This window comes from Sporosarcina sp. ACRSM, from assembly GCF_022346545.1.
Classification (GTDB): domain Bacteria; phylum Bacillota; class Bacilli; order Bacillales_A; family Planococcaceae; genus Sporosarcina.
The window spans coordinates 57,672-115,342 of record NZ_JAKRNU010000012.1; the positions used below are offsets into that span (position 1 = coordinate 57,672).

General features: G+C 42.4%; 53 protein-coding genes, 1 pseudogene and 1 other annotated feature (2 of these 55 cut by a window edge). Of the genes and pseudogenes, 13 read left to right on the top strand and 41 right to left on the bottom strand.

From position 1 onward, the window contains the following. The 4 genes from MHZ95_RS17190 to MHZ95_RS17205 all read right to left on the bottom strand — a co-directional run. Window positions 1-320: the 5' end (the start) of a pilus assembly PilX N-terminal domain-containing protein gene (locus MHZ95_RS17190; protein ID WP_239392021.1), read on the bottom strand. 1,219 nt of this gene lie to the left of the window's left edge; 320 of the gene's 1,539 nt are visible here — the first part of the coding sequence; it begins with the start codon at window positions 318-320; its stop codon lies off the left edge, out of view. 1 nt (window position 321) lies between these two features. After that, the gene (locus MHZ95_RS17195) at window positions 322-762 is read right to left on the bottom strand and encodes a PilW family protein (protein WP_239392022.1); all 441 of its coding nucleotides are present in this window, start codon (window positions 760-762) and stop codon (window positions 322-324) included. Beyond that, window positions 762-1,211, bottom strand: coding sequence for a hypothetical protein (locus MHZ95_RS17200; protein WP_239392023.1), 450 nt, complete (start codon window positions 1,209-1,211; stop codon window positions 762-764). Before MHZ95_RS17200 ends, MHZ95_RS17195 begins: the two co-directional genes overlap by 1 nt. 251 nt (window positions 1,212-1,462) lie before the next feature. Beyond that, the gene (locus MHZ95_RS17205) at window positions 1,463-4,108 is read right to left on the bottom strand and encodes a valine--tRNA ligase (protein ID WP_239392024.1); all 2,646 of its coding nucleotides are present in this window, start codon (window positions 4,106-4,108) and stop codon (window positions 1,463-1,465) included. A gap of 41 nt (window positions 4,109-4,149) precedes the next feature. Then, window positions 4,150-4,394: a binding site (T-box leader), on the bottom strand. A gap of 67 nt (window positions 4,395-4,461) precedes the next feature. Between MHZ95_RS17205 and MHZ95_RS17210 the strand changes: the two genes are divergently transcribed. Then, a complete protein-coding gene (locus tag MHZ95_RS17210) occupies window positions 4,462-4,653 on the top strand; it encodes a hypothetical protein (RefSeq protein ID WP_239392025.1) in 192 nt (63 codons plus the stop codon). Here the strand turns inward: MHZ95_RS17210 and MHZ95_RS17215 are convergent. The 5 genes from MHZ95_RS17215 to MHZ95_RS17235 form a co-directional block, all read right to left on the bottom strand. Then, entirely contained in the window at window positions 4,621-5,397 is a 777-nt protein-coding gene (locus tag MHZ95_RS17215; RefSeq protein ID WP_239392026.1) for a hypothetical protein, read from the bottom strand. The genes MHZ95_RS17210 and MHZ95_RS17215 overlap by 33 nt on opposite strands. Before the next feature lie 177 nt (window positions 5,398-5,574). After that, window positions 5,575-6,564 (bottom strand): ABC transporter substrate-binding protein, encoded by a 990-nt coding sequence (locus tag MHZ95_RS17220; RefSeq protein ID WP_239392027.1) that lies wholly within the window; start codon window positions 6,562-6,564, stop codon window positions 5,575-5,577. Between the two features lie 399 nt (window positions 6,565-6,963). Beyond that, entirely contained in the window at window positions 6,964-8,520 is a 1,557-nt protein-coding gene (locus MHZ95_RS17225) for an ABC-F family ATP-binding cassette domain-containing protein (protein ID WP_239392028.1), read from the bottom strand. 124 nt (window positions 8,521-8,644) lie between these two features. Continuing rightward, window positions 8,645-10,081: a cryptochrome/photolyase family protein gene (locus MHZ95_RS17230; protein WP_239392029.1), complete on the bottom strand. Its 1,437-nt coding sequence runs from the start codon at window positions 10,079-10,081 to the stop codon at window positions 8,645-8,647. A 208-nt stretch (window positions 10,082-10,289) separates the two neighbouring features. Beyond that, a complete protein-coding gene (locus tag MHZ95_RS17235) occupies window positions 10,290-10,724 on the bottom strand; it encodes a YugN family protein (RefSeq protein ID WP_239392030.1) in 435 nt (144 codons plus the stop codon). Window positions 10,725-10,901: 177 nt separating this feature from the next. Between MHZ95_RS17235 and MHZ95_RS17240 the strand changes: the two genes are divergently transcribed. Both MHZ95_RS17240 and MHZ95_RS17245 read left to right on the top strand, forming a co-directional pair. Then, window positions 10,902-11,390 (top strand): DUF2243 domain-containing protein, encoded by a 489-nt coding sequence (locus MHZ95_RS17240; protein WP_239392031.1) that lies wholly within the window; start codon window positions 10,902-10,904, stop codon window positions 11,388-11,390. After that, on the top strand, window positions 11,380-12,201 hold the full coding sequence (locus MHZ95_RS17245) for a cytochrome c oxidase assembly protein (protein WP_239392032.1): 822 nt from the start codon (window positions 11,380-11,382) through the stop codon (window positions 12,199-12,201). Before MHZ95_RS17240 ends, MHZ95_RS17245 begins: the two co-directional genes overlap by 11 nt. Before the next feature lie 96 nt (window positions 12,202-12,297). Here MHZ95_RS17245 and MHZ95_RS17250 read toward each other — a convergent pair whose 3' ends face one another. Beyond that, the gene (locus MHZ95_RS17250; RefSeq protein WP_239392033.1) at window positions 12,298-12,813 is read right to left on the bottom strand and encodes a hypothetical protein; all 516 of its coding nucleotides are present in this window, start codon (window positions 12,811-12,813) and stop codon (window positions 12,298-12,300) included. 189 nt (window positions 12,814-13,002) lie between these two features. Between MHZ95_RS17250 and MHZ95_RS17255 the strand changes: the two genes are divergently transcribed. Continuing rightward, window positions 13,003-13,950 (top strand): nucleoside hydrolase, encoded by a 948-nt coding sequence (locus MHZ95_RS17255; RefSeq protein ID WP_239392034.1) that lies wholly within the window; start codon window positions 13,003-13,005, stop codon window positions 13,948-13,950. A 26-nt stretch (window positions 13,951-13,976) separates the two neighbouring features. On the opposite strand, the gene MHZ95_RS17260 is transcribed toward MHZ95_RS17255, so the two are convergent. From MHZ95_RS17260 to MHZ95_RS17300, 9 genes are all read right to left on the bottom strand, one after another. Further along, entirely contained in the window at window positions 13,977-15,101 is a 1,125-nt protein-coding gene (locus MHZ95_RS17260; protein ID WP_239392035.1) for a Ger(x)C family spore germination protein, read from the bottom strand. Then, window positions 15,098-16,210: a GerAB/ArcD/ProY family transporter gene (locus MHZ95_RS17265; RefSeq protein WP_239392036.1), complete on the bottom strand. Its 1,113-nt coding sequence runs from the start codon at window positions 16,208-16,210 to the stop codon at window positions 15,098-15,100. Before MHZ95_RS17265 ends, MHZ95_RS17260 begins: the two co-directional genes overlap by 4 nt. Continuing rightward, on the bottom strand, window positions 16,211-17,746 hold the full coding sequence (locus MHZ95_RS17270; RefSeq protein ID WP_239392037.1) for a spore germination protein: 1,536 nt from the start codon (window positions 17,744-17,746) through the stop codon (window positions 16,211-16,213). A gap of 242 nt (window positions 17,747-17,988) precedes the next feature. Beyond that, window positions 17,989-18,330 carry a DUF3889 domain-containing protein gene (locus tag MHZ95_RS17275; protein ID WP_239392038.1) on the bottom strand — a complete coding sequence of 114 codons (342 nt, stop codon included), beginning with the start codon at window positions 18,328-18,330 and terminating at the stop codon, window positions 17,989-17,991. Window positions 18,331-18,336: 6 nt separating this feature from the next. Next, window positions 18,337-19,119, bottom strand: a complete 783-nt coding sequence (locus tag MHZ95_RS17280; protein ID WP_239392039.1) for a YqhG family protein — start codon at window positions 19,117-19,119, stop codon at window positions 18,337-18,339. 332 nt (window positions 19,120-19,451) lie between these two features. Further along, window positions 19,452-20,984: a DEAD/DEAH box helicase gene (locus tag MHZ95_RS17285; RefSeq protein WP_239392040.1), complete on the bottom strand. Its 1,533-nt coding sequence runs from the start codon at window positions 20,982-20,984 to the stop codon at window positions 19,452-19,454. Between the two features lie 212 nt (window positions 20,985-21,196). After that, window positions 21,197-22,351 carry a Ger(x)C family spore germination protein gene (locus MHZ95_RS17290; RefSeq protein ID WP_239392041.1) on the bottom strand — a complete coding sequence of 385 codons (1,155 nt, stop codon included), beginning with the start codon at window positions 22,349-22,351 and terminating at the stop codon, window positions 21,197-21,199. After that, window positions 22,344-23,801, bottom strand: coding sequence for a spore germination protein (locus MHZ95_RS17295; RefSeq protein ID WP_239392042.1), 1,458 nt, complete (start codon window positions 23,799-23,801; stop codon window positions 22,344-22,346). Before MHZ95_RS17295 ends, MHZ95_RS17290 begins: the two co-directional genes overlap by 8 nt. A gap of 27 nt (window positions 23,802-23,828) precedes the next feature. Next, window positions 23,829-24,923: a GerAB/ArcD/ProY family transporter gene (locus tag MHZ95_RS17300; protein WP_239392043.1), complete on the bottom strand. Its 1,095-nt coding sequence runs from the start codon at window positions 24,921-24,923 to the stop codon at window positions 23,829-23,831. A 346-nt stretch (window positions 24,924-25,269) separates the two neighbouring features. Between MHZ95_RS17300 and MHZ95_RS17305 the strand changes: the two genes are divergently transcribed. Further along, on the top strand, window positions 25,270-25,575 hold the full coding sequence (locus tag MHZ95_RS17305; RefSeq protein ID WP_239392044.1) for a monooxygenase: 306 nt from the start codon (window positions 25,270-25,272) through the stop codon (window positions 25,573-25,575). A 175-nt stretch (window positions 25,576-25,750) separates the two neighbouring features. Continuing rightward, window positions 25,751-27,160 (top strand): tyrosine phenol-lyase, encoded by a 1,410-nt coding sequence (locus MHZ95_RS17310; RefSeq protein ID WP_239392045.1) that lies wholly within the window; start codon window positions 25,751-25,753, stop codon window positions 27,158-27,160. A gap of 68 nt (window positions 27,161-27,228) precedes the next feature. On the opposite strand, the gene MHZ95_RS17315 is transcribed toward MHZ95_RS17310, so the two are convergent. Then, window positions 27,229-28,674 (bottom strand): S-layer homology domain-containing protein, encoded by a 1,446-nt coding sequence (locus MHZ95_RS17315; protein ID WP_239392046.1) that lies wholly within the window; start codon window positions 28,672-28,674, stop codon window positions 27,229-27,231. Between the two features lie 177 nt (window positions 28,675-28,851). On the opposite strand from MHZ95_RS17315, the gene MHZ95_RS17320 reads away from it, so the two are divergent. Together MHZ95_RS17320 and MHZ95_RS17325 are read left to right on the top strand one after the other, a co-directional pair. Further along, on the top strand, window positions 28,852-29,499 hold the full coding sequence (locus MHZ95_RS17320) for an SDR family oxidoreductase (protein ID WP_239392047.1): 648 nt from the start codon (window positions 28,852-28,854) through the stop codon (window positions 29,497-29,499). Window positions 29,500-29,788: 289 nt separating this feature from the next. After that, window positions 29,789-29,995: a MarR family transcriptional regulator gene (locus MHZ95_RS17325; RefSeq protein WP_239392048.1), complete on the top strand. Its 207-nt coding sequence runs from the start codon at window positions 29,789-29,791 to the stop codon at window positions 29,993-29,995. A gap of 795 nt (window positions 29,996-30,790) precedes the next feature. On the opposite strand, the gene MHZ95_RS17330 is transcribed toward MHZ95_RS17325, so the two are convergent. The 4 genes from MHZ95_RS17330 to splB form a co-directional block, all read right to left on the bottom strand. Continuing rightward, window positions 30,791-31,543 (bottom strand): SurA N-terminal domain-containing protein, encoded by a 753-nt coding sequence (locus MHZ95_RS17330; protein WP_239392049.1) that lies wholly within the window; start codon window positions 31,541-31,543, stop codon window positions 30,791-30,793. A 1,021-nt stretch (window positions 31,544-32,564) separates the two neighbouring features. Then, entirely contained in the window at window positions 32,565-33,773 is a 1,209-nt protein-coding gene (locus MHZ95_RS17335) for an RtcB family protein (RefSeq protein ID WP_239392050.1), read from the bottom strand. A gap of 232 nt (window positions 33,774-34,005) precedes the next feature. Next, window positions 34,006-34,446: an SRPBCC family protein gene (locus tag MHZ95_RS17340; protein WP_239392051.1), complete on the bottom strand. Its 441-nt coding sequence runs from the start codon at window positions 34,444-34,446 to the stop codon at window positions 34,006-34,008. Window positions 34,447-34,579: 133 nt separating this feature from the next. Continuing rightward, complete coding sequence (splB, locus tag MHZ95_RS17345; protein ID WP_239392052.1) at window positions 34,580-35,608, bottom strand: spore photoproduct lyase; 1,029 nt, start codon at window positions 35,606-35,608, stop codon at window positions 34,580-34,582. A gap of 276 nt (window positions 35,609-35,884) precedes the next feature. On the opposite strand from splB, the gene MHZ95_RS17350 reads away from it, so the two are divergent. Then, window positions 35,885-36,676 carry a hypothetical protein gene (locus MHZ95_RS17350; RefSeq protein WP_239392053.1) on the top strand — a complete coding sequence of 264 codons (792 nt, stop codon included), beginning with the start codon at window positions 35,885-35,887 and terminating at the stop codon, window positions 36,674-36,676. A 203-nt stretch (window positions 36,677-36,879) separates the two neighbouring features. Here the strand turns inward: MHZ95_RS17350 and MHZ95_RS17355 are convergent, their stop codons facing one another. The 5 genes from MHZ95_RS17355 to MHZ95_RS17375 all read right to left on the bottom strand — a co-directional run bounded on the left by MHZ95_RS17355 (window position 36,880) and on the right by MHZ95_RS17375 (window position 40,255). Continuing rightward, entirely contained in the window at window positions 36,880-37,494 is a 615-nt protein-coding gene (locus MHZ95_RS17355; RefSeq protein ID WP_239392054.1) for a PH domain-containing protein, read from the bottom strand. A gap of 271 nt (window positions 37,495-37,765) precedes the next feature. Further along, window positions 37,766-37,984, bottom strand: coding sequence for a spore coat protein (locus MHZ95_RS17360; RefSeq protein ID WP_239392055.1), 219 nt, complete (start codon window positions 37,982-37,984; stop codon window positions 37,766-37,768). Window positions 37,985-38,214: 230 nt separating this feature from the next. Then, entirely contained in the window at window positions 38,215-38,643 is a 429-nt protein-coding gene (locus MHZ95_RS17365; protein WP_239392056.1) for a spore coat protein, read from the bottom strand. Between the two features lie 165 nt (window positions 38,644-38,808). Then, complete coding sequence (locus tag MHZ95_RS17370) at window positions 38,809-39,315, bottom strand: spore coat protein (protein WP_239392057.1); 507 nt, start codon at window positions 39,313-39,315, stop codon at window positions 38,809-38,811. A gap of 322 nt (window positions 39,316-39,637) precedes the next feature. Continuing rightward, complete coding sequence (locus tag MHZ95_RS17375) at window positions 39,638-40,255, bottom strand: NUDIX hydrolase (protein ID WP_239392058.1); 618 nt, start codon at window positions 40,253-40,255, stop codon at window positions 39,638-39,640. 210 nt (window positions 40,256-40,465) lie between these two features. On the opposite strand from MHZ95_RS17375, the gene MHZ95_RS17380 reads away from it, so the two are divergent. Together MHZ95_RS17380 and MHZ95_RS17385 are read left to right on the top strand one after the other, a co-directional pair. Next, the gene (locus MHZ95_RS17380) at window positions 40,466-43,081 is read left to right on the top strand and encodes an SBBP repeat-containing protein (RefSeq protein ID WP_239392059.1); all 2,616 of its coding nucleotides are present in this window, start codon (window positions 40,466-40,468) and stop codon (window positions 43,079-43,081) included. A gap of 262 nt (window positions 43,082-43,343) precedes the next feature. Beyond that, window positions 43,344-44,207, top strand: coding sequence for a hypothetical protein (locus MHZ95_RS17385; RefSeq protein ID WP_239392060.1), 864 nt, complete (start codon window positions 43,344-43,346; stop codon window positions 44,205-44,207). A gap of 89 nt (window positions 44,208-44,296) precedes the next feature. Here the strand turns inward: MHZ95_RS17385 and MHZ95_RS20905 are convergent, their stop codons facing one another. The 4 genes and pseudogenes from MHZ95_RS20905 to MHZ95_RS17400 all read right to left on the bottom strand — a co-directional run bounded on the left by MHZ95_RS20905 (window position 44,297) and on the right by MHZ95_RS17400 (window position 48,059). Next, window positions 44,297-44,419: a hypothetical protein gene (locus MHZ95_RS20905; RefSeq protein WP_255726826.1), complete on the bottom strand. Its 123-nt coding sequence runs from the start codon at window positions 44,417-44,419 to the stop codon at window positions 44,297-44,299. Window positions 44,420-44,624: 205 nt separating this feature from the next. Then, a complete protein-coding gene (locus MHZ95_RS17390; RefSeq protein WP_239392061.1) occupies window positions 44,625-45,419 on the bottom strand; it encodes a YwqG family protein in 795 nt (264 codons plus the stop codon). Between the two features lie 172 nt (window positions 45,420-45,591). Beyond that, window positions 45,592-46,941, bottom strand: a pseudogene (locus MHZ95_RS17395) (FAD-binding oxidoreductase). Between the two features lie 206 nt (window positions 46,942-47,147). Next, window positions 47,148-48,059 (bottom strand): glycine betaine ABC transporter substrate-binding protein, encoded by a 912-nt coding sequence (locus MHZ95_RS17400; protein ID WP_239392062.1) that lies wholly within the window; start codon window positions 48,057-48,059, stop codon window positions 47,148-47,150. Between the two features lie 420 nt (window positions 48,060-48,479). Here MHZ95_RS17400 and MHZ95_RS17405 point away from each other — a divergent pair, with 420 nt between their 5' ends. Then, window positions 48,480-49,958: a VWA domain-containing protein gene (locus MHZ95_RS17405; RefSeq protein ID WP_239392063.1), complete on the top strand. Its 1,479-nt coding sequence runs from the start codon at window positions 48,480-48,482 to the stop codon at window positions 49,956-49,958. A gap of 83 nt (window positions 49,959-50,041) precedes the next feature. Here MHZ95_RS17405 and MHZ95_RS17410 read toward each other — a convergent pair whose 3' ends face one another. The 6 genes from MHZ95_RS17410 to MHZ95_RS17435 all read right to left on the bottom strand — a co-directional run bounded on the left by MHZ95_RS17410 (window position 50,042) and on the right by MHZ95_RS17435 (window position 54,942). Then, complete coding sequence (locus tag MHZ95_RS17410) at window positions 50,042-50,575, bottom strand: disulfide bond formation protein DsbD (RefSeq protein ID WP_239392064.1); 534 nt, start codon at window positions 50,573-50,575, stop codon at window positions 50,042-50,044. Then, window positions 50,576-51,553 carry a sensor domain-containing diguanylate cyclase gene (locus tag MHZ95_RS17415; protein ID WP_239392065.1) on the bottom strand — a complete coding sequence of 326 codons (978 nt, stop codon included), beginning with the start codon at window positions 51,551-51,553 and terminating at the stop codon, window positions 50,576-50,578. Next, window positions 51,546-52,376: an alpha/beta fold hydrolase gene (locus tag MHZ95_RS17420; RefSeq protein ID WP_239392066.1), complete on the bottom strand. Its 831-nt coding sequence runs from the start codon at window positions 52,374-52,376 to the stop codon at window positions 51,546-51,548. The genes MHZ95_RS17415 and MHZ95_RS17420 overlap by 8 nt, the downstream gene beginning before the upstream one ends. Before the next feature lie 62 nt (window positions 52,377-52,438). Further along, on the bottom strand, window positions 52,439-52,993 hold the full coding sequence (locus tag MHZ95_RS17425; protein WP_239392105.1) for a DUF402 domain-containing protein: 555 nt from the start codon (window positions 52,991-52,993) through the stop codon (window positions 52,439-52,441). Between the two features lie 429 nt (window positions 52,994-53,422). Then, window positions 53,423-53,806 carry an SET domain-containing protein gene (locus MHZ95_RS17430; protein WP_239392067.1) on the bottom strand — a complete coding sequence of 128 codons (384 nt, stop codon included), beginning with the start codon at window positions 53,804-53,806 and terminating at the stop codon, window positions 53,423-53,425. 638 nt (window positions 53,807-54,444) lie between these two features. Then, complete coding sequence (locus MHZ95_RS17435; protein WP_239392068.1) at window positions 54,445-54,942, bottom strand: LURP-one-related/scramblase family protein; 498 nt, start codon at window positions 54,940-54,942, stop codon at window positions 54,445-54,447. A gap of 301 nt (window positions 54,943-55,243) precedes the next feature. On the opposite strand from MHZ95_RS17435, the gene MHZ95_RS17440 reads away from it, so the two are divergent. Further along, window positions 55,244-56,029, top strand: coding sequence for a YheC/YheD family protein (locus tag MHZ95_RS17440; RefSeq protein WP_239392069.1), 786 nt, complete (start codon window positions 55,244-55,246; stop codon window positions 56,027-56,029). A gap of 83 nt (window positions 56,030-56,112) precedes the next feature. Here the strand turns inward: MHZ95_RS17440 and MHZ95_RS17445 are convergent, their stop codons facing one another. Together MHZ95_RS17445 and MHZ95_RS17450 are read right to left on the bottom strand one after the other, a co-directional pair. Further along, the gene (locus MHZ95_RS17445; protein ID WP_239392070.1) at window positions 56,113-57,504 is read right to left on the bottom strand and encodes an S-layer homology domain-containing protein; all 1,392 of its coding nucleotides are present in this window, start codon (window positions 57,502-57,504) and stop codon (window positions 56,113-56,115) included. 55 nt (window positions 57,505-57,559) lie between these two features. Next, on the bottom strand, window positions 57,560-57,671 hold the final stretch of the coding sequence (locus tag MHZ95_RS17450; protein WP_239392071.1) for an S-layer homology domain-containing protein. It continues 1,361 nt past the right edge of the window; 112 of the gene's 1,473 nt are visible here — the last part of the coding sequence; its start codon lies off the right edge, out of view — the gene reads right to left on this strand; it ends in the stop codon at window positions 57,560-57,562.

Genomic DNA, 57,671 nt, shown 5'->3' on the forward strand with positions numbered 1-57,671 from the left:
ACTTCCGTATAAAATCTTTCTTCAAAATTAAAAAGTCTTTTCTCTACTGCATTTAAACTACTATACTGATCATTTATCGTTTCAAATGCTTGTTTTACATTCCCCTCAATCTTGTAGAGCCTATCTGTAGCTCCTGCCTCGGCAATATAAAACACCGATTGATCATCATGTTCGCTCGAAGATATTTTCAATGAGTTCGATGCAACAGTAATAATACTTACTCCAATAATTGATAAAACAACAAGTACCATTAAAACACCAACAAGGGTAAAACCGCGATTATTTTTTATTGAAAACCCAATACTTTCATAATACCGCAAATCAATCACCCCTTCTCAGCGTTATTCCGGTTTTAATTTTTTCACCTGTCATACTTTCAATTTCGATATTCACTTTACTAGATGATTTTTTTATATAAAATCTTTTAATATCCTTAACTAAAGGGGTTCCTTCTTTATTTTCTATGGACTGAGTGTCGCTGTTGTATTTGTATTCAATTGAATCAGACAATCTGATATGATTATCCTTTGCATCAACATTTTCGATTACACGCGCATTCGCTTTTCGAATTTCCCGCGTAATCACCTTCGCGGCATATGTTACATCATATAAATGCTCTGTTTTTTCCAGCTGACTTTTATATTGTTTTTGACCGAATAAATGGACATTTGAAATCAGAAGGAAAATAATAGTCCCTGTCACTAGGACAGCAAGTAATTCAACTAATGTGAGTCCTTTTTCGTTGCTTAGATGCTTGTGCATTATTTATCCGCCTTCCACACTAGGACATTTTCCATTTTTGCTCTAAGAATTTTTTTAGGATCTTCATATACCTCTACAATTATACGTGTCATCGTTCCAGTCTTATCCGCTAATCTTACCTTTACCCATCGATCTGTAGTTTCATTTCTTTTCTCAAATACAGTCCATATGCCCTCAGTTACTTTTTTCTCATAAGCCAAGCTTTCAATAGCAGTTTCTCTTTGGCTAAATGTTGTACCCGTGCTAACAGCATATATATTTTCCATTTCAGTTTGAGCTAAATAAGTAGCATCAATAATATGTTCAGATGCCTTATTCACTTTAGCCGATTGCAAAAAGAGCATGAGAAAAGTCGTTAATAATAAAGTTAAAATCACAATAGAAGCCAACACTTCCACCAGCGTCAATCCATTTTCCCCTGTGCCCTTCTTTCGTTTGGTTTTTCCCAATCCTATCATCCTTTTTATTAGTAATATATAGACGTTTTATCTCCATGCAAAACAACTAGTCATAAGAGCCTATCTATGCATCTTTAAAACTACTAACCTAATATGTTGTAATCCTTTTATCCTCTTATACAAGTCTATTTTATCACAATAGGGAAATTCGCTACTAAAATGAAGTTGAACATTCGGTGAGGAATTTTGAATATGAAAAGAGACCCTGTCACGATTTCGTGACGGGGTCTCTTCCTTTAAATTTAAATCTCCTTCAATTCCTGCATACGACGCTCAACTGCTGCGTACTTTTCTAGATAGTCCTTTTCTTTGGCGCGTTCTTCTTCGACGACGGCTTCGGGTGCTTTGGACATGAAGCGTTCGTTGGAAAGTTTGCCTTGGACGCGTTTGACTTCGCTTTCCCATTTGGCGAGTTCTTTTGTCAAACGTGCAATTTCTTCGTCGATGTTGAGCAGGCCTTCAAGCGGCAGGAATAGTTCTGCGCCTGTGACGACGGCGGACATCGATTTGCCTGGTGCTGTGATGCCGTTGCCGATTGTGAGTGTTTCCGGGTTGCAGAAGCGTTCGATGTAGCTGCGGTTCGCTTCTAGGACGACGACGGTTGCGTCGTCTTTTGCGGAAATGTACAATGGCACTTTTTTGCTCATTGGCGTGTTCACTTCTGCGCGGATATTCCGTACGGCACGGATGATGTCCATGAGCAGTTTCATATCGCTTGCGCGGGATGCATCCGTTAACGCTGGATCGGCTACTGGCCAAGCTGCGACTGTGATGGATTCACCTTCATGCGGTAGATTCTGCCAGATTTCTTCCGTGATGAACGGCATGAATGGATGCAGGAGACGCATCGTATGATCTAATACGTAGGCTAGAACGGAGCGAGTCATTTTCTTCGCTGCTTCGTCTTCGCCGTACAATGGCAATTTCGCCATTTCAATGTACCAGTCACAGAAATCATCCCAGATGAAATTGTAGAGCGCACGGCCGACTTCACCGAACTCATATTTATCGGCCAGTTTCGTCACTTGCTCGATTGTTTCGTTCAGGCGTGTCAAAATCCATGCGTCGGCTACTGATTTTTCGCCGGACAGATCGATTTCATCGTATGTCATGCCGTCCATATTCATCAATGCAAAGCGGGATGCATTCCAGATTTTATTGGCAAAGTTCCAAATGGACTCCACTTTTTCGTTGGAGAAACGCAAGTCCTGTCCTGGAGATGAACCAGTCGATAGGAAGTAACGAAGTGCGTCCGCACCGTATTTATCGATGACATCCATCGGGTCGACCCCGTTTCCGAGGGATTTGGACATTTTTCGCCCATCTTCCGCACGAACGAGTCCGTGGATCAAGACATCTTTGAATGGGCGTTGTTCTGTAAATTCGATTCCTTGGAAAATCATTCGGGATACCCAGAAGAAAATGATGTCATAGCCCGTTACGAGTGCATCTGTCGGGTAATAGCGTTTGAATTCTTCATTGTTCACATCAGGCCAGCCCAACGTCGAGAATGGCCATAAAGCAGAAGAGAACCAAGTATCCAATACGTCATTATCCTGTGTCCAATTTTCAATATCCGCAGGTGCTTCGTGACCGACATGCACTTCGCCTGTTTCGTTATGATACCAAGCCGGGATGCGATGGCCCCACCAAAGTTGACGGGAAATACACCAATCGTGGATATTTTCCATCCAGTTTAAATACGTCTTTTCAAAACGTTCAGGCACGAAGTTGACTTTTCCTTCTGCCTGTTGCAGTTTGATCGCTTCATCCGCAAGTGGCTGCATTTTTACGAACCATTGCGTCGACAGATACGGCTCGACAACTGCACCACTACGCTCGGAGTGACCGACAGAATGCAGATGGTCTTCGATTTCGAATAAAACGCCCATCTCTTGTAAGTCTTTGACAATTTGCTTACGGCATGCAAAACGGTCCATGCCTTCGTATTTGCCGGCAAGATTGTTCATCGTACCGTCTTCGTTCATAACGAGGATGCGTGGGAGATTGTGGCGGTTCCCGATTTCAAAGTCGTTCGGGTCATGCGCCGGCGTAATTTTCACCGCACCGCTACCGAATTCCATATCGACATAATCATCTGCAACAATCGGGATTTCACGACCTACAATCGGCAATTTCACCGTTTTTCCGATCAAATGCTTGTAGCGCTCATCTTCCGGATGAACCGCAACAGCTGTATCACCGAGCATCGTTTCCGGACGTGTTGTCGCAATTTCGATACTACCCGTGCCATCCGTAAGTGGATAACGCATATGATAGAATGCACCTTGCACATCTTTGTGAATGACTTCGATATCGGATAAAGCCGTTTTCGTCGCCGGATCCCAGTTGATAATATATTCGCCGCGATAGATGAGGCCTTTTTCGTACAGTTTGACAAACACTTCTTGAACCGCTTTGGAAAGCCCTTTATCAAGCGTAAAGCGCTCGCGTGAATAATCAAGCCCAAGACCGAGTTTCGCCCATTGCTCACGGATATGGCCGGCATATTCCTCTTTCCATTTCCAAGTTTCTTCAACAAATTTTTCACGGCCTAGATCATAACGGGAAACGCCTTCTTCACGCAATTTCGCTTCAACACGTGCTTGCGTAGCGATACCGGCATGGTCCATTCCAGGAAGCCATAATGCATCGTATCCTTGCATCCGTTTCATACGTATTAAAATATCTTGCAATGTCGTATCCCAAGCATGCCCGAGGTGTAATTTCCCCGTCACGTTCGGTGGTGGAATGACGATGGTATACGGTTTCTTATCACTTTCAGGCTGCGCTTCGAAAAATTTCCCTTTCAGCCACCATTCGTAACGACCCGACTCGATCGACTGCGGATCATATTTTGTCGGCATCGACAAGTTTTCATTAGACATGTTTTTTTCTCCTCCTTGAATACAAAAAAACTCCTATCGCCTTAAAGGACGAAGGAGTTGTTCGCGGTACCACCTTTATTCGTGCACAGGAAAAAAATTGTGCACCTCACACTTCGATAACGGCTTCAAACCGGCTTCCGCTACTGGCTCATTTCGTTTCAGAAATTCGTCGGTTCACGGAAACTGCTCACGGATGACTTTCCGAGAATCGTTTACGGGCCCTTTCACCACCGGTGCCCTCTCTTTGCTAAACAGATTCACATACTCTTCCGATCAATGCATCATTATGCAGTTGACAACATTGTATCGAAAGTGCAGGTTGCTCGTCAAGTCTAATACGAAAGGATGATGGAATGCGAAAAGGTTATAATCCTTACTTACTGCCACCTTGGCTTCGGAAAACACGATTTTATTGTAAAGGGATTATCATCCCGATCTGCGTTTTTCAACTGATCCGGCTGTTGATCGTCCCGACGACCGGCGACTTTTTATTGCTCTGTCTGCTTTGCGGTTTAGCTTTCTTGCTTTACAAAAACATCATTTGACCGGAATAAGGTCGTTGAAACGCCGTCTTCCAATCCCGCGATAAATGACAGTGCTTCATCTTCGTATTCAACATACGCACTGTCATTTATGGCGACCGCAGTAGCGGTGGCCGCGTTGTCTTCTTCCAACGCCACCTGCTCTTCCACTTCTTCTGCTTGGGCAGTCATCGTCGGTGCTTCTGCTTCTACGGTCTGTTCCGCTTCTTCAACAATGGCGGCTGTTGGTGGTTCTTCCACCACTGCAGCGGTTGCGGATGGCTTTTCTCCAATGGCGAATGAAGAGGAGTCTACCACCGATGCAACAGCTGCGGGCGCTTCCGCTTTCGCAACAGACTCCACGTACGAGCACTCAACATCCCAAACGACGCTAAAGGAACCTTGTCCGTCCGATTCGTTCGTCGCAGATGTTGTCACCACTTGTATCGGATTTCCGGCTTCAGGTGGCAGATCGATATGAAGCGGTACAGCATATTCAAAATACCCCCCATTTCCCTCCAATTCCACATCATCGATGAGAATTGCTGAATTCAGCGTCTCTTCCGCCCGCTCCCCTTCTCCAACGCTTTCTCCCTCTTCAAAAAGGACATTGGCCGCAATATGATAAATACCTGTCAATCGAACGCCGTCTGCTGTACGCTCCTCGCTAAACATCGGGGTTACGCTGACCACTTCCGCGCCTGCCGGTATCCCGACATTCCCCGGAAAAATAAAATCTTCCTGCATTGTCCACTGTTTGATTTCCATGGAACCCCTCCTCTATTCCTTCACAAACAATTGTATGCGCGGGCATTGGAGGTTAGAAGAATTTTTATGCTTGCTGGAAATTTGTTTTTGCACAACTTAGCAAAAAAACACCGCGTCCTAAAACAATTCGAAATTGCTTCAGAACCCGGTGCTTCATGTAAAGGATGAGACAAAGATTCACTCGTTATTTTCTTGATGTCTGTCAATCAGCATATTGACGAATAAGTCAATTTGTCCATAAATGGCTAACGGGTCATACCGATAAAACGTATCAAAGTCATTGTAAAACACTTGATTGTTTTGCATCGCATCCAACCCTTGCCAAATAGACGAATCCTTTAAATTCTTTAATGCCTCCCCTTTTTTCTCAGGATCATAAGTTGTCAAAAACATATAATCCGCCGCATAGTCCGGCAATACTTCCATGGACAGCTGAAGGGTTTGTTCTTCGTTCTCATTTTTATGAGGCAGTTTTAATTCCAATGCATTGTAGAGCGCTTGTCCCCCGCGTCCTGCATTATCGCCGAAGATCCATAGCTCGCCTTTGTCGGTCAACTCATAAATGCCGAATGTTTCATCCGCATCGATGATATCCGCAAGCTTCTCTCTTCCTTCTTTCGCTTTCTGATCGAATTTACGCATGAACGATTCCGCTTCCTCATGATTGCCAGTAATATCTCCGAATAGTGCAACCGTTTCTTGAATGCTCGTCGCGGTACCGTATGGAATGTGTAGCGTCGGCGCAATTTCTGAAAGTTGCTCGTAATTTTCATCATACATGACTACAATTAAATCCGGATCCAGCCCGAGTACTTTTTCAACATTGACAGGTTGACCGATCTCGACGGCATCTTTCAATAAATCCTTGATAAATGGATTATCAAATGCTGTTGGCTCAACTCCTACGACATTCGCACCCACAGACAGCAACTCGCCACCGTAGAAATCAGTGACTATCCGCAGCGGCTTTTCTGGAATCTCAACTGGCCCCTTGACTGTCTCGAACGTCCGGGTGGCATCGCTTTGGTGCACTGTTTCCGACTCTTCAGCACCCTTCTCCGTATCTACAGAGGAAGCATTTTCCGGCGTTTTGCTACAAGCTAGCAAAACAAAAACGAGGCTGAACAGCATTGCGGTCATCATTATGTATCTATGTTTCCTCATCATCTCTCAACTCCATGCATTCATTTTTATTGATAACGATTATCACTATCAATCAATTATGTTAGAGAATCCACAAAGAGATGTCAATAGAAATAGAAAAAACCTCTGAACTGATCAATCACGCCTCGGCGTGATTGCGTCCAGATTTTGAATTGCGAATCGAACAGCGTAGGGTTCGATTTGCCTTAATTTCTGCATTTTCTGCAGAAATTAAGGCACTTAGATAAGCGCAATTAACTCCCTTCAAAATCTGTGACATCCGCCGGAGGCTTAACTTGAGTCAGCAGGGGTTTGAAACTCCACTTGATTGAAATACATTCTGGTAGTCATTCTGCCACTTATAGATGAAGCGAGGAACTTCTGCTGAATCAAGTTATACTATTCAGAGGCTGTTGCTATGCATCAAAACATTTTAGTCGTCCACTGTTCACCATTCCATACGTCTGTTACAAGCCCTTCATAAAAATCAGGTTCGTGTGAAATTAATAAAACACTGCCTTTATATTCTTTCAAGGCGCGTTTCAATTCCTCTTTTGCATCATAGTCCAGGTGATTGGTCGGTTCGTCAAGGACGAGCAAATTCGTTTCGCGATTGATTAATTTACATAAACGCACTTTTGCCCGTTCTCCGCCACTTAACACCTTCACTTTACTTTCGATATGTTTTGTCGTCAATCCGCATCGGGCTAACGCTGCACGTACTTCGTATTGTGTGAAATGTGGAAAGGCTTCCCAAATTTCTTCAAGACAAGTACGGTTATTGTCCGAATTCGATTCCTGTTCGAAATACCCGACTTCCAAATGATCACCGAGCTCAACAGAACCTGCGAGTGCCGGGATTTCGCCAAGAATGCTTTTCAACAGTGTCGTTTTCCCAATGCCGTTCGCACCCGACAAAGCGATTTTTTGACCGCGTTCCATCGTCAGATTAAGCTCCTTCGACAACGGTTCATCGTACCCGATGACGAGCCCTTTTGTTTCAAACAAATATCTTCCCGGTGTTCGCGCTTGTTTGAAGGTGAATTGCGGCTTCGGTTTTTCCGCATCCAATTCAATGACATCCATCTTATCCAACTTCTTCTGGCGGGACATGGCCATCCGGCTCGTTGCGGCATTCGCTTTGTTCCGTGCCACGAAGTCCTTCAAATGGGCAATTTCCTTCTGTTGCTTCTTGAAGGCGGCTTCCACCTGCTGTTTCTTCATCTCATGTACGCGTAAAAACTCATCATAATCCCCTGCATAGCGGGTAATCTGCTGGTTCTCCATATGGTAGATGAGCCCAATCACACTATTTAAGAATGGAATATCGTGGGAGATCAGAATGAACGCATTTGGATAGTTCTGCAAATAATTACGCAGCCATTCGATATGCTCAACGTCCAAATAGTTCGTCGGCTCATCAAGGAGAAGAATATCAGGTTTCTCAAGCAACAGCTTCCCAAGCAGTACTTTTGTCCGCTGCCCTCCACTTAAATCATGCACGTCCCGGTCCAGACCGAACTCATTCAACCCGAGTCCGTTCGCCACTTCTTCCACTTTGGAATCAATGATGTAGAAATCATTGTTTGTCAGCTCTTCTTGTATTTCACCTGTCTCTTCAAGCAGCACTTCCAATTCATCCGCATCCACTTCGCCCATCTTGGCAAAAAGTGCGTTCAGTTCGGCTTCCCGATCATACAAATACTGAAATGCCGTCCGTAGCACATCACGGATGCTCATCCCCTGCTTCAACACAACATGCTGATCCAAATAGCCGATCCGCACCCGCTTCGCCCAACTCACCGTTCCCGCATCAGGCTCCAGCTTGCGCGTAATAATATTCATGAACGTGGATTTCCCTTCACCATTCGCTCCGATTAGCCCGATATGCTCCCCTTGCAATAAACGGAAAGAGACGTCATCGAAAATCGCACGATCCCCGAATCCGTGGCTTAAATTTGTTACCGTCAATAAACTCATCTATTTTACACCTTTTCCTTCATTCAGAATGATTCTACTTGTCTGGCACTGCCTACAACCATGAAAAGTCGAATCTTATTCATTATATAAGGATTTCGTTGAGGAGGATAGAGTAAACAATTGATTACTTATTTTTCACTTTCGCAAATGCTTCCAATGCACGGCTTCTGGCTAATGAGTGATCGACGATTGGACGCGGATAAGTCTTTCCAAGGTCGATGCCGGCTGCAAGTAATTCTTCTTCCCGCGCTTTCCACGGTTCATGGATATACTTCGTCGGCAGTTTGGAAAGTTCGGGAAGCCATTTACGAATATACTCGCCCTCCGCGTCAAACTTCCGGCTTTGGATAATTGGATTGAATATGCGGAAGTAAGGGGCTGCATCGATTCCCGAACCCGCTACCCATTGCCAGCCCAATGCATTATTTGCAACATCGAAGTCAACAAGTGTTTCTTGGAACCATCGGGAACCTTCAACCCAGGAAATGAGTAGATGTTTAATTAGAAAGGAAGCAACAACCATGCGAATCCGATTAGGCAGCGAACCTGTCTCCCATAGTTCCCTCATGCCGGCATCCACCAACGGGTAGCCTGTCAGCCCTTTTTGCCATCTTATAAACTCTTCATCAGTTCCTTGCCACGGAAAAACGTTGAACTGTTCACGGAGAGGGGTATAAGGCATCTTCGGGAAATGTATGAGCTGATGATAAGCAAATTCACGCCATATTAATTGCCTTAAAAAAGCATCGATGGAGCTGTTCATATATGCTGCCGTTTCCGTATCATTCAGTCCCTTAGCGGAATGCCAAATTGCTCGGACACTGATATCTCCCCAGGCCAAATGAGGCGATAGCAATGAAACTGCGTCTGCTGAAGGGATATCGCGCCCTGTTACATAGCGGCTAAGTCCATCCTCCATAAACTCTTCCCATCTGGCAATAGCTCCCTTTTCTCCGGGTACCCAATAGACATGAAACTTATCAGCCCAATGGTTTGTAGATAGCAAACCCATTTCATCGATACGTAGCGAAGGAATGTGCTGGTCATATCCGATCATATCCTCAGGGACCCGCAATGGACGCAACACCGTTTCCTGCATCGTTCTTTTCCAAAATGATGTAAAAACTTTGTAAGGCTCATTCTTTTTATTCAATAAATCACGAGGAGAAAACAACAGATTCGATTGAAAAGATCGCACCTCTATCCCGTTTGAAATAAGACTTGTCCGAATCACATCATCCCGCATTACACAAGAGGGTTCATATCTTTCACTAAAATAAACAGCCTCTGCATGGGTCTGTTCAATAATAGTGAGTAACTCTTCCAAACTGTTCCCGCGCCTGTATATAAGTGATAAATCCTTTGTTTCAAGATTTTGCTGTAATGCAAGCAATGAATGAAGGAGCCACCATTTAGATGCTTCGCTCGTTTGATATTCCTTTTCTTCCTCTTCCGACCAGATAAAAACAGGAATAACAACCCCTTGCTGAGAAGCTTCCCATAATGCGGGATTGTCATGTATACGTAGATCTTTCCTGAACCATACAATTATTTTTCTCACCAATTTAATGTATACAGTACTTCTGGTAGATTATAGGAGATGACAAATATCTTATTAACTTGTATTGATTTTGAAGCTTCCATATTTCCCTCCGATGATATGACTTTCTAAGTATAGTTCACGAGTTGGATTTTAATATAAATAGTAACTTCCCCTCCCAAAGGAAAGAGAAGTTCGATGGAGACCAATTTTGAACAAAGCGTACCCGTCAACTAGATTTCAAGAGCTGCTGCGCATGCATACAATCCACTAAATTTTCCACGGCGACTTCGCCTGCATGGATCCATCTGTTTTTATCGATGATTGTCCCGTCGGTATCAATCGGTTGCTGGAATTGGCTAAAACCAGTTGCGTCCAGCAAAGAACTTTCGTCACGATCTAGGCCGACATGCACAACATGCTTGATAATATAAGGCGTACCAAATTTAATGGAAGCATCATGATCATCCAACTCCCCTTCCGTGACGATAAAAGGGATTCGGATATAAATGGTCTCCCCCTCTTCCCGGCATAACATATGATCAAAACAGCCTTTATGATAATCCCAGTTTCCGCCCAAGTGATAACCGAGCTCCCGAATACAATTGCTGACAACTCCGAAAGAGGCAATTTGCCCTTCAAGCTCTGTTTGTAATGTCAACATGATTATTCCTCCTCCTAACTTGATTGCTTATACAGCATTCACAAAAGAGGGAGGAGAAATACCAAATAAGTTGAGCTTACGACATTCTACATTCCGTCTCTCTCCGCGTTTACCAATATCCACTCACGGCTATACTTGGGGTAAGCATTGGATTTTAAATAGGATGGAGGTAAAAAGATGAAGTCCGCACAAAACAAAGCAACGTTTGCACGCCGAAATCTTTGGTCCGGCATCCTGTTCGGTTTAGGTTTTGTCGCTTTTCTTGACGAAACGCTATTCCACCAACTGCTCCATTGGCATAAATTTTACGACAAATCGACGGTTGCGGTCGGTCTTGTTTCGGATGGACTGTTTCACGCATTCAGCTGGTTTGCGACCGTCGGAGGGTTATTCCTAGTCGCTGATCTACGCCGGCGTGATGCATTGTGGCATAAGATGTGGTGGGGAGGAAAATTGCTGGGTGCCGGAGCTTTCCAACTATATGACGGAACAATTCAGCATAAGCTCATGCGTATCCACCAAATCCGTTACAATGTGAATATTTTACCGTATGACCTAGTGTGGAATATTTCCGCAGCAATCATGATCATTATCGGCATTGCGCTTATCATCCAAGCGAAACGCGATCACCTTCAAGGGAGAGGGGCTTTTTCCCGTGCAGCATGAGCCAGACAACCATACGTCCTTCCTCTTTACCGATCTGCTTTTTGGAATTCCCGCACTGTTGGCAATCGCTCTTTACATCGGGGCTGTTATGACAACCAATCAGCGGAATCACCTCCGGAAATGGCCCGGTATGCGTACGATTTCCTTTGTCGCGGGTGTGCTTTTGGCTGCCACCGCATTAATTGGCCCACTTGCCCGTCAGTCCCACTCGGAATTCACGGCACATATGATGGGGCATCTACTACTTGGTATGCTCGCTCCATTGCTCGTTGCACTCTCTGCTCCTGTGACATTGTTGCTGCGCACACTCCATGTCCGTACAGCAAGAAAACTGAGCCGACTGTTACAACGTCGACCCATCCGATTCTTTACACATCCGATCGTCGCGTCTTTCTTGAACATTGGCGGGTTATGGCTTCTCTATACAACTAGTCTATATACAGCAATGCATACAAACCTTCTCCTTCATATTTTCGTGCATATTCATGTTTTCATAGCCGGATATTTATTCACCATTTCCTTGCTCTATATAGATCCCGTCTCCCACCGTTTCAGTTTCCAGTACAGGACCATCGTCTTTATCTTTGCACTGGCCGGTCATGGGATCCTATCCAAATTCATCTACGCGTATCCGCCGGAAGGTGTTGCGGTAGATCAAGCAAGAAGCGGTGCCCTGCTGATGTATTATGGCGGAGATGCGGTCGACCTGCTGCTGATTTTTATCCTATTCAGGCACTGGTACAAATCAACCCGTCCACGTACTCGCGCTACTATTGACCGTGAATACCGTAAAGCCGATCATGCAATATAAAGAAAGGGACAACTTTGTCATATTGTGCATGATATGACAAAGCTGTCCCGGTTTCCAAGTTCTCTCCTGCTTCAATGGAGTTCGATAACGAAATGATTAGATTTGATCCAACACTTCCACTGTTTTCAATACATGATAAAGAAAATCTGGAATGTCCTCCATATGCTCCTCATTAATTTTCTCCTTGAATTTCAGTTCAATGTTATTCAAGTAATTTGACGAATCTTGCCCGTATTCAAAGCTCAGTGTTTGTGTGAGTTCGATATCATCTTCCCAAATCGTGTTTAGGGCTTGTTCGATCTGATTGCACTGAGTTTTTACATGTTGAACACGCTTCATAAATCGAAGGCATAAAGCACAACCTAGGTTTTCTCCCGGCATTTCTAATAGCTCGCCTGCTAACTCTCTCAGCGAAGCCGTTAAACTAATTTCTGCCGTCATGTTATTTAGACCAACTACCTTAAATTGAATGGCAAAATCCCTTGCAAGAACAGCCAAATCCATTCGATCCATCCGATTCGTAATCGTGATTTTCTGGTCTAAATTATCTAAATCATAGACGTGATTTTCAAAAGCCACCTTCAAGTTCTCAAAAACTGTTGGATCATACATAAGGATTCCTCCCATTGCAATTTCATTTCAGGTGAATTCCCTGACTACCTTCTATATGTTTTTATTTCTCCGATCTTTTGAATGATTTTACCATTGACATCGACTGAGACCGGGAACCACTTTAATCATAAACTTGATATAGTTGGCAATACAATAGGTTTAATGTAAATGATTCAAGGGAGGGGTTTCGTGGCCAAAAAGGTGTTATTATTCGGGGATATCGGGATTGACGATACAGTTGCTTTAATGTATGCCCATTTGAATGAAGAGATTGATATCGTTGGGGTGGTGGCCGATTATGGGAATGTGTCTAGGGAAGACGCACTCACCAATATCCATTATCTATTCAATGTCTTGAATTTCCCGGCAGGCATCCCGATTATCGGCGGGGCAGAAATTCCCTTGACTGCGGAACAACCTACTTACTATCCAGAGATACACGGCGTACATGGCCTAGGTCCCATCGTGCCCAATGACCGGGAAATTGTCATCGAAAACTTCCTGGAAATCGTACATATCATTCAGCAGTATAAAGATGAGTTGATCGTCGTGAATATCGGTCGTCTGACTTCGCTTGCCACGATGTTTATTCTATATAAAGAATTGATGGGGAATATGAAGGAATTTTATTTGATGGGAGGAGCATTTGGGGTACCTGGAAATGTAACACCTGTCGCGGAAGCGAACTTCCACGCAGATCCGATTGCTGTAAAAATCGTGCTTTCCTATGCCGATAACGTTACCATCATTCCATTGAACGCTACACAAAAAGCGATTGTCACCCCCGAAATGATTGATTATATTGACCACTTTGGCAAAGCGAAAATCTTCAAGCCTTTGATGGATTTTTATACGGAATTTTATCAAGAACGGGATCCGACGCTTCCAGGAAGTCCTGTTCATGATGCGCTGACACTGATGGCGGTCGTCCATCCTGAAATGCTGACATTCCAGTTCTATCCGGTTGAAATCGGGCAACAGCTAGAAGGACTGACAAGGAGGCTCAGCATTGCCGATACTCGCCTCTCCGCCGAAACGGTTAACAATCAACAGAGACATCGCATCGCATTCGACTTGGATTATAAACAATTTTTTCATCACTTCCTATCAGTCATGATGGGCGAACAATCTGGGTAAGACCGTTCAACCAAATCGCCGCTCGATTATTCAAATATCCCACTTCTTAGCAGAGTAACATCAAAATCGATGTTCACTTTCATTTCCTTGAACATCGCATGCCATTTCTCTTCGGTCAGTTCAGAATGACGCACCGAGCTTCGGTAGAATTCACCAAATCCAAAAACATCTGAACCGATTTCTTGACAGTCTGCTATCACCCTTGAAAGTTCGGCTGACAGGCCAGTGCCGATTACCTTTTCAAGTTCTTCCGCATTTTTAACTTCTCCCACATTAATATTCGGTTTTATTTCCAATAGTCTTACTTGCACGGTAATATGCAAATCGAATTCAGGGGTTGTCGGATTGACTAGCTTCACATCTTTGCGCGTTTTGATCGGATCGAATACCACATTAATTTCATCAGGGGGATCTTTCAGTAAAGAGGTGGGCAGATCCTCCCCTTTGAGTTTCATTTCATACGATCCCGCGTGATAATTATCTCGCATGAGCTTCACGTAAAAACTATCTTCAACAGAAAGTTTTCCGACCATTTTGTCCCTTCTGAATAAGGCGATTCCGGAAATTTCAATTAACTCCTCATCTCTGTTCAAGAGGGGGATTGCAACATCCCTACCCACAGAATAATAATCATGGGCCACTTCATGAAGCGTGGATGAAACCACCTGCTCACTTGCAATGTTCTGTTTCAGCAATTTATAAATATGTTCGCCAATGTCATCGATTTCAGGATACGGGTATTCCAGCATCGGTCTCGTCTCCCCCTCAACCACTGCCAAAAGCATCGCTCCGCTTATCGTAGAATTTCTCAACGAAGTTTCAATGTTATGTCCAATGCCTGCACTAGCAAACTCTTCACCGAATAAAACCCCTCTCAATTGTCCAGACATGATTTTTTCTGCTGCCCTATTATTGACTTTTGCACGTGTTCCTTGGGTTGTTGCATTTTCAGCGGTAATGATGGCCACTTTACTTTGTAATTCCGTGCTCACTTGGCGTACAACTGCTGTCGTCTCCACAGCTTCCTCTTTCCCAAAATCATAGCCGACCAATGTGACCAAGCCTACTCTTTCAAGAAGTTTCGTTTCTGCACAAGCAGCCAAACCAACGCAGAGAAATAGCGATAGTAAAATAACACAACATTTTTTCATTCTATTTGCTCCTTATGCGATTTAAATTTCTTTTTCGCTACCGCCAAAACATACAAGAGGATCGGGTAAACAAAAACAATATAAAACGCCACCTGGCTATAATAATCATTGAACGTATTAATTTGAGGCCGGGTTTTAAACATGAAACTCACACCAAAAATGATCAGCGAGAATAGCCAGACGAATTTATTTGCACTGACTTTTACGAGTCTTTTTGCTCCTCGAAAAGCTGACCATATGAACAGGCAAAGATTCGGCAAAATGATTAGTAGCCAAAAACAGACCACAAAATACTCTATTCGTTCTATGAATGGAAATTTAACAACCCCGAATAAAGTTAAGGTCGCCCAGATGGTTTTTGTCAATTGTGCCCCACTGAAATAAGTTAACGTAACCAACATGACGGCTAGGTAAATCAAGGTCGTCACGAACAATCCGAGATGAACATGTTTTTTCGCCTTCTCTTTATCCTTGACAAAAGGATAAATCACATAGAGGATTTCAAATCCGATCACCGTAAAGGTCATGGAATGTACCCCTTTTAGTATCTCACTAAAATCGGAATCTAAAATGGGAAGAAGACTTCTCGGCTCTATAAACTTCATCGGAAAAGCCAACATCGGGAATAGCCATATGGAAAGGACGGCGCTAAAAAAAGAAACGCCCACAATAACCCGCAGGCCGCCCGTAAACGCATACATCACGATCAACAGCAATGAAACCGTAAGAAACCATGTATTCAAATCTGGAAAAACCCATGTTTGTACGACCTCGATATAATTCCTCAACACAGCGAAAAAGGCAACTGAACAGTAAGAAATATAGATGATATTAAAAAAATTTCCAATCCATTTCCCGAATATATCCTGATGAATACCGTATAAGTCATTTGAACCGTATATTTCTAAGGTCTTCAGCATGAAAATGGCGATGATATGCGTGGCAAGTCCCGCAAGTATGACAGAAATCCATGCATCCTGTTTTGCATCCTGGTAAATAATCCGCTGAAAGCCATGGATTCCGACCCCGATTTGCGCGCCATGAACGATGAAAAAAAGTAAAAAAGCAGATATCGTATCACTGGGACCAATTTGCACAGAATTTTTCACTTATGTCACCTTCTGTTCATCGTTCTCGGGATTTATCGGTTCAGGCTCATATTTGTTTTTATCCTCTGGTCTGGTATTTGAAGGTCTCTTAAATGTAAATGGCAAGGGTAATCTGACAAGACTATCCCGCCAATCGATCAGTCTTGGCGGATAAAAAGGAGCTGTATAAGGGGAACCCAAACTGGATTGGCGCAACAGTTCGATCATGATGCAACAGAATCCAAGCATAATGCCGTAAAAGCCCCAAAGCCCCGCCACTAGGATTAACGGGAACCGGATGAGCCGGATGACGTTGCCCATCATATAACTGGGTGTAGTAAAAGATGACAATGCCCCCAAAGCGATAATGATAATTAAAATATTACTCGTAATGCCTGCTTGTACCGCTGCAGTCCCGATGACAATACCCCCAACAATACCGATGGTTTGACCCACTTTCGACGGTAATCGGACCCCCGCTTCCCGGAGCAGCTCAATAATCATTTCCAGCAGCAGTGCTTCGAACAATGGGGGAAAAGGAACCAACGCTCTTGATTCGCTCAGCGGGACTACGAGAGTTTGCGGAATAACTTCATAATGATATGTCAAAGCCGCTACATACATAGGTGTTAAAAACACTGATAGGACGACTGCACTGAATCGTAATAACCGGACAAACGTAGCAATCTGCCATCTTAGATTTTGATCTTCCTGACTTTGAAAGAACTCTAGAAAGGTGTGTGGGCAAACGATCGCAAGAGAACTACCGTCTACGATGAGCCCTAATTTTCCGTTCAATAATTCTGCACAAAGCTTATCCGGTCTTTCCGTTAATAACATCTGTGGAAAAATCGATAATGAGTTGTCATCGATCATTTGTTCAAGAATCGAACTATCTAATGCGGAATCCGTTTCAAGGTCGGTGATCCTTTGCCGAAGCGTATTCACCATTTCTTCGGAAGCAACGCCTTTTATAAATATCATTGCTATCGATGTTTTCGTTTGCTTTCCAACTTCCAAGTTTTCATTGCACAAGTTTGGGTTTTTGATATACCTCCGGATTAAGGAAATATTCGTTGACAGACTCTCATTAAACGCGACTTGGGCACCGATTACTTGGGATTCCATTTCGGGTGCTGAAAGGGCCCGCGATTCAGTAGTAGGGATATTCGCCAATACAACTTGAGTATACCCTTCCACATGGATCAACACCGTCCCATCCATCATCGCTCGGACAGCCTTTCCGGTTTCACCCTCCAATTTCACCTGGGGAATGGACAGGAAGGATAGCATATATTGCGGTGATTGAAACGGGTATTTTAACAATTCCTTTAGGACATGCTGTTTTAGCGTCTGGTTATCCACGAGGTTATCTATATAAAAGAGCGTAAGATTCGGAGGAATCGATTTGACAACTAAATCAGATGTATTGTGGACCGCGTCTCTTACCGACTGAATAAATTCATCCGTTGAATCGGACACGGCGGATCCAGTATGGTCACTTTCTATGGCAGAAGATTGTTGGGTGGAAGCAAGTTCGGATTTTTTTTCAGACATTGAACGTACCTCCTTACGTACTTTGTAGGTAGCATTGACTTCACGGGTGGCATTTATGCGCCTCTTTTCTATTTCAGGCATTGGTTTACGATTGTTTCACAATGAAAAGAAGACACCTATACCGCTACGATGTAGAACGACAAATCGGCATCGACAGGCAGAACAAGTATCCTCTATCAAGATATTTCGCGATACTTCCAAGTCTTTAATCGGGCTACGTAGAATTCCCTCACGATGACAAATCATCTATCCGTTTCTTCAAATTCAATTCGTATGACTTCCTCTGATTCGGTTGAGAACTCGATCGTGACAAACACACCGAATTCGCGGTCGCCTTCTTTTAACCAAAGCTTGAATTTTTCAATGGTTGAATTCCCTTGGGCGTGACGCCCTTCATGCAAATAGTCCAGGATATGGGCATGGGGATATTTTGCTTGTACTTCTTTTACGGCAAGCCTTCCCCATTTCGCATAGGCCGGGACTTCCTGTTGCACAGACGCCGCCAACGGCATAGGCGGAGTGATTACCCAAACGACCATCAATAAGCCGAGTGCTATACATGTTTTGCGTAAGATGATGTCCATCTCCTTTCATTTCAAATAAAACAGTCCCCCACCGATAATATCGATTTTAATGTGGGCTTCGTATTGTCGGGCCAACGCTTCTTTCTCGATTTCATAACTTTCCGGTCTGTTGTCAACTCCTTCATAGAAAAACTCTAAAACGGCCAAATCCTTTTCCCATCTCTTTTTTGCTTCCTCCGCCCAAGTATGGTCATCTTGCTGGATGTGCTGTTCGATGAGCGCATCCAAACGTTCGAGTGCACGGAGCGGGGTGATAATATATGGCAATTGAAAGCTGTTGGCGGATACTGTCGCTGTCAAATCCTTTTCCAGTAAGGATTCATGAAAACCATCCCTGATTTCTCCGGTCATCAAATTGATCCCTAACGAATACAGCCTTTCTTTTGTTTGATCGCAATAGTAGGCAATCTTATAGTTCACGCCTAACCAAGGCGTCAAAATTGGTTGTACGTTCGGATTCACTTCCGTCCGCTCATACATCTGCACAAAAGCGCCGAGCTCATTCGTCACTTGAAAGAGCTGATGGAGACGGGGAGAACCGAAATGGATCACTTCCCCCCTAACGTTTTCCACCAATTGGTTTTTGTCGGTGATGAATGTCAATTGTGCCGGATTCGGTTCTTCCCCCGTACTCTCCACGTACTGCCAATAATACGGACGGTTCATAATTCTTTTATCCATCTCAATCGTCAGTTGGACGATTAAATAATGCGGGTGGTGACTTAAAATCGGGCATTGGTTCTCTTTGAAAAATTGCTGCATATACGTGTGGATCTGTTGCGGATACATAATGCACTCTCCTCATCAATTACGCCTCGGCGTAATTGCGTCCAGATTTTGAATTGAGCAAAGCTCAATTAACTCCTTTCAAAATCTGTGACATCCGCCGGAGGCTTGGGTCAACAGGATGTTGGTCACTCAGGCATTGCCAATCAAACAGTGAAGGGTTTGATTTGCCGTATTTCTGCGTTTTTTGCAGAAATTAAGGCACTTTCATTCAGGACGCGTTGTTCTTAGCCTGAGTTCCTCTTTTCAGCCGGGGCTTGAACTCCTCAGAATTAAATGTATTTCTTCCATTCATCCTGCCACTTATAGAAGAAGGGAACTTCCGCTGAAACAAGTTAAATGGTCTCTTTATAAGCGGATAATATATCATCCAGCTCCCCGACCACTTGTTCAAAAACGCCAATTTTCTTATAAAGTAAATCCAAAATATGGTCCTCGATTGTATCCTGAATAGCCAAATTGTAAATATGGACGTCCTGCGTCTGTCCCAACCGATGGACACGTCCAATCCGTTGTTCCAATTTCATCGGATTCCAAGGCAGGTCATAGTTGATAACATGATGGCAAAATTGCAGGTTGATCCCTTCACTACCAGACTCCGTAGCAATCAATACTTGCGCTCGGTCCTTGAATAGTTGCTTCATCCAATCGCGTTTACTTTTGCTAAATTGTCCATTGAACAGCACACTCGTAATGCCTTTTTTATGGAGATACCATTGCAGATAGATCTGACTAGCCCGATATTCAGTGAAAAGGATAACCTTATCATTTGCCTGTGTAATGATTTCATAAGCTTTTTCCGCTTTTGAATTGATTTCCAATGCAGCCATTTTTTCAATAATGCGATCCATATACGCCGCATCTTCCGGCTGAGTGCTTTTTTCCCGCATTTTCTCTAAAGTGACGTAAGCGGCTTCTTTGCTGCTGCACATCTCCCGTTGGAGCGTCATAGTCGAGAAAGCATCTGAAAAGTCCGGAGAAACATGTTTCAGTTCCGATAGTAAGTCATATACTTCTTTTTCTTCGGGCGTAAAGTCGATCGGGAGTATTTGGACATGCCGGTTCGTCCATTCAATGCCTGTATCCTGCCTCCGATTTCGGACCATCACTTGATTGACCAATTCTCGTAAAAATTCTTCTTGGTCCACATGATACTCCCCGGAGGAAAAGAGCGATTGAAACGTCTCATAATTGCCAAGATGTCCCGGTTTCAGCAAAGAAATGAGGTAAAACAATTCCTGCACATTGTTTTGAATCGGTGTAGCCGTCAGTAATAAAAAAAATTTCTTCTTCAAATGCTGGACGAATTCATAATTCTTCGTTTTATGATTTTTTAATTTATGTGCCTCATCAACGACGATTAAATCAAAATTTTGCGCGTAAATATTTTCTTTATGGGGGCTTCTTTTCGCCATATCCATACTCATGACGACAATTTGACAATGGTTTAAATCGTAATTTTTTCGATACGGTATCGCTGGGATATGAAATTTCCGATTCATTTCATCCACCCATTGGTTGACCAGTGAAGACGGAACTAAAATCAGCGCTTTTTTCACGAGCCCCCGAATGAGATACTCTTTCAAAATCAAACCCGCTTCAATCGTTTTACCAAGTCCGACTTCATCCGCCAAAATCGCTTTGCCGTTCATCCGTTCAATGACCGTTTCAGCCGCTTCCAATTGATGAGGAAGCGCCTTTAAATTAGGCAAATACTTGGGACATTGAAGACCATGGAAATCGGTGATCAAGTTCGATTGCGCCACATCATAACTCATCTTATATAAAGTCCAATTTCCCCAAGGCTCACGGTCCTCTAACCGTTCGACCAAGCCTTCTTTCCATTCGGACGATCTTTCAATGATCATCAACATCACCTCACACAACTGATCTCTTACTTACTAATATGTCCAGAAAAAGCTATTTCTATGTAATTCATATCTTTCTTTTGCTGCACACTTTCCGGAAAACTACAAAAAAGCCAAACCTCAATATCCATAAGGCTTGACTCCAACTAGCCGCTCTCGTAACTGTAGTAATTCGCAAACAGATTATGATTCGTATGGGAAATAGGAAAAATTCATTTCTCAATGGTTTCCCTTAATGATTTCCTACTCGATTCAATCTTTTCAACTTTTACGTTAAGATTGTGAATCGAATCTTTGGTTAATTCAACTTTCCCATCTTTTTGTATTCTTTTCCATGTCTTTACGTCTTTCCGATATAATTGCTCCGATAAGCGATAAATATCCACATCATGTTTTAGGCCTTCTTCATACGTAGTCTCGATTTCATTTTTAATCTGTTTTACAGTTTCCTTTCTAATCTCATTAGGCGTTATTTTCCCTTCAATATCACTGACCGTAACATCCACCCTTACATCAATATCGAATGTCACATTGTCATTTTCCACAATCGGTTTCACCTTTACCTTAAGTTTATCAATGATCACGGTGAGGTAATGTTGTTCACCCGACTTCAAATTTACAGTCACTTCTCCCCTTTTCGTTGCATTCGTCATCCACTGCAAGCCATTGACTTTTTCTTTTGTGATAAAACCTTTAAATTGAGTTGGAGTGATAACGCCCACTCCTGTTAGTGTGGCTGAAGTATTCGGACCTTCTATCGTTTCCCAATTTTCAGTGACGGAAACATACGGAATACGTGCTTCATAACTTGGTTCATTCAGTGCAATGATCAATTTACGAAAATTGAGGGGTTCAATAAAGGATTCTTGCTTAAATGAGTTCCTTGGGTCGCCAAGCTTCGATAACGTTATGGCTTTATTGATGATAGGCGTCACGAGCAGTACATCTTTTACGGGGTCTTTTGTACTGTACACCCAAATTTGATATCTCGTTTCTCTATATCGTATAAAACTGTCAACAATCGAATTTACCCTCCCATTTTTCATCGCTTCTTCGGATAAAACAAGATACGAAAAATGGCCCCAAAAAACCCTCTGGTCGATGGAATGATACAATTCAAAAAATGCTTCATCCATTGTTTCTCCTGTAGCAAATCCAACCTCAGACTGAATTGCTTTGGTAACTGGTTGATCTGATTTTGCCGTATTACTGAAGTCAATAATTTGACTATATACCTTGTATTGACCATCTTCAAAATCTACACCAATCGCATGAATATAGAGCATTCTTTCAGGCTCGTTGACATCCCAGCAGCTCGTGAGAATTGGCATAAGCAAAATTAGCATAGCAATCAATTTCTTATTCATTTGTATCCTCTTTGGTCCTCGTCTTATCCTTAGGATTCAACATGCCTGGACGTTCTTTATAGTCGTTGGACGGTAATCGAAAAAGAGTAGCTTTAATAGCAGACCAATTCAAATCGGTCGCAATATTCAGGTAAGGAACACCGAAGGTTCGAATATTCGCTAAATAGAGTAACGTAAAATAAATGCACATAAAAAACCCGAAAAGACCTAAAAATGAAGTGACTAAAATGAAAATAACGCGTAATAGCCCTATTGCAGTCACAAGAGATTGATTGACTAACGTAAATGATGCAATGGTCGAAATGGCTATGATAACAATCATTGCAGGACTTGTAACACCAGCCCGAATGGCAGCATCACCGATAATCAATCCGCCGACAACACTGATTGTCCCACCAATGGCGGACGGAAGGCGTAAGCCGGCTTCTCGGAACAGTTCAAACATGAGCAGCATAAGTAGCATTTCAAGTGCCGCAGGGAGTGGTAGTCCCATATTCGATTGGACAATGGTAGCCAGTAATTGCAATGGCATCTGATTTTGGTGAAATGTCATTAAAGCGAGCCAAAACGCCGGTAGTAACAAGCCAATTCCAATGCCTAACAGACGTAATAGCCGCTCAAACGAACTAAAAAAGACCGGGGATTCATTATCTTCACTAGATTTTAAAAGTAAAAACAAATTTACAGGCGTGATCACTACATACGCAACCCCGTCCACAAGTATTAGAAATCGCCCTCTTATAAGTGATTGAACCGCATTATCGGGTCGACCTGTATAATCGACTCTAGGAAAGAGCTTGGAACTTTTATTTACCCTTTCCATTAATAAATCCCCACTAAATACAATATCAGTATCAACTTTTTCCAACCTACTTTTTATGCCATGCAAAATTTCTTTATCGGCAATATCATCAAAATAAAGAATGGCCACAGCCGTTTTTGAACGTTTTCCCAGCTCCAACTTTTCTACACATAATGAGTTCGTAGGCAATCGCTTCCGTATTAAAGCGATATTAACGGAAAGGTCTTCAATAAAGTTATCTCTAGGTCCTTTTACGAGAACTTCCATTCTTGTCTCTTCAGGACTTCGATTCGGTTTTTTAGCAATATTGCTTGAAAACAGGAGCTGATCTTCCTCAAAAAAAAGTAGCAAATGGCCCGTATACACCAGTGAAATAGCCTCTGTCATATCCTCTATTTTTTGAATATCAGGAATGTGTAATTCTTCCAGCAATGTTGCTTCTAGGGGTATCTCTTCTCGGTTATCAAAAACCAGTTGAATTCGTTGAATGATGACCTCGTTCAACAACTGCTGGTCAATCATGGCGTCACAAGTAATGAAATGCACCTTATATTGACAAAATGTATACGCTTGAAACTGCACGTCCGCTGACTTCTGAAATAGTTCTTTTAAACTGTTGATATCCATAACTGTTTCAGCCGATCGCATCGTTTTTCACCATTTTCTGTGTAAGTTTTAAGTCTCGACCTTCTTAGATGCTTTACTTGATAAGAAAGCAACAATCACGAAAACGAGGGATAAGATAAAAAAAAAGGAAAAAGTAGACGACAATAGATATTCCCCTTTAATTTTCAGAAAAAGACCGTCGTTCATAAGAAACAACACTAAATTTATGAAGAAAAATGGCGGGGCAAGCGTTTTCCAAATACGCTTTCGATTTCCCGTCATTTTCAATATGTCCGCAACCACGAATAAAATTAATCCCATTCGTATAAACGCACCCGTAAGCCATTGATAGATCGACAAAAAATCAAGATGTTCAACAAAGCGTCCAATCGCCGCAAGCCCCCATTCTTCATAAGCAGGAAATCTTTGCTTTGATGCCTCATCGGGTCCAAACTCCATAACCGCACCGTTGAGTGGACCGATTGTTAACCCCATTAAAATAAAAACCATTACCGCAAAGTGGTACCAACGTATCCGACCTTTAATGTGATGTTGTAAAAAGAGAATAAGCAGAAGCTCAACAAACCCAGAGGCGGGATAGACAATTCCTTTCAAGATAGGTTGGAACCCATGTTCGAAAAAAGGTAGCAATAACTCGTGATCCTTCACTTGTATGTTTGTAATCGCTACAAAAAATCCTAAAACAACGACTCCGGCTAGAACAACGACATTCACAATCGCAATCGTTTGTATATTCGTTGTGACCAATAAGATACAAAGAATTGTATAGATGATTAACAGAACCAACATCGGTGTTTCTGGTAAAAAGGTCGTTGTGACCCATTGCAACGTTTCCCTCATTGTAAAAGCGGCAAGGATAATCAAATAGATGGCAACAATATAAAGGATAATAGAAGAGGCAACCTTGCCGATTTTTAATTTTAACCAATCCGCAATCGGCTCTTGGTTTGATTGTTTATGAATATAAACTAACAGAAATAGCCATGGCAATATGGCGATTGTTGCTAATACGACAGACATCCATCCATCTCTTCCTACAGTTTTTAATAATGGAGGAAGAATGGTTACATGATTTTTCAACCCAATTACCGTCATCGATAGAAAAATGACATGTAGCATACTAATTGATCCGATGCCCTTCACTCGAAAACCCTCTAACATTTTTTATATGACTTATTATTGGCAAAAAGATAGAGGATTATAAGCAGTGAATTTCGATCTAAGAAGACCTCGTGCTCACGGGATGAACGATTCCCTCGCATCCAAAAAAAGAAGTGCTAACAAGGATAAATGTAGGGAAATTGAACATGTATAACACACTGCTCAAATGACGGTCTACCTTGCTGTTTGGCTACTGAAAATAGAATATCTCGGGCTCGTTTTATTTACCGGCAAAAAGGTTATGATTCGTCTGGAAAACACCATCGTGTTATTATACAAATAAGAATAAACATTGTTCTTTTTACAAGATGATTGGGGAGGTTTTTCGATGGCGTATATATTACAAGTCGATTTTAAACATGAAGGTCCTTTCGGGAATGAAATGGTTGGCGCATTTACGGATTTAGCTAACAGCATTAACGAAGAAAAGGGATTCATCTGGAAAATTTGGACAGAGAATGAGGATACGAAAGAAGCTGGCGGCATCTATTTGTTCGAAACGAAAGAAGATGCTGAGCATTATTTAGACAAACATACGAAGCGATTAAATGGATTTGGAATTGCACACGTCAACGGGAAAATTTTCAAAGCAAACGACTCCTTAACGACGATCAATCAAGGTCCCGTGCAATAACGAACAGATTAGTTGATGAAGCCATCAAGCCCATGTACCTTTTCGAGGACTGGGCTATTTTTTTATCCTTTCTTGAACCGTGAGGATACGCTTTCAGAATAATGAATGAGCAAGTCGTAACTTCCATGTCTCAACGATATATTGTAGATAGGAACTGATGAAAGGGGATATAGAAATGAAAAGGAGAACTGCGGAACCCTTCAAAATTAAAACTGTGGAAACATTGGCGATGCTCTCATATGAGGAAAGAAAACAAGCGCTTCGCCAAGCTGGCTATAATACATTTCTCATCGACTCGACAGATGTCTATATCGATTTATTGACAGACAGTGGGACGACCGCAATGAGCGATGCACAATGGGGTGCGTTGATGACTGGCGATGAAGCGTATGCAGGAAGCAAAAGCTGGAAGAAGTTAGAAAAAGCGGTGCGCGACGTCTATGGCTATCAATTTGTCCTGCCCACCCACCAAGGACGTGGAGCGGAAAATATCTTATCCCAACTCAAAATTCAAAAAGGCGATTACGTCCCGGGGAATATGTACTTTACAACGACACGGGCCCATCAGGAGATGAACGGTGCTACATTTGTCGATATCATTATTGATGAAGCACATGATCCTACCATTGAGCATCCGTTTAAAGGAAATGTCGATTTGGCTAAATTGCAGCGGCTAATCGATGATGTGGGTGCAGAGAAAATCCCATATGTCTGCCTAGCGGTAACCGTCAATCTTGCCGGAGGGCAACCCGTCAGCATGGAAAATATGAAAGAGGTTTACGCACTATGCCAAAAGCACGGCATCGATGTTATGCTCGATGCGACGCGCTGTGTCGAAAACGCCTTCTTCATCAAAGAACGGGAAGCCGGGCATGCGAACCGGTCGATTGCAGCGATTTTAAAAGAAATGATGTCCTACTCAGATGGCTGCACGATGAGCGGTAAAAAAGATTGCCTCGTCAATATCGGCGGTTTCCTGGCGATGAATGATGAAGACTTGTATATACGATCACGTGAGCTGGTTGTCGTGTATGAAGGGATGCCTTCTTATGGCGGAATGGCAGGACGTGATATGGAAGCGATGGCGATCGGCATCCGGGAAGCGGTCGACGATTATTATATCGAGCATCGGATCGGGCAAGTTCGCCATCTCGGCCAACAGCTCATTGACGCTGGAATTCCAGTCGTCAAACCGATAGGCGGGCATGCTGTATTTTTGGACGCACGCGCCTTCCTCCCTCATTTAAGCCAAGAAGAATTCCCTGCCCAAGCGCTTGCCGCCGCCCTTTACTTGGATTCCGGGGTACGGAGCATGGAACGGGGAATTGTTTCGGCTGGACGCGACATCACAACAGGCAACCATAATAAGCCCAATCTGGAACTCGTCCGCCTCACCATCCCCCGCCGGGTATATACGAATAATCATATGGATGTGGTCGTAGATTCAATTGTAGATCTGTATGAAAAACGGGATGCCATTTGCGGATTGCAGATGGATTACGAACCGCCTACCCTCCGCTTCTTCAATGCCCGGTTTTCTCCGTTGTCGGCAACTGGCGAACTGATCAGCGGGGATCATAAATAAACATCCATACCAAAAACATAGGAACCCCGTCATTGGATTTCCTATGTTTTTGCATGGAAGAAATTTTTTTAATAATATAGATTGGGATTCCATTCAATGGTGGCATTCACTTGAAGAATATCCCCTAATTGACGAACCTGAACATGCAAGCCGATAATATCGTTTTTGCTATCGGGAAATTGAATGTATACCTCACCTTCAGCTAGCCCTTTAATATGGAAGACATCCGTGTTTTTCTCTCGTTGGATATCTGCAATTTTCTCCGAACCTTCAGGAAGACGATGCGCTCCGATCTGGTTAGGTTGGTCTCCGACTTGAATCGTAAGTCCCTGACGCTCTTCTAGCGTTAGGATGTGGTATCGGAAAGAGGGCTTATAAATTTCCGATGTAACGGCATAGCGCACTTGCTGCCCACTCGCATAATGGATGGTAGCGACAAACTCCCCGGGCTCTTTTATGGAAAAGCAGACGGCAGGATAGGGACCAGGATTACATAAACTATACGCCAAATCGGCTTGAATGAGCTCACCGTCCCGCTTTGCAAGTGAAATCGATTCAATCGGATCATTCTCCACAAAAAGACGTACTTCCGTCGCCAGAATATCATCCGTTTCCTCAAAGTCCAGTTTCAGCTGGTCGTCTACCTGCTTCACATGCACATAATATTTCCGGTAATCCTCGTGGGAATCTTCCCCGGTAATCGGATCCCTTTTACTACCGACCATAAAGAAGGTGGCTGTCCCTTCACGGACTGGTACCATATGGATCTCATTAAACGTCATCCCTTTCCCATGTACGCTATGAATGATGTCGTTCCTGGACTGGTAATCTTCATAACTGTAAATGGAATCCCATCCGAAATCCGATGCTTGTAAGGTCACAATCGACGCTTTCACTTTTTCCGTTTTCACGATGAGCACAGCCGCCTGCGCCCTTGTAATCGGAGCATTTGGACTGTAGGCATTTGCTGAAGTGCCTGATGTGATGCCCATTTTATGCAGGATATGAATATTCACTTGATGACTGCCTAATCTTCTGATATCGTCGAAAGGATTTTCATCGTTATTATAATAATAGGGAGGCAACTCAAAAGCTTTCACAAGAATAGAAGCCATTTGCGCACGAGTAATCGTATCATTCGGACCGAATCGGCCATCCCCATATCCATTGATGATGCCTGCATTGGCAAGTGCCGCAATGGCGCCATAATTCCACTGGGATGGCGACACATCCTTGAATCCGGGATCTTTGACTTTTGTCGTGTCCAATTTTACAAGTTTCGCAATGATCGATGCCGCCTGTCCACGTGTAATGGATGCGCCAGGCTTAAACGTACCATCTTCATACCCACCGATGACATTCCGTTCAGCAAGCTCATAGACTGCATGCGCGTAGGATTTTGACGTCGGCACATCTGAAAAAACGCTTACACTCGCAGCATTTGTTTCTGAAACTAGCAAACAACTTGCAAGGATCAGAATAACTGCATTGATTTTTAATTTTCGAATCAACATCCTCTCTCCTCCTTTGACCTACTTCCATTGTAACATATTTCCATCTAAACGAATTGAAAAGGAGGAGAAGGCACCAGACCATTTGCACTTAATTAAAGTGCTAAACAGGTTTCTTGATTAACAACTCTCCTTTTGGAACAATAGAATAAATGAACCAAAGAAAGGGTGTCTGGACTGATGAAAGTATTGGTAATCGGGGCAAATGGGCAGATTGGTAAGCAAGTTGTTCAACTCCTGCAAGAAAGCGATGAGCATACCGTGCGGGCTATGGTCAGGGATGAGGCGCAAGCTGCCGCTCTTCAAGCAAAAGGCGTGGAAGCGGTTGTTGCGGATTTGGAAGGATCTGTCGACGAATTTGCAACAGCAATGCAAGGCTGCGACGCGGTTATTTTTTCTGCCGGTTCAGGCGGTCATACGGGACCCGATAAAACTTTATTAGTCGATTTGGACGGAGCTGTTAAGTCGATGGAAGCCGCGGAGAAGGTCGGCATTCATCGCTATGTAATGGTGAGTGCCATCCAGGCGCATAACCGGGAAAGCTGGGCAAACAGTCCCATCAAACCGTATATGGTGGCGAAACATTTTGCCGACAAGTCACTCATGGCAAGTAATCTAAACTACACCATTGTGCGTCCAGGCGCTTTAACCAATGACACTGGCACTGGACGCGTTTCTGCAAGTGAGAACTTGCAACGTGATTCCATACCGCGTGAAGATGTCGCACATACATTGATCGCCGTGCTGAATGAAGAAAATACGTTTAAACGTTCATTTGACCTCGTCGCCGGCGAGACCGTTATTTCTGACGCGTTGAAAAATCTATAAATACGTTGCATTATTCAATAGAAGAGAGTAGGGTTGCTTGAAAAATGGTTTTAAACGGATTTTACAGCAACCCTTTTTTTGTTTTTGATTTTCAAATAAAGTCGTCTTTCCCCTTCCCATCACATTTTGAAGATTCGATCTTCTATCACTTTTGACTATAAAGCTTTGTGTTACACAAAGGTCAACAACTAGTTTGCTATTATTTTGGAGGAAATAGAAATATCATGTAAACCACAAACCTAATGTAGAGTTCTTAATAATCAAAGAAATCACAAAAGAATACATCGCTTTGATCCCAATTCTATTTGGTAGTTTTAGCGAATTGAACAAGGGCTCAGTTGAATTATCCCATCAACAAAATCATGTTATTGAATTTTTGTATATGCAACAAAGAGGTTTAAATCTTAAAGAAATCAGTATGGGGTTAGATATCGCAAAGCAACAACTCACCACTATTATTAAGGATTTAGAAATGGGTGGCTATTTAGATCAATAACGCCTCGGCGTTATTGCGTCCGGATTTTGAAAGGAGTTAATTGAGCTTGCTCAATTAACTCCTTTCAAAACCCGTGACATCCGCCGGAGGATTGGGCCAACAGGATGTTGGTCACTCAGGCGTTGCCAATCAAACAGCGAAGGGTTTGATTTGCCGTATTTCTGCGTTTTTTTTGCAGAAATTAAGGCACTTTCATTCAGGACGCGGCGACCTTAGCCTGAGTTCCTCTATTCAGCCGGGGTTTGAACCCCCACTGAATGGTATGCATTTCTAGCATTCATCCCACCACTTATAGAAGGGGTGGACTTCTGCTGAAGCAAGTTAAAGTGCCCGCCCCAAACGATAAGAGTGCCGTCTTAGTATCATTGACGCCTGCGGGTAAGCAAATTGAAGATAAAATAGACGAAGCTTTACCAAAATTTCAGCAAAAACATCACAAAATTAACTGATGAAGAGCAGCTTAATTTACACTAGCCTTTCACAAGATGAATGTACTATTAAAGAGAATGGAGGCCTAGTACATGAGTCAAAGAGAACGCGTTTCAATATTTAGTATGGGTGTCATTATTGATGTCATCTTGGGGTTAAGCTTTTAGGACATGTACAAATGTCTGATGACAGGTATGCTCGTATCACCGGCAATCACGGTAATGATAAGCAGACAAACTAAACATTCAACACGGAAATAACTTAGGGTTGATCAAGTGGCCTCCTATACGTTTTAACATACAAAAAAGCTGACTATGGCACGATCGCCTAGTCAGCTTGATTTTTTAAGCATTACACTTCTTACTTTTACAATTTCAGTTCAATGTCAGCAGCTGCTTTCAGCTCTTCAATATGTGCCATCATCAGTTTTTGCTGTTGTTGCTGTTTAATAACGCCTTCGATTTCCTTCTCTACTTCTTCAAGCGGTGGTAGCTCTTGTCCAGCTTCTTTAGATGTGGAGGCAACTTGGTCGTAATATTCCTTAATCTCTTTGGTCGCCACCTTCCCCGCTGGTGCCACCTTTTCAATGTACTTTTCAAATAGGATGGAATCGGCAATTTGTTCTTTTAATGTTTTGGCATCCACACCTTGGCTTTCTAGGACTTTCTTCATTTCTTTCTCATTTCCAAATTGCTTTTCAATGGATGAATACTCTTCATCAATTTCAGATGCAGATGCTTTTATGTCAGCCTCTTTCGCTTTTTGAAGAATCAATGTTTGATTCACAAGAGTATCTAGTGTTTGCGCCTTTACTTGTTCAGCGCCCTCTTTGCTGGTTGGATCTTGTCCCATTTGTTGCAACTGCCCTTGAACGGACGTCAGTGCGGCATTATAGTCCTCGCCGGTCAGTTCTTCCCCATTGACAAGCGCAACGACCTTGTTCTTGTCCACTTGCTGTTCGGCCAACTTCGCTTGCATCTCTTCCGCAGATTCTTTTTGTTTCCCTGGGACTTCTTGCTTTGTCTCGTCTGGTGCCGCCTTCTCTTTGTCACCGCAAGCGGCTAAACCTAAGGCTAGCGCGCCTGCCATAAACGGCATTAATACTTTTTTCAACTTCATATCCTGTAAGCCCCTTTCGGATTTGTCTCATTCTATTCAAAAGCTTACTTTGCATCTTAACGAATATCTGTTAAAAGTTAAACCCATAACCCTCCATGACATCAAATTGTCATCCTGCTGTAAATTAACTAACAATATCATCCTCAATTGGGCTTTATCTTTACTAGACATCCCGTACACACATTTCCTCTGCTTCATACGGAGATTAGAACACTTTGATTTATTTGTTATGAAAATGGAGACAACTTAGAGTTCGTAAACATGAAGTTTTATCAGGTTAAAAATAACATGTCATGAAAGAATGCCCTACATGAAAGGAATTACAGTTTCAACAGTAAATGAACTTGTAAGCGCAATTGATAATCAAGCAATTGAAAGTATCTTTTCCCTACCGCTCCGTTTATCTTGTTATATAGAGTGAGAATGTTGGAACGAAAAGGAGGACAGCAGTACCTTGCAAAATTAAAAGTGTAGAAACATTAGCGATACGATCTTATGAGGAGAGGAAAAAGTCCCTCAGTCATGCAATTTACCATATATTCCCAATAGATTCGAAAGATCTCTATATCGAAGGGGAGAACTTTTGACAGGCGATGCAGCGTGTGCAAGAAGCAAAACTAGAAGAAGTTAGAAAAAGCTGTGCGCGACCGTATATGTCTTTCAATTTGTATTGCAAGCACATCAGAGACATGAAGCGATAAATATATTATCCCAACTAAAAAAGACGATTACGTCCCAAGGAATATGTACTTTCCAACAAAACGAGCCCATCAGGAGATAAACGGTGCTAAATTTGTCAATATCATTATCGCCGAAGCACTCGACCCTTCCATTGAGCATTCGTTCAATGGAAGGGTCGATTTGCCTAAAATGCAAAAAATGATGTAGTTCAATCGGTCATCCAGATGAAGGGGCTATCACGCTGATTGTTGCTCCTTTTTCAAAGCTTAGAAAACAAATTATGTGTATTCCCCCATTATGGATTTCACATATAATAATGGTTACCTCAAATTAACATTCCTTAATCTTTATACGGATCAAACTCATTGGCACCCGCCATGCAGACGCCGACCGGTTTCAAGACATGTAAAACATCAATCGTTTCTTGATGTGCATCGAGCACTGTTTGCAGTTTTCTGTAGACGAAGGGGCTTTCGTCCGTCCCGCCCCCGCGTAGCATGACACCGAATTCTTTCACTGCATCGTCCATTTGCTTTTGAGATATTTTACCTCCGGAACGCGTACGCGTTTTCCAGTTCATTTTCCCTGCGGCTTGCGTGCGGCTCATAATGCGGCCTGCACCGTGAACGGTACTGTAAAAAGCTTGTTCATTTCCCACATTGTCTTTCCCTTGGACGATGACTGAAATATCCCCCATGCTGCCGCCGATAAAGCCTAACTGCCCCGGTGCAGACGGTGTCGCCCCTTTTCGAACGACAATTGTCTCCTTGCCATTATGCGTTTCTTTCCAAGCGAAATTATGATGATTATGTACTTCAAACAGTGCCTCAGCACGGAGTATTTTCAGAACTTGCTCAATGACATAATCCCTTCCGGCATACGCATATTTGCCCGCCAATGTCATCGCCCGGAAATACATATCTCCCAGTTCACTATCTAGATCGATCAGCGTGGGCGCCTGCTCCATATTTTCACCAGGGGCACGATCCGAAAATCCACGATCATTGGCCAAGTTCAAAAAGCCGCTTGCTGTCTTATGACCAAAACCACGGCTGCCAAAATGATTGGCAATCCACAGATCACCTGTCTTTTCCTCGATAAGAAGATCGACAAAATGATTCCCCGAACCGACCGTTCCTAACTGATCGATCGCTAACTTTTTCAGCCGATCATGTTCCTGTTTCCCGATCTGCTGATAGACATTCCAGTCTGGATCATCGAACAGCTCATGATCGATACGTTTCTTATTCTTTCTTCCGACACCGAAAGAGATCTTCCCCGCAATTTCATCCATTATGCTTGGAAGTATGTTTTTAATGTCCTCATACTTTATATTCGTTCGAACCGCTTTATTGCCACACGCGATGTCATAGCCGACGCCCGATGGAGAAATTTGCCCCTCATAAACAACGACTCCCCCCACTGGCTGGCTATACCCGTAATGCCCATCCGCACAAAGCACACCGCCTATGACATTCCCCGTTTCCAAACAGTTCTGAAACTGGCGGATGGTATTGTCTTCGTGATTGCCGAAAATTTTCGTTTGCATGAAATGATTTCCTCCCCTTATTTTTCTCTCTATTACTTTTTGGCGAATTTGCCTCCAGATTATAGCTCTCCTTAATCTTTCCGGAAACGATCAGATGCAGCAAGTCCACTGCTTGGTCTTTAGGAGATTCAAAGTTTTAATACTCCATCATAATAACCTTTTTTGCGAAAATTTCCCATCTCAAACTGCAGCTAAGTGGTGAGTAGTTCACTTTTTATAACCGTTCCCACACTTAGTGAACTAAGGATGCTCTCAAAGTATCAATGCCGTTCTCCAAATAGCCCTTTAAGCAAGTCAACGTATACACCCAACCTTCTTTTTGCCCCATCATTTTGTGCACAATTTCGGGATCGTCTTCTTGAAAGCCTGATTCGTTTACTTCAATCCGTGTATGCGTACGATCCAACTCTTCCAATGAAATCGTAACAATCGTTTCTTGCCCTTGTGCTCCCCATGAATAAACAATTTTCTTTTCTTGTTCGACTTCAAGCACATTGATTTCTACTTCAGCCTTGTATTCGTCATATCTCCAGATGATCTTCTTACCTTGCTCAACTCGATGAGTGCCCGAAGAAAACCAATAATTAGACATTCTTTCAGGATCTACTAGAGCTTCGAAAACTTCATGTGCGGGTTTTCGTATATTCATCTTCGTAATGACTTGCGTATCCATTCAACATCAACTCGCCTTCACTTTAGTTTATGATCGGAATAGCCGGCAAAATGAAAGTCCTCTCGGTTGAAATTGGAGTTTCGGCAACTTTCAGTTTCAAGTGGAGAGTCCTTACGATCTATCATGACATCCTTTAGGTAAAATACTCGATTTTAGCGTTTGGAAAGAATTTTTCTATATAGCCATATAAACGATCCTTTAATTCATCCTCTTCGTCTTTTTGATAAATGTACTTTCCAATACCGTATTTCCCCCACTTATAACGCCTTTTCGATTCATCCAACTCCAGTTTTGTCTTCGGATAGTTCTTTTCAATCACTTTTTTAGCCGGTTTTGTAAAGCGATGCTGAATAAATTCAAATGTAATATCCTCTCGTGCATCTTGTGGCAATTCCTCATCCAGACGCTCGAACAAATGCCGGTAGCCTTCCTCCCAGCCTTCATGGATATAAATGGGTGCCACGATAAAGCCAAGTGGGTAGCCTGCTCTTGCCACTTTCCCTGCCGCCTCGATCCGTTTCGCTAGAGGAGAAGTGCCTGGCTCGAAGTTTTTAATGACATAATCGGCATTGACGCTGAAACGGAAGCGCGTATGGCCATTATGTGCCGCATCGAGCAAATGATCCACATAATGAAATTTCGTCACAAACCTTAGCCTTCCTAATTCCGTCTGTCCGAAATGATTGATGGCCCGTTTCAATGTATGGGTCAGATGATCAATTCCCACAATATCAGAAGTACAGGCAGCCTCAAAACGGGTGATTTCCGGTGCACGCTCCTCGATGTACTGATCGGCGGCGTCAAGGATTTCCTCTACATTGACATACGTCCGGATATACGGCTTGGCTCCCATCGTTGTCTGCAAATAACAATAATGGCAGTGGCCCATGCATCCTGTCGCAAACGGGATTGCATATTCAGCTGACGGTTTGGATGTATCGAATTTCAGTGTTTTTCGAATGCCAACGACTAATGTCGACTTTGCAATCCGATATTTTTGCGCATCCGTCTCACCTGGTAAATCTCGAATTTGATTGTGTGAAGTCGTAAAGCGTGTTTCGATGCCCAGCTTGTCAAACTTCTCTTTCAGTTCTTTTCCTAACGGATAATCCAAGGCCTTTGGCTCGAAATAGACAAGCTGTGGTGTAAAGGGTTTATGCATATCCTATCCTCCAACTAAGCAATTAGCGCCAACAAGACAGCAACTAACGTATAGCTTGTTTCGAACGTTCGGAATTATGCGAGCCTCAATTTGCCACGGAGTCTGATGCCAGTACTCTATTGATAGATTGAAATAGGAACGTTGGCAATGTCATTCGATTTCTATTGAAACCAATTGGAAGATCAAGCGTATAGTAGCTTGAACAATATTTTTCTTAGAAACAGCTAATTCGAAGAAAAACGGTTTCACCAGCGCTATGACGAGGAGGTGTTTGACATGTTGTTTGTAATGACTTCCCTCATCCTTTTTTCCATCCCGGGAATCATGGTGATTTGGTCAGCAATCGATGTCAAATCCGGAAAAAAAGAAAAAATCCAGTGGAAATTACCTGCAGTTCTTCTGCTTTTGCTAGTTGGAATTGGTGTAACCATTCAAATGTATTTACGGCACTCCTATGGCTTTTCGCTATTCCAAACAAATGTAGAAAACTGGATCGGTATGGCAATCACCGTGCTTCTTTCAGGCATCATATTGCTAATAAATGTCATGATCACAAAAACGATGGGAAAGAATCTTCCAAAATCCATTCATAATCCCAAAAACGTAAATCTCTTTGTAATATGTTTAGCTGTCTACTTGTTAATCGTCCTGTTTGTTGCGGAACCGACGGGCAAAAAAATTGCTTTTTCTGTTTCGATCCATCAGGCAATGGAAGCTGCAAGTACTGCTAATATGGGTGATTTCCCCATTGTCCTCGTAAATTCAGAAAAAGAATGTCTGCGGAATAACACAAGCTGCCGTGACACGCCGTATAGCAATCAGTTTTTCATTCAAAACCATTCGGACAAAACGCAAAACGTGCAAGCGGCAATCCGGGCATTGGACAGAAACCAGAGGGAATTAAAAGTGATCGATTCTAAAATGATGACCTTGAAACCGAGTGAATTACATTTATTGGAAACGAGTGAAACAAATGAGGATGCCAGCCTTTGGAAGCAGTATTCATTTCAAACAGATGATTGGATCGCCAGTTATCAGCATAAAATACGTTTGCTGGATTCGGATTGATTAACCAAATGTTGCCCTATTCCCATGCAATTGAAAAATCCGCCATTCAATTCAATTCCCTCTTTGCTATAAGTTTGTACCGTTAATCCTTCGCGATACTAAGCAATCACATGCTCACCCAAATTGCCCGTAAAATAGCGAAAGGTCCCAGGTTCCAAAACAATCCGAATTTGTTTCAGAACCTGGAACCCCACATGCTTTTGTTAGTTGTTAATATACCGCTCAAACACATCGCCGAAATCTTTGATTTGGTATTGATCACGAGCAGACGTGAGCCAAGAGAAGCCGAACTCGGTCAATTGTTTATATTGGTCGGCCAGCTGGATATCGGACGGACGTGTATTATGCAGGACGGTGACAGCTTTATCGAGACTTCCCGTTGCGATTTCGAACAGGATATTGTTTTCATGGACTGTTTCCGAAATATACGCCAACGCTTTATACAGATCATTCAATTTATCGAGTTGCTTTTTGTCAACGTCAATGCTGAATGATTGATCACCCAAAGAGAACTTGATTTCAACATCCAGATCCACTTTTCCTGCCGTTTCCAAAAATACATCGGTAATTTGATATTGCGTATACGGGTAGCGTTTGAGCAAACGCTTTGAAGAGACCGCTTTCTCACCGTCAACGTGAATGAATGCAATATTTGTAAAGCAGTATTCATCCGCTTTTGTCTTGATTAAAAAATAAATCTTCTCATTGTCCTCATGTCGAATATAATCATCCGCATCCGTTTTGTCATAATCTTCTGGACCGATAATTTTTCCGATATCCGATAATCCTAATGCATCCGAAGCTAATTTTTTCAGCATATGATCCGCCTTCTCTCTACTAGTATTCTTTCATACGTATTATAGTACATTTTAGCAGATGAATGGATGTAAAATACGCCGGTTTCTAAGACCAATCGAGAATGTAAGATCCTTGTTCCTCTATTTAGTTCCACTCTTCAATTTAAAAAGAGCAGCATATTCGCTACTCTTTTTTTGTATCTATTCTATTCCTTTTGCAAGGTCTAAATGGTGCGCTGAATTCCAAAATCAAAAACGCCAACATTAATGGCGTTTTAAGTAAAATAGTTATTTATTTGGAATCCTTTTTCCGAGATGTAGGTTTATCAACAAATTGATCGACTTGTAAGGTTAGCTCTTCTACAAGCTCTTTAAGTGACTGTTTTTGCTCAGCGGTTAACTTCCCTTTAATCTCCTCAAGATCTACCCCGTTTTTACTTAGCGTATTACTCACTATTAAATCAATCACTTTGTCGGGAATTGCATTTGTTTTTTTGGATGAATCGCTCAAGCCATCGCTCCTTCTTGTGATATCGCTCGTATTATTTATATGCAACTATCAATTAAAAGGAGACGAAAAACATTTTGTGTTTTGCTTCTTGACTTATTTTTAGTAGTAAACCAAAAGTAAATAATTTTCAACGCAACAAAGGAATTCCTTTATTGCGTTGATAAAAAACTTACCTTACATGATATAGTTAAATATTTTCTGATTGTAACACCAATTTAATTTACAGCATATTACAAAATATCCAACTTAGCTACTAAAGTAATAAGGATTTGAAGCAATGCTTGGATGTTTACAGCCAAGTCGGTATCCGTTGTTGTAACGGTAATATTTCTTGATCCCTCAACAATCGTTTTTTGTACGTTTCGTTGTTTTGTTTTTATATATTGCTTCATATCTTGCGCGACTGCTTTGCCTTGATCTGTATCTCCTATCGTAACGCTAATGACTGCCGCAATTGCTGCTTGGATTCCTAGTTGTAATGACAATGCTGCTTGCGTATCCGTTGTTTGTATATCAACACCTTCGGAATCTCTTACGATGATCCATTCGTAAGATTGCTGTTTATTGGACACTAATTGTTCTCCATTTTGTTGAACATCCGCATTGTTGTTTCTAGTATTATGGCAATGATCTAATGCCCTCCATTTGTTTCCACTCATTTTTCCCACCTCTTTTCGTTGTTAATTCTACTAACTTAAATTGCCTTCCTATATTGATTCGGACTACATTGAATGCCTGTCTAACATTCATCCCGCCACTTATGGAAACGAGGGACTTCTGTAACCGGCGCTTCAATTGCGGTACAAAAACAGTGCAGGATTAAGTTAAAGGACATCCAATTTAACGACTAATGAAACCAACACTTGTAGTAGCGCTTGAATATTCACAGCCAAGTCTGTATCAGTAGTTACGATATTAACGTCATTCGAGTTATCAATATAAATTTTTTGTCTATTGGTTTGTTCGTCATTAAATTGCTGATAGATATCTTGTGCCACAGCTTGGCCCCGGTCAGAATCACCAATTACAATACTTACAACTAAAGCAATTGCGAGTTGTAAGCCCACTTGAAGAGAAACCGATGCTTGCGTATCTGTAGTCTGAACGCTAATGTTGCAAGAATCTTTAATCCATATGACTTCATCGGAATGTTGATCTACAGATGAGAACTGATCGTAGTCCTCAAAAACCGTTGCATCATTAAAGTGATTGTAATGCCAATGATTATTTTCCTGTATGCTATCGTTAGAATGATAATTGTTACACCGCTTGCAGTTCTTCACTGGATACCTATTTTCATAACTACATCTTTTACATTTCCAGTTGCTCATTTCATAACCTCCTTTCCTAGTTGTTAGCCAGATTGAAAAAAGCTTTACAACCTTGCTTCTATAACATATGAACAAATTAATTATTGCTATGGTTCATTTGACTAAGGGCTGTCCAATAAGTCCTCCAGATTAAAGAAGATGAAATCGACAGAACGACAAATTGCCCTTGAAGTGACCGAACGCAGCTCATACCTCGATCTTGTACCGATCTTAGATTGCTGCTTTCTCTTCACATTCAAGGGCTTTTTTATTTTGTTTTTATTTTCATTTCTTCAAACGGTTCCAAAACAATTTGGATTCGTGCTAGGACCAAATAGTCAAATTACTTGATTATGTCAATAAAATGCTTTAAAATTCTCGCGGTCAGTCCCCAAATGGTGTATTTCCCATACTCAAAAAACCACTCTTCTATTGAGCGGGCTCTCCATTGATACTGGGCACCGTTCATGATTTTTTCAAAAGGAAAATCAGATGCAGGCATTGGTTGAACGGAAACCTCATGCATATACGGTTCATGATTTAATAGCCATTGCACAGGTACTGTAAACACCTCTTCCACTTCCACCTCGTTGTAACCATGGATAATTTCACTATAGTCAAAAGTGGCGACAAATGGATAGATAATGAAGGAAGGCGACGCAATATATGGGCTTAATTCATGAATGAGCGTTACTGCTTTGGGATCAACACCTAACTCTTCATGCGTTTCGCGCAAAGCTGCCGCAAATGGAGTCGAATCGGTCGCGTCAATTCGTCCCCCCGGAAAACTAATATCCCCTGGTTGTTTTCGCATGGTGAAAGAACGTACTTCGAAAAGGACATGCCATTCGCCATCTACTTGCACTAATGGAATTAACACAGCCGACCGAAAAGCCGTGTCCTCCCCTATACATGAAAACTGATTTTCTTTTATCTTCTGCTGCAGTTTATCTAGGAACACAGAACTCCCCTCATTTCAATCGTTATCTATGTTTATCGTATCATATCATTAATAGTAGGACGGATAAAGAGGATGAATAAAAGTGCCTTGTTCCAAAGTGATTCAGAATACGATGCATGTGATGTTGACGCTTGACAGATGACCGGCTCTCCTTTTGACAATCCTAGTCATATACTAAAGCAATGTGAATCGAGGGGGATGATGCGCTTTATGTCAATTTCATCGAAAAAGCTGCCGATTCATCGATATGGACAGCTCCCGCTTTATTTCATCCCGAATGAGGGACAGTTGGAAGATCGTCGAATCCACTATTATGCAAAAGGCGCGGGTTATGATGTGTTCTTTACGAACGAGGGGGTCAGTTTTGTTTATAAAGAGAAAATTCCATCGTCGATTGAATTCAAGCGTAAGCGCCCCAACAAAATTAAGGCTTGCACAACGGGAAAAGGGCTTCGTCTTGATTTCCGTCTTCTTGGCGCGAATCAGGGCGTAAAACCGGAAGTGAGAGGGAAAATGCCCGGGACCGTCAACTATTTTCGCGGCAAAAATCCCGAAAACGGACATACTCATATTTCTGTTTTTCAGGAAGTGATCTATCGCGAAGTATGGCCTGGCATTGACCTCATTTTTCGAAGCAAACAAGGCCAAATTAAATATGAATTTGTGTTGCAGCCAGGTGCAAAAATAGAAGCGATCCGCTTCACCTACGCGGGAGCGGATGGTTTTTTCCTAGATGAGGAAGGAAATCTACTCATTGATACACCATTTGGGTTGATACTCGACACGTCCCCTCTCAGTTATCTCAAGAAAGATCAGGATTTTCACCATGTGGAAAGTGCTTTTCAGCTCGTTCACGGCAAGAAAGGTGAAACCTCCATTACCTTTGCAATAGGAGAAGATTATGAAGAGCGATATCCTTTGGTTATTGATCCGCTCATCTATTCGACATACCTAGGTGGATCTAGCTATGATCAAGGATATGCGATTGCAGTGGATAACGACGGGAACGCCTATATCACTGGCTACACCACTTCCACTGATTTCCCTACCACTCCAGGCGTTTATGATACGACATTCAACGGCAACCGGGATGCATTTGTGACCAAATTGAATGCCACAGGGACAGCACTCGTCTATTCCACATACTTAGGGGGAACGAATTTAGATCAGGGATGGAGCATCGCCGTAGACAGTGCTGGAAACGCCTATGTCACCGGTATCACTTCCTCCAGTGACTTCCCCATCACTCCGCGTGCTTTTCAAATGGGGAATAATGGGCTTGCAAATGCTTTTGTAACGAAATTGAATGCTGCGGGGACAGCGCTCATTTATTCCACATATTTAGGGGGAGAGGATTTCGATCAGGGCTCAGGCATCGCCGTGGACAATGCGGGGAATGCCTATATCACCGGCTACACCACTTCCACTAATTTCCCAACGACCTCGGCCGCTTTCCAGACGTCGAACAATGGACCCGGAAATGCGTTTGTGACGAAGCTCAACCCAACAGGCTCGGCTCTTGTCTATTCCACATATTTAGGGGGCACGAATTTAGATCAAGGTTTGAGCATCGCCTTAGATAGCACTGGAAGCGCCTATATTACCGGTGTGACACGATCGATGGATTTCCCGATTACCCCGACAGCTTTTCAATCGACGTTCACTGGCTTTGCCAATGTGTTTGTGACAAAGTTCAATCCTACAGGTTCGTCGCTCATCTATTCCACATTCTTAGGAGGTTCGGATAACAATTCGGGTGCGGCTATCGCTGTGGACAACGGAGGGAATGCCTATGTCACGGGATTTACCAATTCTACTGATTTCCCAACCACTTGGGGCGCTTATCGAACAACGTACAATGGGGACAGCGATGCATTTGTCACGAAACTTAATCCTCTCGGTACAACACTCGCCTATTCTACGTATTTGGGAGGCACAGATGCAGATCAAGGATTGGGCATCGCCGTGGATGATACCGGGAACGCCTATGTCACGGGGGCCACTCAATCGGATGATTTTCCTACGACCACATGTGCTTTTGATAGGACGTTTAATGGCGTAGTCGATGCATTTGTGACCAAGATCGATCCTACAGGTACGCGGTTAATCAATTCGACGTATTTAGGTGGAACTGGCTTCGACCAAGGTTATGGCATCGCCTTGGACAGCGCGGGGGATGCCTATGTCACCGGCTTAACGATTTCCACCGATTTCCCAACCAGTCCCGATGCTTTCGACACAACATTCAATGGGGTTCAAGATGCATTTGTGACAAAGATCAGTTTTCCGCAGGATGTTCCTTTGTTTCTGGAAATGGAGTTGGCCAAAGACATTCAGGTGCAATCCGATGTAATTGTTCATATCCAAGGAAATCTCTTTGAACCGCGAACCGTTCCAAAAATCATTCGCTGCTCGCCACAAAAAGAAAAGCAAGTTGGATGTATTTGTGCAAAACGGGTCCATGACTGGGTCGTTTTCTGTACTGATCAACGTCAAAAAGGAATGATACCAGGAGATATAGCATGGCAAATACGGAACTGTCGGACTTCGGGGGGCATTGTCAACGTCCATTGCAAAATGGTTCCGGAATCCACTAGCTTTACGGTACTTGATACACCAAAGCAACTACATGGAACACCCGGGACTCATCTCGTTATGATTCAATTTTCACTTCTCATGCGAATTCAATATACATGTAACGGAACACCGCTTTGCAGCTTTGACGTACCTGTCACGACTATCGATCGAGTCGCTCTCTGTTATCCAAAAGACACATCAATTCTAGCAAAAGTTTCTGTTGTCAATTGTGTGGTAGTAGGTGAATAAAGAAATGCGAGTGGTAAATCAGAACGACTAGTCTGACTGCCCCTTCCATATGAAGTTGATTGGCTAAACCTAAACTGATGTTTCGCCTGAAACCATCACTCTTTCAACTAACTCCGATTCACTAATGAAAACATCGCCAATATTCATAGCTGCAGAAGAAGCTTAATGTTTGAGACTACAAGAAATTGGATATAATAATCGTACATACATTCTATTACTTGATAGAGTAATAGAAACAATTCTCTAGATTGGGGGTTAGGGATTGAAAGTATTGGAGAAACTTATTTCCTCTATTGAAGCTGAGCTGAAAGAAACAGTTAGACGGACCGAGAAAGAACTTATGACGCTTTTTCCTTCTAGACTTTCTTACGACCTATTGACTGGTCAAAAACGCTACCTCTCACATGAGCTCGATCCACCCTGGGATCATTCAGGACATCTATTTACAAAATTAGGTGACGCTCGTTTCACTATTGAACAGTACGGAAAGGTTGGAGACTTTTTCGAGGAATATACCGGTAACTCGATCGCTTCTTTTGTTTCGGGTTGCGGGTTATTTTATGAGACATACGAAGAAAAGTATGAGGGATGGATGGAGGAACAATTTCGTGACGCCCATAACACTGTATTACAAAGCAAAGATGATGAGGACTTATCGATGCTGACAAGAGCAGCTTTTGGGGTAGACAGTTTCGATCCAAACGACAAAGATTTTCTAGTCGATGATTTGCAGAATACGTTTGATGAACTCGAAGATTTTTCCTTTCTTCACGCGGAGAATTTAAGGATGAAAATCAGTGCAATGGATCTGCGTTTTGTTTTTAAACTAGGTGAAAAGCAAGCCAAAAAAAGAATTTACATGGAAAAACTAAGAATGGAACAAAGAGCGAAGCAAATTGAATTGGAGAAAGCCGCATTCAATAAACTTTGGTCCCTGCTTGAAAAAAAGTATAGATTAGTTTATCAAAAACCTTTTCCCAAAAGAATCGAAATGCCTGATTATGCAGCATTCAAAAAATTTCTGGACGATCATAACGTTCAAAATTGGGAGAGAGCTTTGATTGGGAACTATGCGCCTATTTCATTTTCAAACTCTGTTACATTTAAATTGACCTCGCCAAGATGAAGCCGCTAATCGTCCGCACTCAAATTACAAAAAAATCCCTTTCCAGCTTAACAACGGAAAGGGATGGTTCATCCTATTTGCTTTTGGTATTATTCTACAAAAGAAAGGCGAGCATTTTTTTGGAAACGATGAAGGACTTGTTTGGCTTCACCTTGATCAGCAAATTCAAAGAATCTGACAAATTTATTTTCGAAAACTGTGACTACCCACATAGAACATTCTCCTTTTCAACTACTATTTTATCGTTGTTATTAGTGTACTATATTTTGTAGCGAAAAAAAGAGATATTTGAACTTTGTTATAATACAGCCAAATTCAAAACGCTTACATGTGAACGTTTTGTGACAACTCGATTTTTCAGGTATAAAGAGAGTAAAACGCCATTTCCTATTCAATTTGGAAATGGCGCTTGATTGTTCAACTACAATCCCAATTATATAGAACGTTCGAAAAATCACGGTTTTTCAAATCATCCAAGGCGATAAAGAAGTTTGCGACACCCATATCGCCCCACATAATGGACAACTCGTCGTCTGTGTCAATTTGCAGTAAAAGTGTATCGAATGTTGGATAATCTCCATATGCCCTTGGATCCTCTTGGGTGAAGAAAGGATAACCACCCAGCTTCGAACCTTGTCCGCTTGCAATCTCGTGATAGGCTTCCATTATCTCGTCGTGCGTCTCGTAATCTTCATCTGTCGCATTCTCTAGCCATTGATCGACGTTTGTTAACGCGTTGAATCGATAATCCGCCCCCGATACGATTTCATCTGAACGTTGAAACGACAAGGCACTCTCTTTTTCGATTGGAAAATAATGCTCATCCCCGAATGTGGGAAAGTCTGTCATCCATTTGGCTGGATCCGATTCGATCGACTCATGATACACCACACGAAATGTATCTTGATGTGTCCCATCTTCAAAATTCAATCCATACACATCATCATCCGCCACGAAAAACTGTAAAATGCCTTCTGTCGGGTAATGAGGGATCGACTCTTCCATCTCGCTAAAATTGATTTGTGCCAGCAAGCGTAGTGGTTCTCCACTTTCGGTCACTGGATAAGCATCCGTTTTTAGCCAGTAAGGCTGTCCCCCGAACTTGCTTTCCAAGGTTGTCGTCGCTCTAACCTTCCCTTCAATAAGCAGACCCGGCTTTTTCGTTTCTGCTAGTCTAGCAGCATACGGTTGCAATTGTTGTGGCAAATTCATGATCCCACTCTCCCGTTTCTAGATTTAAGATGCCTTTTTAAGTTGTTGTTGCGAGGTCCACTTCGGTACCATACGAACACTCATTCCATTATAAACCTATTTGATTTTTCATACAACGAAAAGGCATGATGCCATGTACCCAAATAATTGTTATTCGAGTACATGGCATCTGTTACAAACGTTTACGAAATGGTGGGATGCTTTGCGGAAATTTGAAGACATTAAAGGGATCATAGATGGTTTTCACTTCGCGAAGGCGATTTACATTCCTGCCGTAATACGCTGTGAGCCAATCTTTAATAAACCGATCCGGTCAGTTCACATAATCACCTGTTGTATAGCGAGATAAAGCTCTCCTCACTTGTTCGATCCAGCGAATGTTTTCCCGCTCTTCAAAAGGATGGCACCATGTCGCGAGGTACTCCTGGGCAATTTTGACATCCCGGTAATAGAAAGCCGTTTCATCAGGGGCAACTCGCCCTACCGCCCCTGTAAGGGATTGGTGCCAAATGGCCGAATCACGATTGGGCGCATTGGCTAAAAAGTGTTTCATTTCCAATATCGCTTTTCTCGGGAACGGTTTCGCCACAAAAGAACCTGATCTCTTGCGATAAGCTGGCAAGTTTCCGCCCGGCTCATCAAAGAAACGCACCGCTTCAATGTAGGGGACTTCCTTGATCAGTATTTTGGTCGGAGATCCAGTTTCCAATAACGGCTGCAAAAGTTGCTGCAATTTGGTCGCTGATCCTACAAACTCCCCTTGAGCAATAATTTCGTTGGCAATCTTTGCTCTACACTCAATTTCCGAAGTCAAGCATTCGTCCGTTTCAGGTGCCCAATGTTGCCACGCATCAAAGGCAGCTTCAAAGTCATCCCAGCCCCATGTAATAGAGAACACAGATACCTGCGAAACCGGATGCAGCTTGAAAGTGAAAGAAGTGACAATGCCAAAATTTCCGCCTCCCCCACCGCAGCAAGCCCAAAACAGATCTTGATGAAGCTGTTTATTGGCTTTGATCAATTCAGCGCCTTGATGACCACTTGCTTTGACCATTTCAACTTCAAGCAAATTGTCACAAGTAAGTCCAAACGCTCGGCTCAACATCCCGATTCCTCCGCCAAGCGCAAGACCTGCCAAACCGACGCTGCTTTCCGTTCCTGCGGGAATCGTCACTCCGTACTCCCATAACTCCTGATAAACCTTCCCTAAACTCGCACCCGCTTCTATTTTGGCCGTCATCGTTTCAAGATCGACTTGGATATTGCACATTTCACTAATATCAATGATCAGCCCATCATTGACCAATGAAAAATTCTCATAACTATGCCGACCACTCCTCACTCGAAATGGAACACATTTTTCCCTCGCCCATTTCAACGCATTCAAGACGTCCTCCGTGTTTTGGCAAAAGACAAGGACTTTTGGATATTTTTGGTCACTCAAATTATTATTGATGATGGCCTGCTCGTATTCAGGATCACGAGTTGTCACAATCCGACCCGTCAGCTCTGTCTTTTCCAAACAGTCAACTCCTATTCCTCACATGTAACAAGATGTTATATAGTATGAAGATCTGTTGGAAAAGGCACTTGGCTCCCCTATCCCGAAGACTTATTAGGCAACTGGCATCTTTCATGCTCTCCGCAAAGAAAAAGCAAGACCCGTTATAAAGGATCTAGCTTTTTCTTGTCTGTTAACAGACTACTTATATTTAGTTGTTTTCCTTCTTACTCTTTCAAGTCTTCAATCGAATCAATGTCCATATATTGTGGTACAACTAGACCCATTTTGACGCCTTCCATGCTGACGCCAAGATCTTCGAATTGTCCTTCATATTTAGCTGCATACGTTTTATGCGTTATGGGCAGCCAAGCACCGAGTATGGCATCAGCACTGCCATCCGCAATTGCCGTCCACATTGGACCGGCTTCCACTTGCGTTATCGTAACGTCATAACCCATTTCTTCTAAAACGAGTTTCATAACGTTAATCGTTGCAATATCACTATCCCACGCAACATAGGCAAGTTGGATTTTATCGCCGTCCACTTTCTCTACGCCTGCTGTCCACTCCGCGACTTTGTCTTCATTTTCATCAATCCAGTTTTGTGCAGCGACATCCTCTTTTTCGCCGTCCTGAATCGCTATCATCACTTCCCCCATATCCTCTTCCAACCAATTGAATTGAGAAAGGATCTGATGGGCTTCCGGCAGGTCATCAGCCAGCCCGAGTCTTCCGATAGTATGGGTCTTTTCTTCCTCACCAAAGACGCTTTTTGGATCTTCAAGGTATTTCAAATCGAATTTTGCAAACTTCCAATGCGGTGTCCAGCCTGTGACGATAATCGGTTCTTCCTTATCATACGCTTTTTTCAGTGCTGCCGTCATCGCTGCACTAGAACCGGAAATAAGATTCCAATCCGTCAGTTCATATTCATCGATGGCATTTTCAGTTGCTTCCATCAGGCCTGCCCCCGGATCGATTCCTATAATCTTATAATCGACCGATTCACCAACCGATTTTGTGGAATCGGTTTCTGTGCTGGCCTCATTCTTCTCGTCACCATTGCCACATGCGGCCAGGCTGAATGCCAGTAAAGCTGTTGCTCCCAAACCCGCTAATTTCTTTGTAAGTGTCATCTTGTAGTTCCCCCTTGTTTTTCACTAACAATTTGCCCACTCGTTAGAATTTTGTTTACATTCATCAATTACGCCTCGGCGTAATTGCGTCCAGATTTTTTTCGAGCTCGCTCGAAAAGCTCCTCTAAAAATCTGTGACATCCGCCGGAGGCTTTATCTTCATTCAGCGGGCATTTGGAAACCCGCTGAACAGGAAAACAAAACCGCATTCATCCCACCACCTATAAAGGTGGAGTCTTCCGCTGAATGAAGATAAAAAATATGAATGTTTACTAGTATAGCTGTAACATTTTCAGAATACAACCGTTTCGACAAAATAAAATGTTTATACAGAAAAAACTGTACAAACTAAAATTATTATAAATCACCTTTCAAGAAAGATTTTTATACTGCATTCTTCCTCGTGCCTTTTTCCTATTTATGTATGGTAATCTTCAATCTAATTCAAACAGTGCTATAATATCAAGCAATACATTATTGCGTAGAGAAGGAGAAATTATGAAACTAAAACACTTTTTATTATGGGCTGTTTTCATTTTAATTCTCACTGCCTGTGACGGAAAAAATTCAGTTCCAAACGAGACCATGCCCGTAGATGATGTAGAGGAATCTGAAAAAGAAATTGAATTTGAAGCCGAAAATGAGGCTGAAAAGCAAGCTGTAGCTGAAGACACGGAGCCCGCTCCACTTCCTCAAACATTAGCTGAATTGGCTGCTTTACCGCCCGGTTATACAGGTCCCCAGCTCTTTGGAATTCACGAGGAAGACCATCCGAAGCTGGATGAATTGACTGCACACCTGCCCGATATTTCGGGTGAACCTACAGAGGCGCAGCTTGACCATTACTACAATGAAATCTTGGCAATTTTTCAGCACGATTTTAAGGGTCCTGAGGAGTTGCTTGCTAAAATGCGCTTTCAAGCGATCGGCAACCCTGATATTGAAGATCCCCGGATGCATTTCAAAGAAAATTTAAATGTCTTAATTTTACTTGATGCTTCGGGAAGCATGGGAAAAGATCTAGGTGGGGAAACACAAATGGCTGCAGCAAAAAACGCCATCACTAATTTTGTGGAAGGCCTGCCTGCTGAAGCTAATGTGGGACTCCGGATATATGGACATGAGGGTACGGGGAATGTGAATGATAAAGCACGCTCATGCGCAAGCAGTGATCTTATTTATCCAATAGGAAAATACGACAAAGCTGACTTTCAAACTTCGCTAAAAAAAGCGCAGCCAGCGGGATGGACGCCGATCCAATTGGCGATCAATGAGGCACAGGAAGATTTAGCACAGTTCAAGGGAGACCAAAACACCAATATAGTCTATTTGGTCAGTGACGGGGTTTCAACCTGTGATGATGATCCTGTAGAAGCCGCCAAACAGCTTTATAACTCGGATATCACGCCGATTGTCAATGTTATCGGATTTAATGTCGACAATGAAGGACAAAAACAGCTGAAAGAAGTGGCCAAAGCGACAGAGGGCACATACGAAGACGTACAAAATGCGGAAAGTCTGCAAAACGAGTTGGATCAAATGAAGGAAGTTGCGAAAAGCTGGGAAAAGTGGAAAGAGCAAAAAACGACAAGTCTAGAACATGATAAATTAAAGAATTCGCTCGATATTTTTGGCTACGAAACAGATGAATACAAAAAAAGAGTAGATGAAGGAAGCCAAGTTGGAACAGCCTTGCAATATTTATATCAACAACGAAAATTGATGTCCCGTGAAAGCCATGACTATTTAAGAAAAAGAAATGGTGAATACCACAACTGGATAGAAGAAGAATACAATAAATTGAAAAAGGAATTAAAAGAACTTAACGAAAAGAAGATTGATGAAGCGTTACAATTACTTGAAGAAAAGTACATTCAAAATGTACCAAGAGATTCCTAAATATAGGAGTCTCTTTTTTTACAGAATCACTTGGAAAGGAAAGACCTTTTCTCAAATGGCGTCCTTCCGTACCTTATCGCATTCTATCGCATACTTTTTGCATTTAAATCATTGTTTACTTTATACACAACATAGGCAAATGTAAATTTCACGGGATATAACGAAAGAATAACAGCAGTCCACTGACTAAGTGTCTTCACCCATCCTGTTAACTGAAATAGATCATTAATCAAGTAATTGGCTAATTGAATAAGCCCGAATACAATACCGACTGAGGCAATAAATGCAAACAAAATTAGAATCACTTGTTGTATTGATATGCCTTTTATCTTTTTTAATCTTTTTATCCTGCCATTAGAAATCGAGAAACAAACATAGGTAGCAGGGAGTGCTATCAAATAGAAATCTAAAAAGCCAAATCTGATCCATGAAGCGAGCATTCCTAACAGCAAAATCCATCCGATTAGATTAAATAATCTTTTATGCACTCCATCATCCCCCGTTAGTAAAAATGCGTCTCTACTTGTCCTAGAAACGCATCCATAAGTCTGCAAATTGTTTTTGCTTGTTTCATTTTCTTTAAACATGGCTTCGGAAGGTTTTTCACTATTTTCCACCTATTCTAAATCACTAGCATGAGTGGTCCGATTACGACCGCGATTTTTTGAAGCATAAAGTGCGCGATCTGCTCTTGATTGTAAAGCATTCTCAGTATCCCCCGCTAAACTGGTCGCCGCCCCTATGCTGACGGTGATCGTCGGCAGATCCCAATTTGCATTTTCGACCTGTGAACGAATTCCCTCAGCGATTTTCAAAGCGCCCAGTTTATCGGTTTTTGGCAGGATTAACGCAAATTCTTCGCCTCCATATCGAGCGGCAATATCATCTATTCTGGAAGCGTCTTTCAATAATTGCCCAAATCCCTGTAGCACTTTGTCGCCCATCATATGGCCAAAGTTATCGTTTATGTTCTTAAAGTAATCAATATCAATCAATAGCAGTGAAAGTGGTTGGGATCGTTCTGCGTGTAAGGCGACATTGGAAATCAGGTTTTCATGTAAGTAACGTCGATTCTTAAGACCCGTCAGTCCATCCGTAATGGCCAACCTTTGGAGCTCTTCATTTAATGCCAACAACTCATTTTGCTTAGACTCCAATTCGTGCCGCAGACGATCCAACTCAGCTATTTGCTTTTTCTTCATCCGGTTACGCGTATCCGTTTCCTTTTTAATGGTCAGCAGTGCCTGCTCATACTCATATCGCCTTTTCATCGGTACACATACGCAATCATTGGTCATCTTCCCATTCCGCTCATTTCGGCTGGCGTTCAGAAGAATGGGAATGTCTTGTTCAGTCTTTGACTTGAGTGAAATATACATCTCTTCGACCTTGTTTTGAAGCCGAATCATCGGGAAAAAATAGAGTTGGTAAAAAGACCGGCTTGCGGTTGATAAAAGCAAATTGATGTGCTGCCCCTGTACCTCTTGAAGGTTATGCCCGAGTAAACGGAGCAACGTCTCATTGATTGCCAGAATTGTACCGTTATCATCTATGGATACATATCCACATGGTGCAAAGTTTAGTTGTTCATCCATTCGAAATAGACCCCGCATAGATAGTTGTCAAATAATCGCTAATCAATCGGATCGTTTCCTCCGGATGACTCATGTGAGGACAATGGCCCGTCGCATCCATTAAGCGAAACGTACTTTCTGAAAGAGTACGATGCATATATGTCCCTACTTCAATCGGTGCAACGGCATCATCGGAACATTGAAGAATGAGGGACGGTACTGTAACTTTCTGTAACTCTTCTCGGTAGTCAGAGAAAAAGGTCGCTATGGCAAATTGACGGGCAACGGTTGGATCCGTTGAGCAAAAGCTTTCCTCTAATTCTTGCGAAAGCTCCGGCCGCTCTGGGTTCTGCATGATGACTTGCGAAAGATAATTCGCCCAACCGATGTAATTCATTTCCATCATCTCGATTAAAGCCTCAAGATCCTCTCTTTCAAATCCCCCCAGATAATCCGGATGGTCATTCAGATAACAAGGTGAAGGACCGATCATAACGAGTTGCTCAAATCGATCAGGCTCTTGAAGCGAGGCCAGCATGCCGATTACGCCGCCCACCGAATGGCCAACGAAAATTACCTCTTTGAGCTCCAGTGCGGCGCATATGTCGAGTACATCTTGTGCATATCCATTAAGATTACTATACTTATTCGGATTATAAGCATGATAATCAGATTTCCCGGAACCAACATAATCGAAAAGAATAACACGAAAATGTTCTTCAAAAAACGGAGCCACCAACCTCCACATATTCTGATCACACCCGAATCCTGGCGCAAATAGCATGGCTTTTGTGCCTTTCCCCGTTATGTTAATGTTATTGCGAAAAAGGATGTGTTGATTCATAAAAAAACCCCCATTCATTCAAAAAAGGATCAATCAAGACTACTAGTTGTCCTCTCATTCTATCAAATCCCAGTTCTATTAAAGACCTGTTTATTCGCAAACTTTTCTAATAAAGGAAGGAATCTCTCGTGCTTATAAATCCCCTCAGATTCCGAAATAGCTTGAGCAAGAATAGCAGGTAACGACTCTATTACCGAATTCATAGCTTGTTTGACGAACCCATTTTCGAAGTGCTCGATCGACTCCGGTAACTCATTCTCGTCTAACATAAAGTATTCTCCATTTGGAAGAACCATAATATCGATAATCAAGTCTTCAAACGATACCACTTCATCGGTAATAGTTGTATGCTTTACAATGTTTAAATAAGAGCCCAAATAATTTCCTTGATGATCTCTCCAGAAATATAAATTATACGGAAGGTTTTCCCAATAATAAGCAATTGTATAACTACCAATCGGGATCGTTAAGCTAGCTCCATTAGCAATCATTGTAAATGATTCTTCAATAATATGAAAAAGAACTGCACTTTGTTTTTGTCTAGTTAACAGCCTACAAGGATAGTCCACAATTTTAGAATCATAACGTATTTTTCTTTCTATTATTTTATCCACTATTAGCGACTCCCTTTCTCATGAAAATCGTAACATAGATTCGACTAAAGGGATAACCCCACTAATCCGTAGAGAAAAACAGCCTCCATCAGCTTTTTTTAGGCAGCAAATAGCCCCCACCTTCCAATTGATGAGGGCATTTGCTACTTAATTACTTAACATTTTTTGAACAACTCTATTTACTTGAGACCAAGTTCTTCCTGCTTATCGGCGATCGCTTTCATCAGCTCCTCATCTTTGACAACTGTGACATCCGGGTCCCACTCGCCTTGAGGCAACTCAAACTGGAACCTCTTGCATTCTCCTCTTCCCTACCCGGGATTCTCATAAACTTCTTTCGGCAGTGGAAGAAACCATTTCAAATACTGGTTTATTCAAAAAGAAAAACAGCCTCGATCGGCTGTTTTAATCTTTGGATAAAGTTCGTCTTGTCTAATCTTCCTTCTGATCAAACCATAACAGTTCATTGTCATCTACGTCACCATTATAATTGATTAGAATTTCTTCTCCAGCTTTGATATCTGTATAGGCATAGAAGTCAAACGTATGCTTTTCAAAACTGATCTCATACGTGGCATTAGGCTCGTAGGAATGGTTGAACAACATTCCGTACCCGAGAAGGATCGCGGAATGATTGACGCCATACTCAAAAGCGTAATCGGCGATTAGCGTTTGCTCAATGTATGGGTGTTGCTCGTTTGGGTACGCGATGACAGGCGCTTCATGCACCATCGTGCCTTTGTTAATATCACATGTCGCGAATACTCCTCTGTTGAATTCTCCCTCACTAAGTGAAGATGTTCTTACTTCAATCATGCTGCTCACCTACCTATCTGTAAAATATGCTTACTAACTATAACATGGATTCACTCGTTAAGTGGCCTTAATTACTTTTGAAAAGAGCCTGCTCTACAACAACCAAGTGAAAATTTTATTAGTAAGAATAAGAATGAGCATGATCGATATGCCCGCTAGGAGTAGATATTTGAGGCGCAAGCTATATAGACCTTTCGTTTCCAACGTGGAGTTGCTCTGCTCGAACCAACGCTGTTTTCCACACTCCTCACAGTAGAACCTAAAGTGAACTTGCCTTATTTTGGTGGAGACCAAACCTTTTTGAACAGTCTTGCTTCGCTCTCTTTTGAGTGAGAAAAGGAACGTCCAATCCGTTTCTGATAATTTGATGCGCTTCTCATGCGGACATTCGGTCGATTGGAATTTATAATAAAAATCATCATACCAATCTTGGCTCAACAATTCTGTCTGGTAGCGCTTGACGCTTACAATTACAGTTGTTATAAGTAAGATGATAACGAAAGCGATCATGATAAATAGCAAAAATAACTGCCTCCTATTCATGGTGAAAAACGTCATGATGAATATACAAGCGAATAAAGTTCCTTCAACAAATCAAACACCATGCAAAAGGCACTCAAAGAATGAGTGCGAGATATTCACATATTAGGCACTGAAGCAACAGCGGCCTGGTCGGCTTTCGCGCAGTCAATCGCCACGACAAGCGCCACTAGAAGTGGTTCCATTTCATCGTTTGCAATTTGCAACTGATAGCTATCACCCCAGCTGAACCATTTCTTACTGACGGCCCCGATGATTTCCCCGTTTTGAGACACTTCAAAATCCATATCCCACCAATTCCCCCGAACTTCCATCCCCGCAGCGTCAATCGAGTAACGCGCTTTCAAAAAGGAGAATTGCTTTTTAATCGTCACGGCTTCTTGGCCATTCACTTCTACAAAAAAGGTCGGCAAAAAGCTGAACATTTTTTTCGTTATCAACGCAACTTCATTCCCGGCCGAATCCAAAATGGAAAACGTCTTCGGCATTCGCAAGAAGCTCCCTTCCACGAAATAAACCTCGTTCTCTTGCGAATCCTTCACTGAAAATTTGCCACTCAGACTAAACACTTTTTGCTTGATATATAACTGTCTCATATGTAGTCTCCTCTCGTATCAAGACCATTTACGCTCAAATCCGCGTAAACTGGATAGCCATTCCTTACAAAACCTATCCTTCGATACTAGTTATACGGAACTCACCCGTCTAAAGTTTCGACCATTGAGCGGATTTCCTCTTTCCCATAGATCCTTTCCTAAAAATCCAACCACTCTACTTCTGGATACATAGAATAGCTAAAACAGATTCGTAACAACGTTGGCCATTTACAAGGAGATGGAGTGGACAATCTGGTCATCGAAAAAGCGAACAAATCAACAATGAAATGAGATGGGAAACATGAAAAGAGCATTAGGTAAATGGGAGCAAAGTGTATTATTCCAGCAACATCCAGTACTCGCCAAGCATATTCCAGAAACCATATTATACAGTGAGAAGAATTTGATAGATTTTTCGAACCGCTATCCGTCTGTCTTTGTGAAACATGATATGACAGGCCAAGGAAGAGCCATATTCAAAATTCACAAAAGTAATGACAGGAAATACAACATAAATGGTTTTACAATCCAAGGAACACCTATCCAAAAATCTGTATCGAAAGTTAGTGAAATTCGCTTGCTCCTTCATCCATTTATTAAGTTAGGTAGAGAAAGCGGTCCATATATTCTTCAAGAAGATATACAAAGCTACACCCGAAATGGACAGCCTTTTTCAATTCGGGTTCATATTCAAAAACTGAATAACAAGTGGATGATTAGCGGGATGTATGGGACTACCGCAACCAGCCTAGCAACTGAAAGCGGGATTGTGAATCCACATAGAGGCGCTACAGTTATGACGATCTCCGAAATATTCTCTCAAACAAAATTCAAAAACAATGAAGAGGATACAGTCAAGAAGATAGAAGAGGTTGCAATTACAGCAGCGAAAGCAATCGATTCCGTATTGCCATGTAGGGAATACGGCATTGACTTCGGGATCAATCAGGAAGGAACACCTGTCTTATTTGAAGTAAATACAACGCCGGGTATCATGGGATTTGCACAAATTGAGAATAAAAAAATTTGGAAACGAATTGTGGAGATACGGAAAATGCAAAGCGAATCAGATGAATCTACTCTTTGAAAAGGAATCCGGCACGTCTGAACGGCTGGCAGCCATACCAAAACAGGCAGACATCCCGGGGAGGGGTGTCTGCCTGTTTCTGTTCATTTTTTCAATGAATGTTTCTTGCCGTTCACGTCAATGATTTCCACAGTCGTGTCCGTCAACTTCATGTCCTTTGCCTGGATACTGGATCGTTTTTTTGTTTTTCCGTCCAATAGGCTGTATGAAAATACACCTTTTTTATTAAAATAATACATCGTGCTGGCATCGAATTTAACGGACTTGTTATTTTGCGTCACGTTTGTTGAAAATCTCGTGGATCCTTCCAGCGGTTCGAAGATGACGCGTGCATCAAACTCCATCACTTTTTTCGGTTTCCATGTGTCAGGACTTTGATGATAAAGGATGAGTGTCTGATCTACATTAACAGCATCGTCGAAGATCGGATTGTAATCGAACACCCGCTGTTTCTTCTCTACTGTGTAATAGTAGGCATGCCCGTGGACGCTGAAATTCCGCATACTCGCAGCATGGTCTGTATCCACATCTAAATTCCAGTATTTCACACCATTTTTTCCACCTTGCGCACTCGTCCGGAAAACACCATATCTATATGGAATACTGGTCCCTTGAGATACAGCAGCCCAGTACGGGACATAAATGATATTGTTCTGGAGGATGATCGGAAAACCTGTTTCCAAATGGACCTCAAACAATCCATCTTGCGTCGGGAAATCCTGTTCCGTTAGGAGTACGGTTTCCTCTTTCGTCTTTTTATTAATTTTCACGAGCTTTTCACCTTTAATGGTGTACTGGAACCCGTCCTCTTCCACCACAATCCCCTTCTGGCTGACGTATGAAAACGGTTCGGGCAATTTCATTTTGTCATCAATCGCACGGGCAAGGAAAGAAGAGAATTGGGAGCGCGTGACCGGATTTCCCGGTTTGAACGTGCCGTCTTGATAACCGCCCGCAATCCGATTCAATGCCACGCTATTGATATCCGCGAAGGCCCAATTAGCTGGTGAGACATCGACAAACATTGGTTTCAGTTCCAATGGAAGGTCGAATGCCCGACGTAAAACGGCTGCCATTTGGGCACGCGTCGTCTGTTCCGCTGGTCGCATATAGCCATTTTCTCCACGCAGGATTCCCTTGTCGTTAATGGTTGCCAGTGCCCGATAGTGCGTAGAATTTTTCGATACATCTTTAAAGGCGACAGTCGGATTTTCCTGTAGCGGAATGTCCAGCGCCCTAAGAAGCATGGCAGAAACTTGTGCACGGGTAATCGGTTCATTCGGCCGGAAAGTACCATCTGGATAACCTCCGATAATCCCCTTTTTGTACAAGAACATGATGTCCCATGATGCACCACGCAAATCTTTAAAAGGAACCGGTTCGTTATAAGGCGGATATTCTGTTTCCGCCTGCGCTGTCGGCAGTAATGAAAACATCAACAAGATCGTTAGCAAGGAAATCAGGATTTTTTTCAATCGTGTACACCTGCTCTCTATGAATATCGCATTCACAAAACTTTAGTATATTCACTCAATGATCCATCTCGTAATCCTTCCGTATATCAACGTTCACAATGGAGCCGATTCGCTGGACCTGTACATATAAACCTGTCCAAGCAGAATAGCACTCCGGTTCTATATAA

What these genes read in the sequence shown, in the direction of transcription:
- MHZ95_RS17195 (WP_239392022.1), bottom strand. Translation starts at nt 762, where the DNA reads ATGCACAAGCATCTAAGCAACGAAAAAGGACTCACATTAGTTGAATTA.
- MHZ95_RS17205 (WP_239392024.1), bottom strand. Translation starts at nt 4,108, where the DNA reads ATGTCTAATGAAAACTTGTCGATGCCGACAAAATATGATCCGCAGTCG.
- MHZ95_RS17210 (WP_239392025.1), top strand. Translation starts at nt 4,462, where the DNA reads ATGCGAAAAGGTTATAATCCTTACTTACTGCCACCTTGGCTTCGGAAA.
- MHZ95_RS17215 (WP_239392026.1), bottom strand. Translation starts at nt 5,397, where the DNA reads ATGGAAATCAAACAGTGGACAATGCAGGAAGATTTTATTTTTCCGGGG.
- MHZ95_RS17220 (WP_239392027.1), bottom strand. Translation starts at nt 6,564, where the DNA reads ATGATGAGGAAACATAGATACATAATGATGACCGCAATGCTGTTCAGC.
- MHZ95_RS17225 (WP_239392028.1), bottom strand. Translation starts at nt 8,520, where the DNA reads ATGAGTTTATTGACGGTAACAAATTTAAGCCACGGATTCGGGGATCGT.
- MHZ95_RS17235 (WP_239392030.1), bottom strand. Translation starts at nt 10,724, where the DNA reads ATGTTGACATTACAAACAGAGCTTGAAGGGCAAATTGCCTCTTTCGGA.
- MHZ95_RS17240 (WP_239392031.1), top strand. Translation starts at nt 10,902, where the DNA reads ATGAAGTCCGCACAAAACAAAGCAACGTTTGCACGCCGAAATCTTTGG.
- MHZ95_RS17250 (WP_239392033.1), bottom strand. Translation starts at nt 12,813, where the DNA reads ATGTATGATCCAACAGTTTTTGAGAACTTGAAGGTGGCTTTTGAAAAT.
- MHZ95_RS17260 (WP_239392035.1), bottom strand. Translation starts at nt 15,101, where the DNA reads ATGAAAAAATGTTGTGTTATTTTACTATCGCTATTTCTCTGCGTTGGT.
- MHZ95_RS17270 (WP_239392037.1), bottom strand. Translation starts at nt 17,746, where the DNA reads ATGTCTGAAAAAAAATCCGAACTTGCTTCCACCCAACAATCTTCTGCC.
- MHZ95_RS17275 (WP_239392038.1), bottom strand. Translation starts at nt 18,330, where the DNA reads ATGGACATCATCTTACGCAAAACATGTATAGCACTCGGCTTATTGATG.
- MHZ95_RS17280 (WP_239392039.1), bottom strand. Translation starts at nt 19,119, where the DNA reads ATGTATCCGCAACAGATCCACACGTATATGCAGCAATTTTTCAAAGAG.
- MHZ95_RS17285 (WP_239392040.1), bottom strand. Translation starts at nt 20,984, where the DNA reads ATGATCATTGAAAGATCGTCCGAATGGAAAGAAGGCTTGGTCGAACGG.
- MHZ95_RS17290 (WP_239392041.1), bottom strand. Translation starts at nt 22,351, where the DNA reads ATGAATAAGAAATTGATTGCTATGCTAATTTTGCTTATGCCAATTCTC.
- MHZ95_RS17295 (WP_239392042.1), bottom strand. Translation starts at nt 23,801, where the DNA reads ATGCGATCGGCTGAAACAGTTATGGATATCAACAGTTTAAAAGAACTA.
- MHZ95_RS17305 (WP_239392044.1), top strand. Translation starts at nt 25,270, where the DNA reads ATGGCGTATATATTACAAGTCGATTTTAAACATGAAGGTCCTTTCGGG.
- MHZ95_RS17310 (WP_239392045.1), top strand. Translation starts at nt 25,751, where the DNA reads ATGAAAAGGAGAACTGCGGAACCCTTCAAAATTAAAACTGTGGAAACA.
- MHZ95_RS17315 (WP_239392046.1), bottom strand. Translation starts at nt 28,674, where the DNA reads ATGTTGATTCGAAAATTAAAAATCAATGCAGTTATTCTGATCCTTGCA.
- MHZ95_RS17320 (WP_239392047.1), top strand. Translation starts at nt 28,852, where the DNA reads ATGAAAGTATTGGTAATCGGGGCAAATGGGCAGATTGGTAAGCAAGTT.
- MHZ95_RS17330 (WP_239392049.1), bottom strand. Translation starts at nt 31,543, where the DNA reads ATGAAGTTGAAAAAAGTATTAATGCCGTTTATGGCAGGCGCGCTAGCC.
- MHZ95_RS17335 (WP_239392050.1), bottom strand. Translation starts at nt 33,773, where the DNA reads ATGCAAACGAAAATTTTCGGCAATCACGAAGACAATACCATCCGCCAG.
- MHZ95_RS17340 (WP_239392051.1), bottom strand. Translation starts at nt 34,446, where the DNA reads ATGGATACGCAAGTCATTACGAAGATGAATATACGAAAACCCGCACAT.
- splB (WP_239392052.1), bottom strand. Translation starts at nt 35,608, where the DNA reads ATGCATAAACCCTTTACACCACAGCTTGTCTATTTCGAGCCAAAGGCC.
- MHZ95_RS17350 (WP_239392053.1), top strand. Translation starts at nt 35,885, where the DNA reads ATGTTGTTTGTAATGACTTCCCTCATCCTTTTTTCCATCCCGGGAATC.
- MHZ95_RS17355 (WP_239392054.1), bottom strand. Translation starts at nt 37,494, where the DNA reads ATGCTGAAAAAATTAGCTTCGGATGCATTAGGATTATCGGATATCGGA.
- MHZ95_RS17365 (WP_239392056.1), bottom strand. Translation starts at nt 38,643, where the DNA reads ATGAGTGGAAACAAATGGAGGGCATTAGATCATTGCCATAATACTAGA.
- MHZ95_RS17370 (WP_239392057.1), bottom strand. Translation starts at nt 39,315, where the DNA reads ATGAGCAACTGGAAATGTAAAAGATGTAGTTATGAAAATAGGTATCCA.
- MHZ95_RS17380 (WP_239392059.1), top strand. Translation starts at nt 40,466, where the DNA reads ATGTCAATTTCATCGAAAAAGCTGCCGATTCATCGATATGGACAGCTC.
- MHZ95_RS20905 (WP_255726826.1), bottom strand. Translation starts at nt 44,419, where the DNA reads ATGTGGGTAGTCACAGTTTTCGAAAATAAATTTGTCAGATTCTTTGAA.
- MHZ95_RS17390 (WP_239392061.1), bottom strand. Translation starts at nt 45,419, where the DNA reads ATGAATTTGCCACAACAATTGCAACCGTATGCTGCTAGACTAGCAGAA.
- MHZ95_RS17400 (WP_239392062.1), bottom strand. Translation starts at nt 48,059, where the DNA reads ATGACACTTACAAAGAAATTAGCGGGTTTGGGAGCAACAGCTTTACTG.
- MHZ95_RS17405 (WP_239392063.1), top strand. Translation starts at nt 48,480, where the DNA reads ATGTATGGTAATCTTCAATCTAATTCAAACAGTGCTATAATATCAAGC.
- MHZ95_RS17415 (WP_239392065.1), bottom strand. Translation starts at nt 51,553, where the DNA reads ATGGATGAACAACTAAACTTTGCACCATGTGGATATGTATCCATAGAT.
- MHZ95_RS17420 (WP_239392066.1), bottom strand. Translation starts at nt 52,376, where the DNA reads ATGAATCAACACATCCTTTTTCGCAATAACATTAACATAACGGGGAAA.
- MHZ95_RS17430 (WP_239392067.1), bottom strand. Translation starts at nt 53,806, where the DNA reads ATGATTGAAGTAAGAACATCTTCACTTAGTGAGGGAGAATTCAACAGA.
- MHZ95_RS17435 (WP_239392068.1), bottom strand. Translation starts at nt 54,942, where the DNA reads ATGAGACAGTTATATATCAAGCAAAAAGTGTTTAGTCTGAGTGGCAAA.
- MHZ95_RS17440 (WP_239392069.1), top strand. Translation starts at nt 55,244, where the DNA reads ATGAAAAGAGCATTAGGTAAATGGGAGCAAAGTGTATTATTCCAGCAA.